47 protein-coding genes (2 of these 47 running past the window's edge) are annotated in these 57,205 nt (G+C 61.6%); 26 read left to right on the top strand and 21 right to left on the bottom strand.

The window, feature by feature from the left end:
• Together AC3RLQ_RS08910 and AC3RLQ_RS08905 are read left to right on the top strand one after the other, a co-directional pair.
• Window positions 1–6,332, top strand: the 3' portion of a protein-coding gene (locus AC3RLQ_RS08910; protein WP_493036304.1) for a PA14 domain-containing protein. 1,504 nt of this gene lie to the left of the window's left edge; the window shows 6,332 of its 7,836 coding nt (coding positions 1,505–7,836); the start codon falls outside the window, past its left edge; it ends in the stop codon at window positions 6,330–6,332.
• Between the two features lie 84 nt (window positions 6,333–6,416).
• A complete protein-coding gene (locus AC3RLQ_RS08905; protein WP_493036302.1) occupies window positions 6,417–7,274 on the top strand; it encodes a hypothetical protein in 858 nt (285 codons plus the stop codon).
• A 34-nt stretch (window positions 7,275–7,308) separates the two neighbouring features.
• On the opposite strand, the gene AC3RLQ_RS08900 is transcribed toward AC3RLQ_RS08905, so the two are convergent.
• The 3 genes from AC3RLQ_RS08900 to AC3RLQ_RS08890 all read right to left on the bottom strand — a co-directional run bounded on the left by AC3RLQ_RS08900 (window position 7,309) and on the right by AC3RLQ_RS08890 (window position 13,113).
• On the bottom strand, window positions 7,309–7,626 hold the full coding sequence (locus AC3RLQ_RS08900; protein ID WP_493036300.1) for a hypothetical protein: 318 nt from the start codon (window positions 7,624–7,626) through the stop codon (window positions 7,309–7,311).
• A gap of 284 nt (window positions 7,627–7,910) precedes the next feature.
• Window positions 7,911–11,636, bottom strand: a complete 3,726-nt coding sequence (locus AC3RLQ_RS08895; RefSeq protein WP_493036298.1) for a tetratricopeptide repeat protein — start codon at window positions 11,634–11,636, stop codon at window positions 7,911–7,913.
• Window positions 11,637–11,781: 145 nt separating this feature from the next.
• Window positions 11,782–13,113: a carbon-nitrogen hydrolase family protein gene (locus AC3RLQ_RS08890; protein ID WP_493036296.1), complete on the bottom strand. Its 1,332-nt coding sequence runs from the start codon at window positions 13,111–13,113 to the stop codon at window positions 11,782–11,784.
• A 289-nt stretch (window positions 13,114–13,402) separates the two neighbouring features.
• Between AC3RLQ_RS08890 and AC3RLQ_RS08885 the strand changes: the two genes are divergently transcribed.
• On the top strand, window positions 13,403–14,341 hold the full coding sequence (locus AC3RLQ_RS08885) for an alpha/beta hydrolase (RefSeq protein ID WP_493036294.1): 939 nt from the start codon (window positions 13,403–13,405) through the stop codon (window positions 14,339–14,341).
• Window positions 14,342–14,543: 202 nt separating this feature from the next.
• Here the strand turns inward: AC3RLQ_RS08885 and AC3RLQ_RS08880 are convergent, their stop codons facing one another.
• Window positions 14,544–14,801 carry a hypothetical protein gene (locus AC3RLQ_RS08880; RefSeq protein WP_493036292.1) on the bottom strand — a complete coding sequence of 86 codons (258 nt, stop codon included), beginning with the start codon at window positions 14,799–14,801 and terminating at the stop codon, window positions 14,544–14,546.
• Between the two features lie 245 nt (window positions 14,802–15,046).
• Here AC3RLQ_RS08880 and AC3RLQ_RS08875 point away from each other — a divergent pair, with 245 nt between their 5' ends.
• Window positions 15,047–15,694 carry a hypothetical protein gene (locus tag AC3RLQ_RS08875; RefSeq protein WP_493036290.1) on the top strand — a complete coding sequence of 216 codons (648 nt, stop codon included), beginning with the start codon at window positions 15,047–15,049 and terminating at the stop codon, window positions 15,692–15,694.
• Between the two features lie 400 nt (window positions 15,695–16,094).
• Here the strand turns inward: AC3RLQ_RS08875 and AC3RLQ_RS08870 are convergent, their stop codons facing one another.
• The 4 genes from AC3RLQ_RS08870 to AC3RLQ_RS08855 all read right to left on the bottom strand — a co-directional run bounded on the left by AC3RLQ_RS08870 (window position 16,095) and on the right by AC3RLQ_RS08855 (window position 19,611).
• On the bottom strand, window positions 16,095–16,946 hold the full coding sequence (locus tag AC3RLQ_RS08870; protein ID WP_493036288.1) for a hypothetical protein: 852 nt from the start codon (window positions 16,944–16,946) through the stop codon (window positions 16,095–16,097).
• Window positions 16,947–17,142: 196 nt separating this feature from the next.
• Window positions 17,143–17,979 (bottom strand): hypothetical protein, encoded by an 837-nt coding sequence (locus tag AC3RLQ_RS08865; RefSeq protein ID WP_493036286.1) that lies wholly within the window; start codon window positions 17,977–17,979, stop codon window positions 17,143–17,145.
• A gap of 230 nt (window positions 17,980–18,209) precedes the next feature.
• Entirely contained in the window at window positions 18,210–18,587 is a 378-nt protein-coding gene (locus AC3RLQ_RS08860) for a hypothetical protein (protein ID WP_493036284.1), read from the bottom strand.
• Between the two features lie 505 nt (window positions 18,588–19,092).
• Complete coding sequence (locus tag AC3RLQ_RS08855) at window positions 19,093–19,611, bottom strand: RNA polymerase sigma factor (protein WP_493036282.1); 519 nt, start codon at window positions 19,609–19,611, stop codon at window positions 19,093–19,095.
• Window positions 19,612–19,752: 141 nt separating this feature from the next.
• Between AC3RLQ_RS08855 and AC3RLQ_RS08850 the strand changes: the two genes are divergently transcribed.
• Together AC3RLQ_RS08850 and AC3RLQ_RS08845 are read left to right on the top strand one after the other, a co-directional pair.
• Window positions 19,753–20,220: an Rrf2 family transcriptional regulator gene (locus tag AC3RLQ_RS08850; protein ID WP_493036280.1), complete on the top strand. Its 468-nt coding sequence runs from the start codon at window positions 19,753–19,755 to the stop codon at window positions 20,218–20,220.
• Between the two features lie 35 nt (window positions 20,221–20,255).
• Window positions 20,256–20,936 carry a class I SAM-dependent methyltransferase gene (locus AC3RLQ_RS08845; protein WP_493036278.1) on the top strand — a complete coding sequence of 227 codons (681 nt, stop codon included), beginning with the start codon at window positions 20,256–20,258 and terminating at the stop codon, window positions 20,934–20,936.
• A gap of 56 nt (window positions 20,937–20,992) precedes the next feature.
• Here the strand turns inward: AC3RLQ_RS08845 and AC3RLQ_RS08840 are convergent, their stop codons facing one another.
• Complete coding sequence (locus AC3RLQ_RS08840) at window positions 20,993–21,133, bottom strand: hypothetical protein (protein ID WP_493036277.1); 141 nt, start codon at window positions 21,131–21,133, stop codon at window positions 20,993–20,995.
• Between the two features lie 414 nt (window positions 21,134–21,547).
• Here AC3RLQ_RS08840 and AC3RLQ_RS08835 point away from each other — a divergent pair, with 414 nt between their 5' ends.
• The 3 genes from AC3RLQ_RS08835 (at window position 21,548) to AC3RLQ_RS08825 (ending at window position 23,171) form a co-directional block, all read left to right on the top strand.
• Entirely contained in the window at window positions 21,548–22,297 is a 750-nt protein-coding gene (locus AC3RLQ_RS08835; protein WP_493036276.1) for a heavy-metal-associated domain-containing protein, read from the top strand.
• Between the two features lie 173 nt (window positions 22,298–22,470).
• Window positions 22,471–22,983, top strand: coding sequence for a hypothetical protein (locus AC3RLQ_RS08830; RefSeq protein ID WP_493036274.1), 513 nt, complete (start codon window positions 22,471–22,473; stop codon window positions 22,981–22,983).
• Entirely contained in the window at window positions 22,980–23,171 is a 192-nt protein-coding gene (locus AC3RLQ_RS08825) for a hypothetical protein (RefSeq protein ID WP_493036272.1), read from the top strand. Before AC3RLQ_RS08830 ends, AC3RLQ_RS08825 begins: the two co-directional genes overlap by 4 nt.
• A 13-nt stretch (window positions 23,172–23,184) precedes the next feature.
• On the opposite strand, the gene AC3RLQ_RS08820 is transcribed toward AC3RLQ_RS08825, so the two are convergent.
• Together AC3RLQ_RS08820 and AC3RLQ_RS08815 are read right to left on the bottom strand one after the other, a co-directional pair.
• A complete protein-coding gene (locus AC3RLQ_RS08820; protein ID WP_493036270.1) occupies window positions 23,185–23,553 on the bottom strand; it encodes a SpoIIAA family protein in 369 nt (122 codons plus the stop codon).
• A gap of 133 nt (window positions 23,554–23,686) precedes the next feature.
• Window positions 23,687–23,872, bottom strand: a complete 186-nt coding sequence (locus AC3RLQ_RS08815; protein WP_493036268.1) for a hypothetical protein — start codon at window positions 23,870–23,872, stop codon at window positions 23,687–23,689.
• Between the two features lie 185 nt (window positions 23,873–24,057).
• On the opposite strand from AC3RLQ_RS08815, the gene AC3RLQ_RS08810 reads away from it, so the two are divergent.
• Genes AC3RLQ_RS08810 through AC3RLQ_RS08800 form a run of 3 tightly spaced genes read left to right on the top strand, consistent with a single transcriptional unit; the run spans window position 24,058 to window position 24,764 of the window.
• Window positions 24,058–24,282 carry a hypothetical protein gene (locus AC3RLQ_RS08810; protein WP_493036266.1) on the top strand — a complete coding sequence of 75 codons (225 nt, stop codon included), beginning with the start codon at window positions 24,058–24,060 and terminating at the stop codon, window positions 24,280–24,282.
• Window positions 24,283–24,336: 54 nt separating this feature from the next.
• Window positions 24,337–24,522 (top strand): CsbD family protein, encoded by a 186-nt coding sequence (locus tag AC3RLQ_RS08805; RefSeq protein WP_493036264.1) that lies wholly within the window; start codon window positions 24,337–24,339, stop codon window positions 24,520–24,522.
• 47 nt (window positions 24,523–24,569) lie between these two features.
• On the top strand, window positions 24,570–24,764 hold the full coding sequence (locus tag AC3RLQ_RS08800) for a hypothetical protein (RefSeq protein ID WP_493036262.1): 195 nt from the start codon (window positions 24,570–24,572) through the stop codon (window positions 24,762–24,764).
• A 243-nt stretch (window positions 24,765–25,007) separates the two neighbouring features.
• Here the strand turns inward: AC3RLQ_RS08800 and AC3RLQ_RS08795 are convergent, their stop codons facing one another.
• Window positions 25,008–25,424: a hypothetical protein gene (locus tag AC3RLQ_RS08795; protein WP_493036260.1), complete on the bottom strand. Its 417-nt coding sequence runs from the start codon at window positions 25,422–25,424 to the stop codon at window positions 25,008–25,010.
• Window positions 25,425–26,161: 737 nt separating this feature from the next.
• Between AC3RLQ_RS08795 and AC3RLQ_RS08790 the strand changes: the two genes are divergently transcribed.
• Window positions 26,162–28,153 carry a peptidoglycan D,D-transpeptidase FtsI family protein gene (locus AC3RLQ_RS08790; RefSeq protein ID WP_493036258.1) on the top strand — a complete coding sequence of 664 codons (1,992 nt, stop codon included), beginning with the start codon at window positions 26,162–26,164 and terminating at the stop codon, window positions 28,151–28,153.
• A gap of 226 nt (window positions 28,154–28,379) precedes the next feature.
• Complete coding sequence (locus AC3RLQ_RS08785; RefSeq protein WP_493036256.1) at window positions 28,380–30,464, top strand: transglycosylase domain-containing protein; 2,085 nt, start codon at window positions 28,380–28,382, stop codon at window positions 30,462–30,464.
• A 369-nt stretch (window positions 30,465–30,833) separates the two neighbouring features.
• Here the strand turns inward: AC3RLQ_RS08785 and AC3RLQ_RS08780 are convergent, their stop codons facing one another.
• A complete protein-coding gene (locus tag AC3RLQ_RS08780) occupies window positions 30,834–32,102 on the bottom strand; it encodes an IS110 family RNA-guided transposase (RefSeq protein ID WP_493036254.1) in 1,269 nt (422 codons plus the stop codon).
• Window positions 32,103–32,553: 451 nt separating this feature from the next.
• On the bottom strand, window positions 32,554–33,888 hold the full coding sequence (locus tag AC3RLQ_RS08775) for a HoxN/HupN/NixA family nickel/cobalt transporter (protein WP_493036252.1): 1,335 nt from the start codon (window positions 33,886–33,888) through the stop codon (window positions 32,554–32,556).
• Between the two features lie 350 nt (window positions 33,889–34,238).
• Here AC3RLQ_RS08775 and AC3RLQ_RS08770 point away from each other — a divergent pair, with 350 nt between their 5' ends.
• Window positions 34,239–35,138 carry a hypothetical protein gene (locus AC3RLQ_RS08770; protein WP_493036250.1) on the top strand — a complete coding sequence of 300 codons (900 nt, stop codon included), beginning with the start codon at window positions 34,239–34,241 and terminating at the stop codon, window positions 35,136–35,138.
• A 172-nt stretch (window positions 35,139–35,310) separates the two neighbouring features.
• Here the strand turns inward: AC3RLQ_RS08770 and AC3RLQ_RS08765 are convergent, their stop codons facing one another.
• Window positions 35,311–36,765, bottom strand: a complete 1,455-nt coding sequence (locus AC3RLQ_RS08765) for an IS4 family transposase (protein WP_493036248.1) — start codon at window positions 36,763–36,765, stop codon at window positions 35,311–35,313.
• A 440-nt stretch (window positions 36,766–37,205) separates the two neighbouring features.
• Between AC3RLQ_RS08765 and AC3RLQ_RS08760 the strand changes: the two genes are divergently transcribed.
• From AC3RLQ_RS08760 to AC3RLQ_RS08735, 6 genes are all read left to right on the top strand, one after another.
• Window positions 37,206–37,853 carry a hypothetical protein gene (locus AC3RLQ_RS08760; RefSeq protein WP_493036246.1) on the top strand — a complete coding sequence of 216 codons (648 nt, stop codon included), beginning with the start codon at window positions 37,206–37,208 and terminating at the stop codon, window positions 37,851–37,853.
• A 970-nt stretch (window positions 37,854–38,823) separates the two neighbouring features.
• The gene (locus tag AC3RLQ_RS08755) at window positions 38,824–39,459 is read left to right on the top strand and encodes an adenylate/guanylate cyclase domain-containing protein (protein WP_493036244.1); all 636 of its coding nucleotides are present in this window, start codon (window positions 38,824–38,826) and stop codon (window positions 39,457–39,459) included.
• A 112-nt stretch (window positions 39,460–39,571) separates the two neighbouring features.
• Window positions 39,572–39,793, top strand: a complete 222-nt coding sequence (locus AC3RLQ_RS08750) for a hypothetical protein (protein ID WP_461528694.1) — start codon at window positions 39,572–39,574, stop codon at window positions 39,791–39,793.
• Complete coding sequence (locus AC3RLQ_RS08745) at window positions 39,790–40,548, top strand: ATPase (RefSeq protein ID WP_493036242.1); 759 nt, start codon at window positions 39,790–39,792, stop codon at window positions 40,546–40,548. Before AC3RLQ_RS08750 ends, AC3RLQ_RS08745 begins: the two co-directional genes overlap by 4 nt.
• Before the next feature lie 162 nt (window positions 40,549–40,710).
• Window positions 40,711–41,739 (top strand): ComEC/Rec2 family competence protein, encoded by a 1,029-nt coding sequence (locus tag AC3RLQ_RS08740; protein WP_493036240.1) that lies wholly within the window; start codon window positions 40,711–40,713, stop codon window positions 41,737–41,739.
• Window positions 41,740–42,312: 573 nt separating this feature from the next.
• The gene (locus tag AC3RLQ_RS08735; RefSeq protein WP_493036238.1) at window positions 42,313–43,314 is read left to right on the top strand and encodes an IS110 family RNA-guided transposase; all 1,002 of its coding nucleotides are present in this window, start codon (window positions 42,313–42,315) and stop codon (window positions 43,312–43,314) included.
• Window positions 43,315–43,374: 60 nt separating this feature from the next.
• On the opposite strand, the gene AC3RLQ_RS08730 is transcribed toward AC3RLQ_RS08735, so the two are convergent.
• From AC3RLQ_RS08730 to AC3RLQ_RS08720, 3 genes are all read right to left on the bottom strand, one after another.
• Window positions 43,375–43,590, bottom strand: a complete 216-nt coding sequence (locus AC3RLQ_RS08730; RefSeq protein WP_493036236.1) for a type II toxin-antitoxin system HicB family antitoxin — start codon at window positions 43,588–43,590, stop codon at window positions 43,375–43,377.
• Window positions 43,587–46,319, bottom strand: a complete 2,733-nt coding sequence (locus AC3RLQ_RS08725; protein WP_493036234.1) for a zinc-dependent metalloprotease — start codon at window positions 46,317–46,319, stop codon at window positions 43,587–43,589. The genes AC3RLQ_RS08730 and AC3RLQ_RS08725 overlap by 4 nt, the downstream gene beginning before the upstream one ends.
• Before the next feature lie 141 nt (window positions 46,320–46,460).
• Window positions 46,461–47,402, bottom strand: coding sequence for a hypothetical protein (locus AC3RLQ_RS08720; RefSeq protein ID WP_493036232.1), 942 nt, complete (start codon window positions 47,400–47,402; stop codon window positions 46,461–46,463).
• Window positions 47,403–47,647: 245 nt separating this feature from the next.
• Between AC3RLQ_RS08720 and AC3RLQ_RS08715 the strand changes: the two genes are divergently transcribed.
• The 5 genes from AC3RLQ_RS08715 (at window position 47,648) to AC3RLQ_RS08695 (ending at window position 54,524) form a co-directional block, all read left to right on the top strand.
• Window positions 47,648–49,819: a DUF1549 domain-containing protein gene (locus tag AC3RLQ_RS08715; RefSeq protein WP_493036230.1), complete on the top strand. Its 2,172-nt coding sequence runs from the start codon at window positions 47,648–47,650 to the stop codon at window positions 49,817–49,819.
• Between the two features lie 20 nt (window positions 49,820–49,839).
• On the top strand, window positions 49,840–51,135 hold the full coding sequence (locus AC3RLQ_RS08710) for a DUF1501 domain-containing protein (protein WP_493036228.1): 1,296 nt from the start codon (window positions 49,840–49,842) through the stop codon (window positions 51,133–51,135).
• Window positions 51,136–51,307: 172 nt separating this feature from the next.
• A complete protein-coding gene (locus AC3RLQ_RS08705; protein ID WP_397382045.1) occupies window positions 51,308–51,517 on the top strand; it encodes a hypothetical protein in 210 nt (69 codons plus the stop codon).
• Window positions 51,514–51,921, top strand: coding sequence for a type II toxin-antitoxin system VapC family toxin (locus AC3RLQ_RS08700; protein ID WP_422320246.1), 408 nt, complete (start codon window positions 51,514–51,516; stop codon window positions 51,919–51,921). The genes AC3RLQ_RS08705 and AC3RLQ_RS08700 overlap by 4 nt, the downstream gene beginning before the upstream one ends.
• Before the next feature lie 65 nt (window positions 51,922–51,986).
• Complete coding sequence (locus tag AC3RLQ_RS08695) at window positions 51,987–54,524, top strand: peptidase MA family metallohydrolase (protein ID WP_493036226.1); 2,538 nt, start codon at window positions 51,987–51,989, stop codon at window positions 54,522–54,524.
• On the opposite strand, the gene AC3RLQ_RS08690 is transcribed toward AC3RLQ_RS08695, so the two are convergent.
• The 3 genes in view from AC3RLQ_RS08690 to AC3RLQ_RS08680 are tightly spaced (at most 48 nt apart) and all read right to left on the bottom strand, a layout consistent with a single transcriptional unit that may run on beyond the window.
• Window positions 54,525–54,980, bottom strand: coding sequence for a hypothetical protein (locus AC3RLQ_RS08690; protein WP_493036224.1), 456 nt, complete (start codon window positions 54,978–54,980; stop codon window positions 54,525–54,527).
• Between the two features lie 48 nt (window positions 54,981–55,028).
• Window positions 55,029–55,898, bottom strand: coding sequence for an FAD:protein FMN transferase (locus AC3RLQ_RS08685; RefSeq protein ID WP_493036222.1), 870 nt, complete (start codon window positions 55,896–55,898; stop codon window positions 55,029–55,031).
• Window positions 55,895–57,205, bottom strand: partial view of a flippase activity-associated protein Agl23 gene (locus AC3RLQ_RS08680; RefSeq protein WP_493036220.1) — the 3' portion only. The gene runs 285 nt beyond the window's last position; the window shows 1,311 of its 1,596 coding nt (coding positions 286–1,596); the start codon falls outside the window, past its right edge — the gene reads right to left on this strand; the stop codon is at window positions 55,895–55,897. The genes AC3RLQ_RS08685 and AC3RLQ_RS08680 overlap by 4 nt, the downstream gene beginning before the upstream one ends.

Here is a 57,205-nt window from a genome sequence, read left to right as displayed (position 1 = left end):
CGGGCTACTGGATGATGTTTGCGGTGGATGCGAACGGCGTGTGGTCCGTGTCACGCATCATTCAGGTCACGAACTCCACGCTGCCGGTGGTGACGAATCCCGGCCAGCAGAGCGTGACGCAAAACAGCGTGGTGTCTCTGCCCGTCAGCGCCAGCGCCACGGGCGGCACGCTGAGCTATACCGCCAGCGGATTGCCCACGGGGCTCGGCATCGATGCCGTCAGCGGCGTGATCTCCGGCACCGTGACCGCCACCCCGGGAACCTACCGCAGCACCATTCTGGTGAGCGCGGCAGGGCAGGTGACCTCCGTTTCCTTCAACTGGATCGTGCTGCTGCCCAATCTCGGCAGCGGCCAGATCATGCGTGAGTACTGGACGAACATCAACGGCGCCACGGTGGCCAGCCTCACTGGCAACACCGTCTTCCCCGCGAATCCGAATGGGCGCGATCTGCAGCCGTCCTTTGATTCACCTCAAAACTGGGATGACAACACCGGCCAGCGGCTGCGCGGATTCCTCTACGTGCCTGTCACCGGGCAGTATCAGTTCTTCATCTCCAGCGATGATGAATCGAGCCTGAAACTGAGCACCGATGCGAATCCCGCCAACGCCGTGGAGATCTCCAGCCAGCCCGGCTACACACCACCTCAAACCTGGACGTGGTATCCGCAGCAGACCTCCGCCGTGATCACCCTGCAGGCCGGCAAGCGCTACTACATCGAAGCCTTGATGAAGGATGGCACGGGGGACGATCATCTCTCGGTCGGCTGGAAGAAACCGGGAGACGCAGCGGTCTCCATCATCGCGGGCACCTACCTTTCGCCTTTTCTCCCCATCGAGAATCCGGTGGTGGCGTGGAACTTCGATGAAGCGAGCTGGAACGGCACAGTGGACGAAGTGAAATCCACCGCCGCAGGTTTGGCGGCCATCGCAGGCACGGCAAGCGGCGGCGCGAACACGACGAGCACCAATCCCGCGCTCAGCGGCAATCCCGGCACGGGCAGCAGCGCGTTGTTCAATGGCACCACGCAAAGCGTTGTGATGCCATACAGCGCAGCGCTCAATCCGAACGACTTCACCATTGCCGCATGGGTGCGCAGTGATGCAGCGCCGGGCACAGCGCGCTGCGTGTTCGCCTCGCGGGATGAATCCACCGGCACCAAGAAGGGCTATGGCCTGTGGGTGACCACGGATGGATTCTGGCAAATGCGCACCGGCGCGGATGCATCCGGATTGAAAGGCGGCGCCGTCATCGTGGGGCAGTGGACGCATGTGGCGGCCACCTTCCGCACCACCAGTGCCAGCGGACCGAACCTGACCGGCGTGCGCCGATTGTACCTCAACGGCATCCTCGTCAACGAAGACACGGGCACCTACGTGCCAAACGCTTCCAAACCCTTCATCGTGGGTGCTGCCGACAGCCCCGGCACGGCGTTCTTTGCAGGAGCAGTGGATGAGGTCACGCTGCATCAGGCTCCCTTGTCCCAGCCCGACATTCTCGCGCTGCGCGATCTGCGCCACGCCACCAGCATCGTGCCGCAGAATCTCTCGCCGCAGATCACGAACCCGGGTGCGCAGGCCTCGCTCATCGGCGCGGTGGTGTCCTTGCCCGTCACGGCGAACGATCCTGAAAACGACCCCATCACCTTCAGCGCCACGGGATTGCCCACGGGGCTTTCGATCTCGCCGGGTTCAGGCGTCATCTCCGGCTCCGTCACGGTCGCAGGCACGTTCAATGTCTCCGTCACGGCCAGCGATGGCATCAGCACGCCTGCCGCCGCCGCCTTCGTTTGGAATGTCACCGCAGGGCTTACGCTGCAGCCCCTGGCCGCCGCACCGAAAGCCACCGGCAGTGCGCTCACCTTCACCGCGCAATCCGCGAACGGCATCAACCTGCGCTACAAATGGAACTTTGGCGATGGCACGCCTGAGACCGCATGGCTCACGACCACGAGCATCGCGCACACTTACGCCGGACCGGGGCGCTATCTGGTAACACTGACCGCCACCGATGACACCGGCATCACGATCACCAGCACTTTCTACCAGGCGGTGTATGCCGCACTCACCACGCGCAAGCCCGCCGCATCCAGCAGCATCGTCTATGAAGATCGCGCCACCGGCAATGACCGTGTCTGGTGTGTGAATCCGGACAACAACAGCGTCACCGCCTTTGATGTGGTGACGCGTGCACGCTATGCCGAGATCACCGTGGGCACTGCGCCGCGCAGCCTGGCTCTGGCACCGGATGGCAGGCTGTGGGTGACGAATGTGGAGACGGGAACGATCAGCATCATCAACACCAGCACGCGCAAAGTCGCCGCCACCGTCACGCTCGCGTATGGATCTCGCCCCTTTGGCATCGTCTTTGATCCTGCGGGCACGGCCGCATGGGTGACTCTGGAAAGCACCGGGCGCGTGCTGAAGCTGAACCCCAGCACCGGAGCACAACTCGCTTCGATCGATGCCGGCGGCCCTGTGCGGCATCTCTCCATTTCCGCCGACAGCGCACGCGTGTATGCCTCACGCTTCATCACGCCACGTGTGGCCGGTGAAAACACCGCCACACCGATGCTCACGGGCGCAGGCGGTCAGGTGGTTGTCATCGGCACGGTGGCGCTTGCCGTGGAACGCACGATTTTGCTCAATCCCAGCACCGCTGCGGACACCTCCACCTCCGCACGCGGTCTGCCCAACTATCTCGGTGCCGCCGTCATCTCTCCCGATGGTCTCTCGGCCTGGGTGCCTTCAAAGCAGGACAACATCCAGCGCGGTGTCTTGCGCGATGGCCAGCCTTTGAATCATGAAAACAGCGTGCGCGCCATCGTCTCGCGCATTGATCTCACTGCACAGACAGAGCACCTGCCTTCACGCGTGGACATCGACAACGCGGGCATGCCCAGCGCCGCAGCGTATGATCCGTATGGCATCTACGTCTTCACCGCGCTCGAAGCCAGCCGCGAGGTCGCCATTCTCGATGCGTGGTCACATCAGGAGATCACCCGCTTTCCCGCAGGCCGCGCACCGCAGGGTGTCGTCACCTCGCCGGATGGCAGCACGCTCTACGTGCAGAACTTCATGGACCGCAGCATCACCGTGCATGATGTGCGCGGCATCACTCAGGGCGGCAACACCGCACCCGCCACCACGGCCACGCTCAATGCCGTCACCACGGAAAAACTCACCGCCCAGGTGCTGAAGGGCAAGCAGCTCTTCTACGATGCGCAGGACCCGCGCCTCGCGCTGCAGCAGTACATCAGCTGCGCCGTCTGCCACAACGATGCCGGGCACGATGGCCGCGTGTGGGATCTCACCGGCTTCGGCGAAGGCCTGCGCAACACCATCACGCTGAAAGGCCACGCCACTCACGGCATGCTGCACTGGACCGGCAACTTTGATGAAGTGCAGGATTTCGAAGGACAGATCCGCGCCCTGGCCGGCGGCACCGGACTCATGACGGACACGCAGCTCAACACCGGCACGCGCAATCAGCCGCTCGGCGATGCGAAGGCGGGCGTGAGCGCGGATCTCGACGCGCTGGCCGCGTATGTGAAATCCCTCACCGTCAACGGCAGAAGCCCGAGCCGCACCAGCAGCGGCGCGCTGAGCACGGCGGCCACCGCCGGGCAGCAGGTCTTCCGTTTCCAAAACTGCGCCTCCTGCCACAGTGGGGTGAACTTCACCAACAGCGCGCTCAATGTCTTTGCAGACATCGGCACCCTCAAACCCGCCAGCGGCAAACGCCTCGGCGCGGCGCTCACCGGTCTGGATGTGCCCACGCTGCGCGGAAGCTGGGCCACCGGGCCGTATTTGCACGATGGCTCTGCGGCCACACTGTCAGACGCCATCACCGCGCACAGCGGCGTGACGCTGACGACCACGGACCTCTCCAACCTCGCCGCGTTCGTCGCCAGCATTGACGATGCCCCCACCACGGCACCGCTGCCATTCACCGTCACCCTCACCACCGCCGCCACGAATGTGACCGCCGCATTCAATGTCACGGCGGCCTTCAGCAGCTCGGCCTCAGGTTTCACGCTTGGCGATGTGGTCGTTACGAATGGCGTTGCCTCCACCTTCAGCGGCAGCGGCGCGAGTTATACCTTCAAAATCACTCCCACCGCTGCAGGTGCGGTCACCGTCAATGTGCCGGCCCGTGCCGCCACCGACAGCACGAGCCTGGGCAATTCTGTGTCCAATCTGCTGAGTGTGAACTACGCCCCTGCGGACACCACGCCGCCTTCGGTCGCGCTGACCACTCCGGCCAGCAGCGTCACCGGGCCGTTTGTCGTCAATGCGACGTTCAGCGAGAGCGTCACCGGCCTGCTCGCTTCCGAGTTCACCGTTACCAATGGCACCGTCACCGCCTTGTCCTCCGCCGGGGCGGCATGGGCTGCCACGGTCACGCCCACGGCAGCGGGCAATGTCACCGTCCGAATCCCCGCAGGCGTGGCGCAGGATGCCGCGGGCAATCCGAACGCGGTGTCCAATCTCATCACCGTGAGCTACACACCGGCGGTCAACACCAATGGCCTTACCGGGGACTACTACATCGGCAAAAACTTCGAGCAGTTCAGCTTCACGCGCATGGAGTCCACGGTCAATTACACCTGGGGCACCGGCAGTCCTGATCCACGCCTTCCTGCCGATGGCTACAGCGTGCGCTGGCACGGCTACCTCATCCCGCGCTACACGCAGACTTATACCATCATCCCCGTCACCGATGACGGCGTGCGCCTCTGGGTTAATGGGCAGCAGGTCGTCAATGATTGGAACAACCACGGCGACACCTGGAACAACGGTGTCATCGCTCTGCAGGCCGGCGTGGCCGTTCCTGTCGTCATGGAGTACTACGAAAGCACCGGAGGCGCCACCGCCCGGCTGCTCTGGGAATGCCCAGGCCAGACGCGCGAGGTGATTCCGCAAAGCCAGTGGCTCGTTAATGCACCTGCGGCTCCGGCAGCTTCGCCGAACACCATCGTGCTGGCCTCCATCATTCCCAGCACCATCGGTCTCCCCAACAATCTCGCCACGACCAACAGCGATGAGGACAGCGCCTCAGACCTTCTTGAAGTCGCGCTCGGCACCGCGCTCACCAGCGGCATCAGCCGGCCCGGTCAAGGCTTGCAGCTCGTCACGCGCGGCAACAGCAGCATCGATGCCACCCTGCTGCGCCCATCGGGTCAGGGCACCTTCACCTTCAAGCTCGAGAGCAGCGGTGATTTGATCAACTGGTCCCCGCTCGTGGCCACACCGTCAGTCTTTGCTGAAGGCAATGGATGGGAGCGCGTGACGTGGCCGGATCTCCAGGCACTCCCCGGGCAGAGCCTCGCGCGTGGCCTCATCCGTCTGCGCATCACCCAGACCAACGGCGGCAGCGCCACCAGCGCGCCTTTGGGATGGCAGCAGACCACGCTCAATTCCGGCACCCAGACCTATGGCCTCAATTTCAACCATGAGGCGCTCTTCACCGGTTCCGTCAGCAGCGCCACCGCCACCAGTGTCACGCTCAGCGAGCAGGCGTCCGTGGCTTCGGCCATGGATCCCGCGCAGCATTACTATCTGGAAATCATCAGCGGTCCTCAGGCCGGGCATCGCGTGGAATTGCAGAGCATCACCGGCGTCGCGTGTCTCGTGGCGGATGATTCGCCCAATGCCACGCTCTCCTCTGCGGCCGTGGCCGGCTTGTCCGGGGCGCGTGTGATCCTGCGCCCGCACCGCACGCTGGGCGAGGTCTTCAATCCCGCATTCTTCCAGGGTTCATCCACCGCCACCGGCGCAGATCAGGTCTTGTTTTACAACGCCTCGGATTACATCACTTACTGGCTCCATGAGCTTGGAGGTGCTCGAAACTGGGTTTTGAATGGAGGCACCGCGACCAGCATGAATGACACCCTTATTCCTCCTGGTACAGGGGTCATGCTGCAAATCGCCAGCCCCAGCCCCTCAGCACTGCTCAGCACCGGCAGCGTGCGCACCACTCCCTTCGCCCGACGGCTGCAGGTTGGCTACAATCTCTTCGCCAATCCCTGGCCGCTCGACGCCTCGCCTGCGCAAACGGGGATGACCTCTTCTCCCTTCCTTTCCAGCACCCTCGTTTCCTCTTCCTCGATGCTGCAGTTTTGGAAAGGTGATGACATCGCCGGTGTGCGGGGATATCTGGCCAGCTGGCTCCTGCAAAAGCCCGGCCAGCCCGTTCCCGTCTGGATATCCATGAGCTCTGCCGCCACCACTTCTCAGAACAACGCCCCGCTGCTGCGTACCGGTCGTGCCACCTTCATCAAGATGCCGCAGAGGGCCAGTCCTTCGGTCTGGATCATTCCAGCGCCGTGAGGACATGGATCCAGCCTTCGGGGCTGCGGGGGGCAGAGTTTTATCTTGCGACATGACGCATGATTTTTTAGTCTGCGTGTGGTCATGAAGCTCACGCTCCATCGTACGCTATTGATTCATACCCTGCTCTTGGTTGGCATCGGTGGATACCTGGTGTCGCATCGTCGAGTTCCAGACAAGACGGTTCCTGTCAAACACGTGCGCATGCCCACCCAAGCGGAACTCCTGGAGATCGAGCGTTTGGGAGCAGAACTGAGAGGACAAAGCGCCGAGCACTTGGGATGCCTTGGCAGAGATCCTGAGGATTTGGATCGGCGCTACCGTCATTTGATCGATCTTCAGTTGGGCTGTATGCCTCCTGAGCATCCAGAGGTCGTAAACAACCGCAGAGATCTTGCTCGTGTCTTGGAGCGCAAAGGTGCTTATGCAGAAGAGGCGGAGCAGTATCGTATTTTGTTGAAAGTCTATCAGCGGGTGATGGGGGCGGATGCTCCTGATACTTTGAACTGTCAGAAAGAATTGGAGAGAGCGATGTTGCATGTGACCCAGGCTGAGGAGGCTGAGCAGAGACTTCGTGAAGAGTACAAGCGGCAGTCGGTTGCCCGAGGAAAAGAGGATGGCCGGGTGTTGATGATTCAGGAGAGGATTGCGGTTCAACTGATGAAGCAATCGAAGTACTCTGAGGCTGAGGGGGAATTGCGTTCTGTGGTGAATATTCTGCTCAAGAAGCAGGAATACAATGTTCCGCCAGTTCTCGTGTACATGGTCGAATTGATCATGTGTCTCGAAGTCCAGGGCAAACGGAAAGAGGCTTTGGAATTTGTCCAGGAGATGGAGTGGCTGCAGGCCGATACTCCTGGGCTAAGGCTTATACGGGAGGACGGTGCGACCAGGCTGCGTGAAAAAATCAATTCCGGACGGCTCAAGCGCCGCGTGAAGTAAGTGGGTATGCTGAAGCGAAGTGCGGACTTCTCGCTCACTCCTTCAGCGCCGGCGGCCGGTGACTCTGGATCTGCGCCTTGGAGTCCCCGAGGCTGTTCCAATGCGTGGGCGCATTGAGATCCACTTCCGCGATGGCCAGCGTGCCAAACACATCCGCCTTCGCCAGCACATCGCCATAGTGATCGAAAATGCCTGAGATCATCCACTGGTTCTTGGTGGCGTCCGTGTAGGTGCTGCTGACGATGTAGACGTGGTTTTCGCAAGCGCTGCGCGTGCCTCCGATATGGACTGCGGTTGCGCAGTGAGGAACGAACGCAGCTGCCGCTTTCGACGTGCTGTTCGGCTCACGCATGCCACAGGTTGTTCGAAGGCGGGATCCGGTGAGCTTCCATCTGCCGGTCAGCGCACGCCCGCCACGAGACGTTCGAAAGCCGCACTCCAAAAGCGCCGCGCATGCTCACGCGCCCCAACCCGAAACAGTGATTCTCCGTTCCACAATCTAGCCGCCTTGAGTTCAGGTGCTTCGTAGCTCGACGCAGGAGAGCGAAGAAGGAAGTCCAAGATCTTCGAGCAAGAAACCGGCTGTACGGAAATGACATTCGCTAAACGCTCTAATCTTCACCTGCTCGAAAGACTTCACTGACCGGCAGGAGTTTTCCGCACACCTGCAGGTATTGGTGGTGGACCGTTGATGCGCGTGTTTTCGCGAATGAGGCGGATGCGTTTGAAGATGGGCTCGGCTTCGGAGCCGCGCTGCTGGGCTCTGAGCAAGTTGCCCAGACTGGTGAGCCGGGCGATGAGGGCCGGGTGCTCTTCGCCATAGATTTTTTCTTCGATCACCAAGGCGCGTCGGTAGAGCTGCTCCGCCTCCTTCACCGTGTCACCGGTGTTGAGTTGAAAGGCCAGCCGTCCCAGGCTGAGGGCCACCTCGCGGTCCATGGGCCCCAGGGCTTTCTCGCGTATGGCCAGTGACCGGCGCAGCAGCGGAGTTGCGTCCCGGCCTTGTCTCGTGGGAGCCAGAGCCAGGGCAAGGCGATCAAGACTGTCGGCTGTTTTGAGGCTCTCCGGCCCCTGTGTTTTTTCGCGCAGCTCCAGCGAGCGTCGGTAGAACACGGCAGCGTCTTCATCACGTTGGGAGCGGTGAAGCACAGCGCCGAGCTTGTCCAAGGCGGCAATCAGATCCGCCTGCTGGGGGCCGGGATTTTCCTCCACTAGTTTCAGCGCACGCAGCAGGAGTTGCTCCGCCTGATCGAGCAGAGGCGCTGCCTCGGAGTATTGCGCCTTGTATTGCAAAAACTCAGCGCAGTCATTGAGCAGGCTGCGTGTGATTTTCGCGTCTCCAGCCTTGTCTTTGAACTCACGCTGAAACTCCAGCACCCTCGACACATGGGGCAGGACAGGCTCCCAAACCTCACGCGGTCGCATGCGCTGCGTTGCCGGATCTTTGGCCACGATGGCATGCATCAGCGAGGTGGCCCGGCCAAGAAACTCAGCGCCACGCTGCAAGCGCAAGACCGCCTGCAGCGGCGTCGGACAGCTGATGCTCAAGGGCTCCTGCGTGATGAGAGCATGACGCTCCAATTCATCGAACGCTGCTTCCACTTTGGCATCAGGTGATTTCTCATTTGCAGCATCCGCCACCAGCTTGGCATGCTCGGTGAAAAAGGGCAGGGGCACGGCTTCCTCGGCGAGCCAGGGCAGCAGGGCCATGAGCGCACGCGCCGTGGGTGTCAGGCACTTCGCGGAAAGCTGCCATGTCGCCATCAAGATTCTGTCAGGGGCTGTTTCGTCTGCCGCCGTCGTTTCCTTGAGCCCGGCTGACTCCTTCTCCCATCGCTTCACATACTCGGCCAAGGTCAGTTTTTGCTCCGTGATGCATGCCGCTGCCATGGCCAGTGCGAGCGAGTTTCCTTTCATCTGCTGCACCAGCTTTGCCGCATCAGTCTCCGTGAACTTGGCTGCAGTGAGCTGGGACAGCTGCTTTTTGAGAAATGTGACAGCCGTGCTCTCATCCCAGACCTTGCCATTCAGTTTCAGGACTGCGCGCAGGCCTTCGTCCCCGGCCTCTTTCGTTTTCAAGGTCTTCCTCAGGGCCTCGTAACTCTCGAAGGTGTCCTTGGTAAACGAATGTCCTGCACCCAGCGTCTTTTTGCTGATCTTGATCACACGCAGGTACAGCTTCTCCGCTTCTTCGGGCCGCTGTTCCTTCACGAGGAAATGAGCATACTGCCTCAGGGCGCTCGCCACCTGGAAGTCTTCCGGGCCTTTGCGCTTCTCCAAGATGGCCACGGAGCGGCGCAACAGTTGCTCGGGTTCCTGATGCTCGCCTGTTTCTGCCAGATAACCCGCCAGCATGCTGAGATCCGAGGCCACGGTTTCATGATCCTTGCCCCGATGTTTTTCGTGGATCGCCAGTTCACGACGCAGAAAAGGCACGGCCTCCTTCCAGCGATTCATGTCACGCAGCGTTTGGGCGATCATGCCCAGTGAGCCTGTGATCATGGGGTCTTCCATGCCGTAGTTCTTTTCTGCCACATGCAGCTCTTTGCGGTAGGCTGCTTCTGCTTCCGGATAGCGGCGAAGCGAGCGCAGAGTACTGGCAAGGTGGTTCAGGAGTACGAAGAGGCTCTGGTCTTCGGGGCTCTTCGTCCGCTCAACGGTCGCGATGCACTTTTCCAGGATGGCCACAGAGCGGATCAGCAGTTGCTCCCGCTCCCTGGGGTTTCCCACAACATCCGCCAGCCCGCTCAGGTCAGAAGCCACGGTTTCATGCTCCTTTCCCAGATGTTTCTCATGGATCGCCAGCTCACGGCGCAGCAGAGGCACGGCTTCCTTCGTACGATGCATCTGACGCAGAGTGTGGGCAAGCATGGACAGTGAGCCGGTTATTTGGAGGGATTCAATTCCATGGCACTTCTCTGCCACATGCAACGCTCTACGGTAGGCTGCCTCTACTTCAGGGTAGCGGTCCAGCATGCGCAGCGTACCGGCAAGGCGGTCCAGATAAGGGATCAGGCTGAGGTCTGCTGGTCCCTTCGTTCGCTCGATGGTTGCGATGCATTTCTCCCAAACAGCCACGGAGCGGATCAGCAGTTGCTCCTGCTCCCCGGGATCTCCCGCTTCTCTCACAAAATCCGCCAGTTTGCTCAGATCCGAAGCCACGGTTTCATGCTCCTCCCCCAGATGTTTCTCATGGATCGCCAGCTCACGGCGCAGCAGCGGCACGGCTTCCTTCGTGCGATGAATCTCACGCAGAGCATTGGCAAGCATGGACAGTGAGCCGGTTATTTGGGGGGATTCGATCCCATAGCTCTTCTCTGCCACATGCAACTCTCGACGGTAGGCCGCTTCTGCTTCAGGGTAGCGGTTCAGCAGACGCAGCGTAGTGGCAAGGCGGTCCAGATAGACGATCAGGCTGCTGTCCTCGGACCCTTTGGTCCGCTCAATGGATTCGATGATGCGCTGGTACAATGGCAGTGCTTCCTGCCGAAGGTTTTGGCTGTCCAGCAGCTCGGCCAAACGCACCCGGCAGGCGCTGGTCATGGTGGCATCCAGCCCCTGTGCCTTTTCTTGCACCGACAATGCCAGACGAAACAGCGGCAAAGCTTCTCGTTTGCGCTGGGTCCTGTCCAGCAGTTCCGCCAGCGCGTAAGCCACCTGGGCCGTGAGCGGATGCTTGAGCCCCATGGTTGAGCTGCGAATTTCCAGCGCCCGGCGGAGCAAGGTCTCTGCTTCCGCATTGCGCGCCTGGGACAGCAGCAGACCTGCAATAATGGAGTAGCAGGTGGCAAGCTCGGCATTTTCAGCACCAACGGCCTCTTCGTGAATCTGAAGCGCCTGCTGGTACAGCAGTATGTTGCCACGGCCTGTCAGAATGATTTCCCGCAGGTCTTGCGCTTTGTTGAGCTTGGAACTGACCGCAATATGGCTCAGTCCGGAGAGATTCTCATGAGTCCTCAACAGTTCGACGTACTCGACAAACGCGGATTGAGATTGGTTGAGGCTCAACAGCAGCTCCGCTTTGCTTCCCAGACAGGTGGCTGCTTCCATTGACGACTCGCCATCCGGGCGTTCCTGAATGCAGCTTAGCACTCGCTGATAGAGAACCAGCGCCTCTTTCTCCTGGCCCGTTTGCCGCAGCAGGTCGGCGAGATTGTTCAGACTTGATGCAAGCTCGGCCGAAGTTTCGCCTGAGGTCTTTTCCCGAATCGCCAGCGCTCGCCGGTAGAGTGCCTCCGCCTCCTGAAAGCTGTCGGCGGCTTCGAGGTGGCTCGCCAGCTCGCTGAGGCCTGCCGCCACCTCGGGCGCTTCCTTTCCATGCTCCTGCTCAGCCTTCGCCAATGCCTCACGCAGCCGCGACATGCCGGCAGATTCCGCCGCATATGCAGCGCAGAGTGCACTGAAGAGAAAAAAGACGATGAACCTCACCCCGGCATTCCGTCAGAAATCGGATGCCGTGGAAAGTAAAAAATGGCGGGCTCAAAAAACGAGCGTGGCCTCGCAGTCCTCAAGGCTCCTTCAAAGCCGGTGGCCGATGGCTCTGGATCTGCGCCTTGAAGTCCCCGAGGCTGTTCCAATGCGCAGGCGCATTGAGATCGACTTCCGCGATGGCCAGCGTGCCAAACACATCCGCCTTTGCCAGCACATCGCCGTAGTGATCAAAGATGCCTGAGATCATCCACTGGTTCTTGGTGGCGTCCGTGTAGGTGCTGCTGACGATGTAGACGTGATTTTCGCAAGCGCGTGCAGCGGCCAGCATGGGATTGCAGCCCCACACCGGCCAGGCGATGACTTCGGCTCCCTTGATCGTGAGCGCGCGTGCGACCTCTGGGAAGAAGCCGTCGTAGCAGACCATCATGCCCACTTTGCCAAAACGGGTATCAAACACCGGGTAGTCATGCCCGGGCGTGATGCCATGTTCGATCTCCCCACGCGGCAAGGTCACTTTGCGATACTTGCCCACCAGCGTGCCATCCGGACCCAGGAGCGCCGAAGTATTGTACAGCGTCTTGCCCTCACGCTCCACGAGGCCGGCGACGATGTAGAGATTGTGCTCCTTCGCCAGTTTGCCGAAATACTCGGTGCTGGGGCCGGGCACAGTCTCGGCACACTCGGCCATCGTCTTGCCAGTGCCGTAATAAGTGAGCGTCTCGCCGAGCACCACAAGGTCCGCCTTTTGTTTGGCAGCTTCAGCAATGAGCGGCGCATACTGCGGTGGCTTATCAGCGGGGTTCTTGCCGTCCTTTGGCTGAAGGTGAATCGTGGCGAGGCGTGCCTTGCGCGGGGCAGGGGCGGGCACGGCGGCGAGAGAGACATCGCTCCACTCCACCCGCGCATTCGCCGCCCACTGGAGGTAGAGCTCGATCTTCGCCTGCTTCGCCTTCACCGGCGCACGCAGGGTGCTCTCGCAATGAATCCACTGGCCTGCTTCACCCTCAGGCACATGCGGGTATTCAGGCTCGGCACGTGGGACGGTGCCCTTCGCGTAACCTTGCTTCGCAGGCTCCTCCCAGTTGACGGGCTTGCCGTTTTCATCCTGCCAAAGGATGCGCGCATAAACGCTGCGGCGTGCCGTGGGCATGGCGCTGGTCTTTTTCCACGCGTTGAACTGGTAATGCTTTCCACCTTCGACCGGCAGCGTGTTCGTCCAGCAGCCGATCCATTGTTCACCCGCACCCGTTTCAAGAATCAGCGCCCCTTTGCCATCATGTCCGCCAGTCTGGCTGACAGCCGAATCCGGCTTCGCCTCATCACGCGGAGACCACAGCACCCAGCCGTCTGAAAACGCCGCATGGGAAGCGGTGGCGAGGAGGCAGAGAAGGGCGGTGAGGGATTTCATGCAATCCTATACGCATCCAAGACCAGGGATTGCGCAGAGACGCCCCCGAAAGCGAACGTGGCGACGCTCGACGGAGGCTTGAGGACAAGCCTCCCTACCTTCATGCCGAACATGCCCTAGCTTGCGGCATGCAACCTTCATAGCCCTCTTCTGCTCCCGGAGGGAGCCCATGCATCTCTATGTCCTCCGGTTCCGACCCCTTGTCGAAAACAAACCCCTGCTCAATCCCACATCTCTCACACGTACACTCATCTCGCTCCTCTTCTTCCCAATCACATCCTCGCTCCCCATGCGCCCTTTCTCTCTCGCCTGCCTTCTCCTCACCGCGCTCAGCCTCACCTCACTCACCCCCGCCGCTGAAGCCCCCGCCAAGCCCGCTGCCACAGCAGCCACCAACCCACCCGCCCCCAAGCCCACCCCCACTGAGCGCATCGCCCTCTGGCCCGGCAAAGCCCCCGTTGGCGATGGCACCTTCGAAGCCAGCACGCACGAGCTGCAAGTCTTCCTCCCGCCCGCCGACAAAGCCAGCGGCATGGCCATCGTCCTCTGCCCCGGCGGCGGCTACATCCGCCACGTCACCGACCGCGAAGGCTACCCCATCGCCGAATGGCTCAATGAACACGGCATCGCCTGCATCATCCTCGAATACCGCCTGCCCAAGCTCCGCCATGCCGTGCCCCTCCTCGATGCCCAGCGCGCCATGCGCCTCACCCGCGCCAATGCCACACGCTGGCACATCGATCCCCAGCGCATCGGCATCCTCGGCTTCTCCGCCGGCGGCCACGTCGCCTCCACCGCCACCACCCATTTCGATGCCGGCAAGCCCGACGCCACCGATCCCGTCGAGCGCTTCAGCTCCCGCCCCAGCTTCGCCTGGCTCATCTACCCCGTCGTCACCATGGGCCAGTACACCCACACCGGCTCCCGCAAAGAACTCCTCGGCGAAACCCCTTCGCCCGATCTCGTGCGCCTCTACTCCAACGAACTTCAGGTCACCGCAGACACCCCGCCCGTCTTCCTCGCCCACGCCATCGATGACAAACCCGTCCCCATCGAAAACAGCCGCCAGTTCGTCGTTGCCATGAAATACCACAAACTCCCCGTCGAGCTCCTCGAACTCCCCAGCGGCGGCCACGGCTTCAACGGCTGCAAAGGCCCCCTCTGGGAGCAGTGGAAAGCCGCCGCGCTGGTGTGGAGCGCGAAAGAAAAGATGATGCCGGGGAAGTGACTCACGAAGAAAACGCAGCCTCATTCGTTTTCGCCGCAAAGAGGCCAGGGAGCAGCCTCCGGATTTTTGTTTCAGCCTCTCCGCTCCTCTGCGGCAAAGACGAGCGTCCATGGCGGAATGTCGTCATAAAATCCCACGTGCATGATTCAGGTGTTGAAGCGCACTTGTCATGAAAAACAACCGCGACAAATCCACGCACCCCTCACCACAGCATCGGCGTCTTCGCCTGCGCGCCGCCGTTCACGCGCAGCTCCTCCAGCGCCACCTTGCCCGCGCAGAAGTCCCAGCCCAGCCCCAGCGCCGCGATCTGGCCCGGCGTGATGTGCGCCCGCCGCAGCTCCTCCGTGCGGTCCACATCAAAGCACCCCGCACGCACATACGCCGCAGCATCCCCCGGCGAAAAACCCGCCTGCAGCCACTGGCGTGCGGCGACTTCCGTACCTTCGATTGCGGCGGCCATTTCTGCTAGATCACGGGGACTCGGACTCATGCCGCACCTTATGGCACAGGTTGAAACACTGTTCAAATAAACAGTGCTTTAAAATCGCTCGTCACCACCTTTTTCAGCCAGCCATGGGCTGCCGCACCTTGCAAAACATGGGCGCAGCCTTGGCTCACATGCTCCATCCCGGCAGGTATCAGCGGTTAAACTAAAAACGTTTCCTTTTGATACAATGCGTTTTTTGGCTCAGATGGGAATCTACTATGAAGCACCCCACCCTGATGATGAAGCTGGTCCGCAGCACGTTGCTTATTTCGGCAGCCCTCCTTGGGGCCACGGCTGTTTTGGCGCAGAATGCAGGCAAACTCATGCAGGCCCAGTTGCTGCGCTCCACCACGGGCCGCGGCATCGACGGCTCCGGCTTTGCCAGCCTCTCCGTTCCTCTGAAAAAAGGCGCCATCTACGACGTGGTCCGGCAGGAGAATGGCAATGTCGTCCTGAAGATCGACGGCAAAGACGTCGTGGTCCCGGCGGGTGCCCTGGCTCTCACGGAAAAACTCCTGACGGCAGTCGCCAGCAACAATGGTTTTGTCCCCGGCAAGATCGTCATCGTGAGCGCCAAATATTCCCTCGACGGGAATCAGCCGCGCAATGTGAAGAACAACCTGCAAAAACTCATCCCCCAGACCATCATCACCGAGCCGGTGCAGATCATTGTCACAGACGCACTCAGCACCGCCGCTCAGGATCAGGGGAATCAGAGCCAGGGGACGGTCGTCATCACCCGTGGGATGGTGCTCGGTGTGGTCACAGCAGCCCCCGCAAAAAATGTACTCACCGTGGAGTACCTTTTTAATGGCAAGAGTTTTACCAAACAGGTTCCCGAAGGCGAAAAGCTCGTCCTGCCTTAAGTCTGCATGGTCGGGGCCTGACCTTCACGACCGTCCTCAGAGCCGCTTTCTGCTGCCGTCCGGTCGTAGAACAGTTGACTTGTTCCTGCGGAACAAGAAACGCCTCGCTTCGCCCCAGGCTCCTCACTCCGCACTGCAAACCCAGGTCTGCCCGCGCGGCGCGTGCCTCAGGCTGGTAGGGCACCGCTGTGTCGGGGCCGAAGTTTCGGGTCTGCGTCGTCGCAGGCGCTTAAAAAAGGTGCGCCGTCCTTGGACTGCCGAAAGGCAGGGCGCGGGGATGTCATGCGCCGTTCACCATACCCCGGCACCCAAACAAAACGCCCGGCGGGATCTCCCACCGGGCGTTTTTTTAAACACACATCCAGCAAACCTTTTCACAGCAGCACCGCGCCCGCACACCTCAGCAGCACTCGCAGCTGCACCCACTTTGGCAGTCTTGCGGCGGCGGCGCTTCCGGCGCAGGCGCCGTGTTCGTGGAGCCCGCGCTGTTCGTGCCGATGAAAGTCGAGTTCACATTGTCCGGGTCATCCTGGCGGTGGCGGTCCTTCAGAGATTTGTCCCCGCCGAAGTAGATGCGCAGCCCGCCCAGCAGATGCGCGTAGCCGTTCTCACCCACGCCTCCGTCCGCGTAGATCGCCACGCCCTTCATCGGCGTCTGCCACTCCACATGCGCCATGTAGAAGTTGTGGTTAAAGCGGCTCTGGTACTCCAGCCGCACCATCAGGTCATCCACCGGATACACCGCCGCGTAGAGGCGTGCGGCCACAAAGCTCTGGTGCGTCACCAGCCCCGGAAACGTCGTCGGCACATGCGAGTCGTAGTTGTCATACCCCGCCACCGCACCCAGCGTCACCCGCTTGAAATAGTACTCGCCCTCCGCGCCCACGATCACATCCGTAAACTTCTGGCTCGTCGTCCAGCTTGAGACCAGGCCGATCAGCCCCTTGCCCGGATCACGCGCAAAGAAGTGCGTGCCCACGCCGAAGATGTTCGTCGCAAACCCATGCTGGTACAGCCCGTCGAGCTGCGCCCCAAAGCGCTGCCCCAGCGGCACGGAGAGCGTCCCCGCCACACCCCGCGTGGAGCTGCGGTTGATCGCCCCGTAGTTCGCATCCAGCTTGCCATTGATCGCCGAGACCGCAGGCTCCGAAGCCGCCGCCGCGATCCCTTTCACAGGTTCGCCAGCACAGAGTTGAGTCACAGATGCCGCAGCCAGTGCCGCGAAAAGAGGGAGGGTGGGGAAGAGTTTCATGACAGGAAGTTCCTCATAAAATCCACTCCCATCAGCCACGATTCAACAACCTCCGTGCTTAGCAGGCCTAAGACAAGCCTTAGGTTGCCGGACCTCCGCCCCTCAGTACAAAAAAAACGCCCGGCAGGTCATCCCACCGGGCGTTGTTCAAAATCTTAACCGAGGCCCAGGTCAGCAGACCCGGCCCCGCACCTCATCAGGGTGGTGGTGGGGGCGGCGGTGGTGGTGGGCCACCCGCAGGCGATCCGCCCACATCCGTCGATCCCGCGCTGTTCGTGGGGAGGAAGGTCGAGCCCATGTTCGACGGGTCGTCCTTGCGGTGGCGGTCCTTGAGGGGCTTGCTGCCACCGAAGTACACACGCACACCACCCATCACCATGGCGAAGTTGTTGTCACCCAGGCCGGCGTCTGCAAAGACGGCCACACCGCTCATCGGCGTCTGCCACTCCACATGCGCCAGGTAGAAGTTGTGGTTGAAGCGGCTCTGGTATTCCAGGCGCACCATCAGGTCGTCCATCGGGTAGATCGCCGCATACACGCGCGCCGCCACAAAGTTCTGATGCGCCACCAGCCCGGGGAAGGTCGTGGCCACATGGGAGTCGTAGTTGTTCCACCCGACCACGGTGCCCAGCGTCACCTTGTCGAAGTAATACTCGCCTTCCATGCCCACGATCACGTCCGTGAACTTCTGGCTCGTCGTCCAGCTCGAGGCCAGGCCGATCAGGCCCTTGCCCGGATCACGCGCAAAGAAGTGCGTGCCCAGACCATACATGTTCGTCGAAAAACCATGCTGATAGAGTCCGTCAAACTGCGCGCCAAAACGGTGGCCCAGCGGCACGGAGAGAGATCCCGCCACACCCCGCGTGGAGGCGCGATTGATCGCGCCATAATTGGCATCCAGTTTGCCATTGATGGCAGACACGGCGGGTTCGGAAGCAGCCGCCGCGATGCCCTGTGGGGGCGGCGAGCCAGCGTGGATCTGCGTCACCGAAGTGACTGCCAGAACGGCGAGGAGTGTGTTTAAGGACTTCATTCTCAGTGTAGGTAGATGCGCGCTGCACCAGCATCGCGGCCGACCAGACTGGCAGAGCACCACCTTATGGCAATCAAGATCGGCTTAATAATCCTTTAGTCCCTCGCCCAACCCGCCGCCCCCCCCCTCACCGCCAGCCGACCCAGTGCAAGGGCTGGGGTGCCCCTCCGCAACCTCGCGACCCGCCATTTCAAAACACACCCGCCTCCATAAAACAGACGGCCCCGCAGTCACTCCGCCAGCATCATCCCCACCGCCCCCACCAGCAGCAGCGCCCCCGCCGCATGGCACCAGCCAGCCTGCCGCCGGTACCGCCGCAGCTTGCCCAGGCCCTCCGCGCACCCCGCAAAAGGTTCCTCACCCACCGCCGCCCATTGCTCATAAAGGCCGCTGCGCACAAAGCCCGTCAGGAAGCCGCTGCGCGCCCCGCGCGGCACCCAGAAAAACCCGCTCGGCTTCCCCAGCTTCATCCACGCCTCCTCCGAATCCGCCCACACCCGCCGCAGCAGACGATCAAACGCCACAAAGCTCAGCACCGTGAAAACGCCGCCCGCCAGCATCCACGCCACCGCTGAAATCAAGACGATGAGAAACACCATTTCAAACATGACCGCGCCCCGCCTTACTTCGCCCATTTAGTGAGGTCAATATAACGCTGTGATTTCACCGCCCGAGTTCCTCGCTCAAGGCCCCGCATCCTTCCTTTTCACGATTTGATTGGCAGCGACTGCTGTGTGCCCTCGCGAGCGCGGCAGCGTCTTGGACTGCGTGCGGCAAGCCTCGGCGCGACGCCGCTTTCGCAGGCTGGACGGCAGGAGCAGTACAAAGACTGTCCTTCACCCGACATCGCCGTGTCATCAGTGATCACCTCCGCCTCGCCCCACTCCAGCCCCAACGGGGCTGCGTAGTACAGCCCAGGGTTCGCCGCGTGTCCTCCGAAGCTCGCAGAGCGAAGGAGGAAGCCTCAGCGAGGCAACCCTGGGACTTCCGCCATCCAATCCGGAAGCAAACCCAGCACTCCGCCGCACGCATAGACCACCAGCAGCGTCTGCAATACGCCCCGCCACACATGAGCATCGCGATCACACACCTCTCCGCACCTCCCCTCTCATCCTACCCGCAGTCACAGTCCAGGCACCCATGCGTCGCGCACGTCCGGCACACACGCTCCACCTGCTCGCGCAGCCTACTGCGCGCACGCAGCAGCCGCACGTTGATCGTGTTCACCCGCTGATCCATCTCCGCCGCCACCGCCGTGGCCGACTCCCCGCCCAGGTCGATCCTTCTGAGCAGCTCCGCATCCGCCTCCGGCAGCGCCGGCAGCAGCTTCATCACACACTGGCACAGCGTCTTCTCATCCTCCGGCTCCAGCGCCTCCGGCAGCTCATGCACCAGCTTTTCCAGCGCCGAATCCCGCGTCGTGCGGCGGCGGTGCGCGTCGATGATCGCATGCCGCAGCACCCGGTAAAACCACGTCACCACCCCCTCCGCATCCTCCGGCACATGGTCCGCCTTCAGCGCCTTCATGAGGCATTCCTGCACCAGATCCGCCGCCAGTTCCGCATCCCCCGTGCGCTGCCGCGCAAAGCCGATGAAGGCATCCAGGTGCTGAAGAAGCGGGTCAGTGCGCATGTCCTCTAGCATACGCGTCCCAGCGCCAAAAAACACCCTGCAACACCTTTTCACCTCGCGCGTGTGCAACAGGGAAGACGCGAATCATCACGAGGAAGCACCGGGCTTGACAGGTGAATCACATGTAACAATGTGAGTTACATGAAAAGAAACAGTCAGTTGTCCGGCGTTCTCCACCTTCTGCTGCACCTCGCAGAGCAGCGTTCTCCGGTCACATCCGAGGTGTTGGCCAGGGTCAATCAGACCAACCCCGTCGTCGTCCGCCGAACCATGGCAGGGCTGCGGGACAAAGGCTACGTGCGCTCTGAAAAGGGGCACGGCGGCGGCTGGACGCTGGCCTGTGATCTCTCCACCGTGACGCTGCACCACATCCACACCGCTCTCGGCAGCCCATCCCTTTTGGCCGCCGCCGCTCCGTCAGAGGCCGCAGGCTGCCTGGTGGAGCAGGCCGTGAATGCCGTTTTGCACCAGGCATTCCAAGACGCAGAGCACCTGCTTCTGACACGGTTCGGCCAGGTTTCCCTGGCCATGCTGAGTGCCGATGTCCACGCCCGAAGTCTCGCTCGCGGCGGCTCCCCGCATCATCTCGATCACTCTCATCAGGCCTAGCCTCATCCACCCTCCATCCCCCCCTTTTTGTCATCATGCCCGAACAGCACCAACCCTTCTCAAATCCCCAGCTCGTGGCAAAGTATGCCGAAGGCCCGCCGCGTTTCGTTCCCGGTCACGCGGGCATGTTAAGCATGACCAGGCTGCTGCTTGCAGAGCGTGCCACAAAGGATGCACGCGTGCTGGTTCTCGGTGCCGGCGGCGGTCTGGAGCTGCAGGCATTTGCCCAGGCCCAGCATGGCTGGACCTTTGATGGCGTGGACCCCTCGGCCGAGATGTTAGACCTGGCCCGGCAGACTCTGGGCCCGCTCATGCCCCGTGTCCGGCTGCACCAAGGCTACATCCATGACGCCCCGGAAGGATTGTTCGATGCCGCCACCTGTCTGCTGACGCTGCACTTCGTACCTCAGAGCGACCGCCTGCACACCGTGTCTGAAGTCCGCCGCCGTCTCAAACCGGGCGCACCCTTCGTGGTCGTCCATTTCAGCTTCCCGCAGGGGGAAGGGGAGCATGCCCTTTGGTCATCACGCTACGCCGCCTTTGTCGCCGCATCCGGCATCGATCCCGAACTCGCCGCAAAAGCGGCCAATGTGCCGAAACAGCTCCCCATCCTCACGCCAGAGCAGGACGAAGCAATCCTGCGCGAAGCCGGCTTCTCAGATGTCACCCTGTTTTATACCGGCCTCACCTTTCGCGGCTGGGTGGCCTATGCCTGATGCCCTCCGCAGCGTGCTCCCGCCCGCCTGAGCTGGATGGAGGCACGAGGCTGAAATCAGATGTCATTTGATGTCATGACCTGATAGCCCCCCTCCGCATCCTCCGGCACATCGGAGGCCTGCAGCGCCTTCATGAGGCATTCCTGCTGGTCCTGCACTTGCGCGAACGCGACAGCGTCTTGGACTGCGTGCGGCAAGCCTGGGCGCGACGCCGCTTTCGCAGGCCGGACAGCAGGCTCAGGCCAAGGAACATACAACACCTCGCGAAAGCGGTGTCGGCGATGCAGGCTTCCGCCGTGCATCTCTGTCACCGCATTGATTGATTCGCTGGGCTCACCCTGCGGGCCCCTTTCAGTCGTCTGACTCACTTCGTTCGGCTCGCTCTGCTCACCCTTCGGGCAGCCTGCGGCTGTCTACCTCCGCTGCGCTTCGGTTCCAAAACGCTGTCGCGTGACTCGGGGGCCCCAGACCTCCAGAACGCACAACAACACCCCTTAACTGAGCGCCCAAAAAACAGCCTGTAACACATTTCCACCTCATGCGTGTGCAGCAATGAAGACGCGAATCATCACGACAGCGCCTCATCCACCCTCAACACTCCACACATCCCCATGACACACTCCCAAACCTTCCCCCTCACCGGCCTCACCTGCGCCTCCTGCGTGGAAAAAGTCACCACCCGCCTCCTCCGCCACACCGACATCACCGCAGCCACCGTCACCCTCAGCCCGCCGCAGGCACAGATCAGCACCCGCACCCCCTTCAGTGACGAGTCCCTGAACGAATGGCTGCAGCCCCTCGGCAAATACCGCGTGCAGCCTTCCGCCCCGGCGGCGGATTCTTCATCGGCCTCCGCCTCACCCTCATCCGCACTGCCGCAGATCAATGTGAAAACCTACCGTCCGCTGCTCCTCCTGCTCGCCTACCTCCTCCTCGTCATCGCCGCCGTCAGCATCAGTCACCGCACCCTGGATCTCCCCCTCGCCATGCGCCTCTTCATGGGCGGCTTCTTCGTCACCTTCTCCTTCTTCAAGCTGCTCGACCTCCGCGGCTTTGCCGATGCCTACCGCAGCTACGACCTCGTGGCCAAAGCCGTGCCCGGCTACGGCTATGTCTATCCCTTCATCGAGCTCAGCCTCGGCCTCGCTTACCTCATGAACCTCAGCCCCCTCTGGGTGAATGCCATCACCGCCCTCGTCATGGCCGTCAGCCTGGCCGGCGTCCTGCGCGCTGTCATCTCCCGTCGCGCCATCCGCTGCGCCTGCCTCGGCACCGTCTTCCAGCTCCCCATGTCCACCGTCACCATCATCGAAGACGGCCTCATGCTCGCCATGGCCCTCACCACCTTGATTCAGTCCTGAGCCGCTGGCTGCATTCATAATGCAACGCAGGCTTCAAATGAACTCGCCTTGGCCTGGCGGGTAGAAACAGGCCAGGGTGAAGACCGCTCCTGCTTGCGTCAAGAGTTGCACCCAGGCCTCGTTTCTGTTACGCCATCCCAACAAAGTGGTAGGATCAAACTATCGCCACCGCCATGAAGGACACCCTTGCTGAAATCAATGAATTGCGCACAGCCGGACTCATCGGACAGTGGGCCATTGGCGGTGCGATGGCTGCGACCTTTTATTTGGAGCCGATTTCAACCTATGATCTGGACATCTTTGTGTTGTTCGAGGGCGCCCCATTGATCCTGACGCTGACGCCAATCTATGATTTTCTGAAAGCACGCGGGCACTCACCGGATGGAGATGCGGTGATGGTTCACGGCTGGCCCGTTCAGTTCCTGCCTTCTGAGTCGCCACTGCTGCGCGAAGCCGTGGAGTCTGCGCGTGAGGTGGACTTTGAGGGCGTGCGTGCCTGGGTGATGAGCGCCGAGCATCTCATGGCCATTGCCTTGCAGACGGCACGTGGAAAAGACTTCGCCCGGCTCCTCACTTTTGTGGAAGCCCGGGTGGCCGATGAGCCAAAACTGCGCGATATTTTCCAACGCCATGGTCTGACTGCCGCGTGGAGCCGGTTTGAACGAAACTACCTGAATCCCTCATGAGTCCGCTGATGCAAAAAACTCTGGAGAGCAAGAGCGCCCGCCGCCAGCGGCTCATGGCTCTCTCTTACCCAGAGAAGGTCCGGATTGTTGAGCAGATGCGGGCGGCGGCTCGCGAAATCAGGCAGGCGGAAGGGAGCACTCTCGTACTGCGCGAAGAACCACCACCTTATGGTGAGATCAAGCCCTGAAGCCTTAAAACCCTCACCCCACCAGCCACTCCAGCGCCTCCTTCTCATCCACAAAAACATTCGCCTCCATCCCCGCATTCGTCGCCACCGTCACGCCAAACCGGTTCGGGTCGATCATCTCCGCCCGGCTCACCACCGCCACGCGTACCTTCCCCTCGGAAGCCCGCGCCCACTCCCGCACCATCCGATACCGCGCCGTCAGCTTCGGCGGCGGGTAGCCCGTCACCTCCGTCAGCACCACCATCAGCCGGCGTTCCCCCGTGGCACGCGCATAGGAGATCGCAGCCGTGACCATCTCCCCCATCTGCGCCAGCTTCAGCACGCCAGCAGGCCGAAAAATCGCGTGCCCTTCCAGTTGCTGAAAGTATTTAGGAACGTCCATGCAGCATGGTTAAACATTTCTGCTCGAAAGTAAATGACGGCGACAAGCCAGCCACGCCGTTTGGGTCCTCCCCCATGTGGCCTCAGACTTCAGGCGGAACAGGGCAGAACCCCCAGCCAGCTTGTCGTCAGCCTCAAGCCTCCGACTTATAAGCCGGCTCCTGCCGCTGCCGGTCATCACCCTCTTCATCCCGCTCATTCTCCGCCTCTTGGGAGCCGTCCCCAGCTTTCTCGGACTCGGTGCCCATCACGCTGAGGCTCAGCATGGCCAGGGAGCTGAAGAGCAGCCCGGTGGAGGGTGGGAAGAAGTGGTATTTCATGGTGGGCCGTCGGAGTGACACTTTTCCTTCGCACCCATTCCATCATCTGGCTGCATCAATCCGCAGCCCTGCTCCATGACCATGCACCGCCCTGATGCACCTGCGGCACCCTCAGGCTTCCCCTGAACTCCGGAGCAGGGGCGGATCGGGTTGTGACCACGCGCCGGCTTCCCTAGTTTTGCACCATGAAAACGATCTCACCCACCGCCGCAGCCGCCACGCCGCCACCCCCTGCCAAGCCGGAGCCACCCCTCACACCACCCCCGCTGGAGCCCGAAGAAAAGCCCGCCATCGTCCACGATCACGGCGTGGGCACCGGCAAGAAGCATGACGTTGACACAGCCGCCGGAGACGAGGGAATCGATGATGAAGAGAGGGGGGAGTTCACCGACCCCTCAGCCGTCGACTGACCCACCCGCCGCCTCATCCCTTTCCGGCCCATTCACCCCGAACCACAAAACACCATGACCAAGCTCAAATTCAACGGCTCCTGGCACGAGATCAAAGGCAAGCTCAAGCAGAAGTACGCCCAGCTCACCGACGACGACCTCCTCTTCTCCGAAGGCAAAGACGAAGAAGTCCTCGGCCGCCTCCAACAGAAGCTCGGCGAGACCAAGGAAAGCCTCCGCGACACCATCGCCAAGCTCTAGCCCCCGCGAACCTCCCCAGCAGTCGCAGCCCTTCACACCTCACTCCCATGAACATCCTCAAAAACTGGCTCCATCCAAAGAATGCGGCACCACCTGCCTCCAAGCCTGAGGTCGAAACCGAGGAAGTCCCCACCATGATCCTCGACGGCGAACAGTTCTACACCTACCGCCGCTTCCGCACCGCCAGCCACACCGCCCCGCAGGCCACCCCACCCGTGGTTCACTTGCATCCCTCGCGATGATGGGGATTCAGAAAATCCTGTGAATCCTGTCCACTCTGCCTGCGGATGTCTGCCATGCTCATCGTCCCAGATTTTGACAGGATTAACAAAATTCCAAGATTCCAAGATTCACAGAATGGGAATGGCGTGGTTTTTGAAATCTCGGCAGGACTGGGGACAGTTGGATTGGGATTCAGAAAATTCTGTGAATCCTGCATCCTGTGAATCCTGTCCAAATCTGCCTGCGGACGTCTGCCGTGCAGATCACGCCTCCCGCTCCCCATCCTCCACTTCCTCCCGCTCCTTCTCCTCGTGATCAAGGACCTGCTCCGTTTCCTCCTGCAGCGCACGCAGTTCCTCTTCCGCCTCGTCCGCACCTTCCTCGGCAAAGATCTCCGGAAACTCCGATTCATCCTCCGCAGCCTGCGGTGCCACGCGGTACCCTGACTCCCTTGCAGGCGCGTCCCACGTCTCCAGCTCCGCCAGCCGTGGCGACACAATCTCAGGCGGCAGCGGCAGATTCCCCAGCTCATCCTCCGCCAGCAGCGCCCGCGCCTCGGGATCCTCCACCACCGTCGGCTGCGGCATTTCCACATTGGATGCCGTGGCAGGCCGGTCCGCCGCCGGAGCCGATGAGTCTGCCTCCGTGGCCTTGGTCTGAGATGAATACTGGGTTTTCATGGCAAATGATTCCTTCTTCCAAAGGCATCGCGCCCCGCCTCCCCACCGCGCCTATGTTTTTCTCCCCGCATCGTTCATGCAGGCGCAGCAGGGCAGGGGAGGTGAAACCTTTGATAGGCGTTTTCCAAAGCGGAAGTCCGGAAAGCGCAGCCAGCCGCCGTCCACGTGACCTCCCAAATAAAATCCGCGCACTCTTACGGCTCTTCTGAGTACGTAGTTCGGGGTTCGCTCCGCGGCTTCGCAGCAGCCCGTTCCGGAAGCTCCGCATCGCCCCAAAACTCAAACCAGCCAGCGCACGTATTGTAGTACCGGCTTCAGCCGGAATCTGGGAAGCTTGCTTCGCGCATACTGCTCCCAAACAAACTCCAGACTGCTACCCAGCCTGCCAAACGAAACGAGTTTTAGAAACGCCTTCAGCCCAAAAGAAAATGAAGCCCCCACCCCTCCTCGGCGTCAGAGAGCCGCCGCTTCCTCTCAAAATTGAACTCCCACTCGTTCCTCGCGTCCAAATCAGCCGCACACACGATAGATAGCAGCCGCCGGTTTTATTGGCGGTTTGCGCACGTTCGCCGTATTCTCCTCCTCATTTCCCGCCTGTGATTTCCCCCTCGCCGTCCGCCCCCTTCGCAGCGCTCTGTCATCACCGATGGCCTGCGCCCACTGCCTCTTACTCATTCACAGGCAGCTCCACCCGGCTCAGGCACCTTCTCAGCGCGCTCACCGCCTGCGCCCTCACCTTGGCCACCGCACAAGTCCGCAGCGCAGAGCCTCCCGCTCCCGCCACGAAACCCCTCACAGCCGTACCCGCTCCCACTCCAGCCGCAGCACTTCCCGCCGCCGCACCCGCTGCCACTCCTCCCACTGCCGCAGACGCCCCCACCCCCGTCCCAGAGCCCCCCGCAGGCTTCATCCCCGGCACCGGCTCTCGCTCCGACGTCAAGCCCTTCTACTTCGCCATCCCCGCGCCCCGTGGCCAGATCCTCGATCGCAAAGGCCGCCCCTTTGCGCAAAACACCACCGTCCGCCGTCTCCAGTTCACCGTGCCCGCAGACAAGCGCAGCACCCTGGAGACCTACACCGCCTGGCTTCAGCAGGAAATCGATGCCACCAAGGCCGATCTCCCCGTCGCCCGCCTGCCCGATGCCGAAACGCTGAAGCGCCACTACGAGGCCCGCCGCGAGCTCCCCATCACCGTCAGCGATGCCTTCACGCAGGACCTCGTCATCCATCCGCAAAAGCACGCCCACGCCAGCCTGCGCACCGAGTACATCCGCCACTACCCGCAGAAAGGCATGGCCGCCCATGTCCTCGGCTACGTCTCCTCAGACGGCGCACCGCCCGCCGGCGCCATCCTCCGCAATGAACCCCTCTGGCAGCGCACGAAGGGCGCCACCGGCCTCGAAGCCGCATACAACAAGCAGCTCACCGGCACCGATGGCACACTCTGCCTCATGATGGCAGATGCTGGTAGCGTTGCCTACCAGCAGGTCTTCGCCCCGCCCGCCGCTGGGCGCGATGTCGTCACCACCCTCAATCTCGAAACCCAGCGCCTCGCGGAAAGCGCCCTCGCCCAGTCCAAGCACCGCTGCGCCATGGTCATCGTCGATGCCTTCACCGGAGACATCCGCGCCATGGCCAGCCTCCCGCACTACGATCCCAATGCCTTCGCCGGCGGCATCTCCGCCACCGATTTCACCGCCCTCACGCAGGACATTGACGGCCCCCTCTTCGACCGCTCCCTCCTCGGCACCTACCCCCCCGGCTCCATCTTCAAGCCCATCGTCGTCCTCGCCGGACTCCGCGCCGGCACCGTGGATGCCCAGATGGAGTTCGACTGCGGCCCCTCCCTCATGATCGACGGCCGCGAGTTCGACAACTGGTCCAAGGACGATCACGGCTTCTTCAATGCACGCGCCGCCCTCATCCGCTCCTGCAACACCTACTTCTACCAGTCCGCCATGATCACGCGTGACCGCCCCATCCTCTACATGGCGCACGAGTTCGGCCTCGGCGTGGCCCCCGTCTTCCCCCTGAAAACCGCCACCGGAAATCTCCCCCAAAGCGCCCCCTCCAATCACGACCTCGCCAATCTCTCCATCGGCCAGGGCGTCACCGAGACCTCCCCGTTGCAGATGGCCATGGTCATGGCCACCCTCGCCAATGGCTCCTGCCGTCCGCGCCCCCGCCTCGTCTCCCACACCCAGTCCCAGACCGGCCGCCTCGGAGACGTCAGCATCCCCTGCCGTGATGCCCTCATGCCCGTCAGCCAGATGGACCTCGAAACCGTGCGCAGCGGCATGTTTGGCGTCGTCAATCACGTCCGCGGCACCGGCAAAGCCGCACGCCTGAAAAAAGTCGCCGTCTTCGGCAAGACCGGCACTGCCCAGTGGGTGCTGCGCGGCGCCAAGGCCAACGTCGTCTGGTTCGCCGGATTTGTAGACACCAATCCGCCCCTCGCCTTCGCCGTCATGGTGGAGGGCAATGCAGGGCAGGGCGGCCTCTCCGGCGGCGGCACCGCAGCCCCCATCATCGCCAAAGTCCTTCACGACATCGAAGACCGCCCCACCGCCCACGACGTCAAGATCACCCCCGACAACGTCCCCGAAGAAAACGACCCCCTCACCCCCGAATTCGTCCAGCCCCCGCCCGGCTACTACGGCAACGGCGGCCCCCCACAATACCGCGACGAACCCGGCATCGGCGGCTTCTTCCAGCGCATCTTCCGCTAACAAAAAAATCTTCTCAGCGCCCGCCATGCCACACCTCCGCACTCAAGCCTCCCAACGCATCGCCTCAGGCTGGTAGGGACGCTCTGTGCCGCGTCCGTAGAATCCTTCGTCCCACCGCCACCTGCCCACTCAAAGCTCTCCCCCTTTCATAGAGCTCCCGCCCTCCGCATTCGCCCTCCGCATTCGCCATTCTGATTTCGTCATTCGTCATTCTCCGCTCCCCCGCATGCCCGCCCTCCGCGCCATTCTCGCCCCCATCCCGCGCTTCCTCTCCTCCCTCCGCGCACTCTACCTCCGCCTCCCGCGCTGGTTCCGTTTCATCGGCGGCACCTGCGCCGTGTTCGCGCTCATCGGCCTCATCGCCTTCGGCTTCATCTGGCGCCACTACTCCGCCCTCGCCGCCACCTACGACATGGCCTCCCTCACACGCGGCCAGAATGAAACCCTCATCAAAGACGCCCAGGGCGAGCCCATCGGCAGCGCCAGCGAGATCGAGCGCGAGATCGTCACCCTCGATGACGTCCCCATCACCCTCGTCCAGGCCATCATCGCCACGGAAGATGCCCGCTTCTTCTCCCACCCCGGGTTCGACATCATCGGCCTCACCCGCGCCGCCGTGAAAAACTTCACCTCACGCGGCATCCGCCAGGGCGGCAGCACCATCACCCAGCAGCTCGCCCGCAATGCCTTCGGCCTCCAGGGCCGCAGCTACGAGCGCAAGATCACCGAGATCTTCCTCGCCATGCGCATCGAGCGTGAATACACCAAGGAGCAGATCCTCACGCATTACATCAATCGCATCTACCTCGGCACCGGCTGCAGCGGCGTCGGCGCCGCCGCCCGCACCTACTTCGGCAAAGACGTCCACGACATCACCCTCGTCGAGTCCGCCACCTTGGCCGGCATCATCAAGGCCCCCGTCGCCTTCTCCCCCATCACCCAGCCCGCCCTCGCCAAACAAAAGCGCGATCTCACCCTCCAGCGCATGGTGGAGACCGGCAGCATCACCGAAGCCGAAGCCACCGAAGCCCGCGCCCAGCCCGTCACCGTCAGCCATGACAAAAGCCGCGTCCGCACCGGCTACATGCTCGCCGCCGCACGCGCCGAATTCCAGCGCCTCGGCCTCAAGCCCGGCACCCCGCCCGAGATGACCATGACCCTCCGTCTCGACTGGCAGCACAAATTGAACACCCTCGTCCGCAAGCACCTCGACACCGTCGCCCCCAAGGACAAGGACCTCCAGGGTGCCGTCATCGTCCTCGACAACACCACCGGCGCCATCCTCGCCATGCAGGGCGGGCGCGACTTCACCACCAGCCCCTTCAATCGCGCCCTTGAAGGCATCCGCCCCGTCGGCACCGCCTTCCTCCCCCTCGTTTACGCCGCCGCACTCACCGCCCAGCCAGACATCACCGACGCCCCCCAGATCGACGGCCCGCTGGACAACAAGCAGGCCATGATCGGCGGCCTCACCGGCACCCTTGGCGAATGGGGAGCCGAGGGCGATCCCGTCGCCTACACCGGCGGCACCATCACCCCCGTCCAGGCCCTCCTTGAAAACCGCACCGCCGCCACCGTCCGCCTCGGTTATCAGGTCGGGCTGGAGCCCCTGCGCACCGCCCTCAACCGCTGCCGCTTCAGCACCCCGCTCCGCACCGAAGCCGCCTTCACCCTCGGCCAGAGCCCCCTCCGCCTCATCGAAGTCGCCCACGCCTTCACCGCCATCGCCAATGACGGCCGCACCTGCTCCACCCCCCACCTCCTCGCCGGCCCCACCGTGCGCAGCAGCGAGATCTTCACCCCCGCCGCCGTCGCCCATGTGCGCGATACCCTCATCACCGGCATGGAGCGTCCCGAATACCGCAAGCCCCTCCTCGCCCACGGCCTCGCCAACAAAAGCATCGCCGGCTACGGCGGCATCACCTACGACCGCACCGACGCCTGGTTCATCGGCTCCGACCGCCTCCGCACCTGCCTCGTCTGGATCGGGCATGACAAAGACATCCCCATCAGCGCCACCACCACCGCCTCCACCGCAGCATTGCCACTGTGGGCCGCCGTCTTCGCCATGGTCACCGAGGGCAAACCCAAAGGCTGGGACGGCAAAGCCCCCGCCTCCCAGCTCCTAGCCACACCGCCCCGCGCCCTCTTCGTCGAAGGCGAAGCCCGCGTCATCCCCGTCACCCCAGTCTCCGGCGTCGTCCTCGGCATCGACCCCTACCAAAGCACCAGCGCCCCCGGCGGCGTGCCTGCGGCCATCCCCGTGCCCCAAGACGACTACGTCCCCAAAGCCATCCCCGTGCGCCAGTAGCCAGTAGAGGGTCGTCCTCGTCCTTCCCGCTCCGCCAACACCCCGGCCATCGAGAAACCCGCACCTCTGATATGGAGTGCGGTCGCGAAGTGAGGAACGAACGCAGCTACCGCTTTCGCCGTCCCCGGTGGCTCACTTATACCACAAGATACTCGAAAGCGGGAGCCGGTGATACATCGCCTGCCAGGTCATCCCACGCCCGCCACGAGACGCTCGAAAGCGGTAGCTCCGATGCAGGCTTGCGCCGTGCATCTGCGCGACCGCACTCCAAATAACTCCGCGCGCCGATGTTTCTGATATGGACTGCGGTCGCGCAGTGAGGAACGAACGCAGAAGTTCTATCGGTTGCAATTGACTTCTTGCGAGGAGTTATGCGCATGGTGAGCGAGGGGTTGTTGAGTTTTGGACTTGCAGGACCCAGGAACCGTGGGCGAGCTGGTTTTTGAGGTGCAGTTCCGCAGCGTAACAGGTGTGCGTCTGCCACATCTTCCAGATGATCTTGATCCAGCGCTGGCCCAGCGAGCGCAGCGCCTGCGCATGGCTTTTGCCCCTTGCGATCAAGGTCTCGTAATAGACCTTGGCCCAGGTGCACTGTTCAGTGCTTTTATGGGCAAAAAGATGCATCGCATGGCGCAGGTTTTTGTTGCAGGCGCGGCGTATCTGCACCTTGGCGATCTTGCCGCTCTGGTAGCTCACCGGCGCGGTGCCAGCCATGCATTGCAGTCCCTGCGGACCGTCCTCATACAGCACGCGGTCGCTGCCGATCTCGCTGAGCAGACGCGGCCCCAGCTTGGGTCCGGCACCGGGCAGCGAGCCAAACATGCCGCTGTCAGGATGGCTGGCAAAGAGCGCTTCGATACGGCGGCGGTATTCATCGAGCTGAGTCTGCAGCGTGCGCAGCTGCTTCGCCTTGGCCACGGCGTAAAGGCTCTTGGCGTTGACCATGCTCGCGCTGACCTTCCACTCGGCGGCTTTGGCAAAGATCTCCAGCCGCTCGGCATAAGTCTTCGGGCGGTTGAGCTTGTGCGTGTGCAGGAACTTCTCCCACTGACGTTTGCCCGCCTTGCTCAGGGCTGCCGCGCTGGGGAAGCGCTCGACGAAGGCCCAGGAGAAGTCCGCCGTCCAGACATCGAAGGCCTCCAGCGCGGTGGGGTAATACTCGCGCAGGGCCTGGCGCAGCTGGTTGATGAGCGCGGTGCGCTCTTCGATCAGCGCGACTTCATCACGGCAGAGGATGCGCAGCTCTTCGATGAGCGGGTCTTTGGGACCCAGGGCGCGCCAGGCATGGCCGTCAGTGCGCAGCGCATCGGCCAGCGCCCAGGCGTCGTGATGATCGGTCTTGGTGCCGCTGGGGTGCTTGCGTTCACGGTAGCGTTTGGCGCTCATGGGATTGACGGGAAAGACCGTCACACCGCTCTCGATGAGCTGTTCGACAACCATGCCAAAGCTCGTCTCAATGGCGACGCCGAGCCTGGGACAGGCCGCGATCTTTTCACGCCAGAGCTTCCACCCGTCGGCGGTGTGCGCGATCTGGAAGTCAGCCACGACGGCGCCGCAGGCATCGACGATGAGGATGTCATGATGATCACCGGCCCAGTCAAAGCCGGCGTGATGCGTTAACTCTTGGTGAGGGTGCATACGTTTGGAGGGGTGAGGTTGGGCGGGCTGCGGCTGGCCGCCACCACGGGGTCGTGCTGTTACAGGAGCTTCATGAGCCGGGGTTCTATCAGACCTTGAGGTGGAAGCCTGCGGACGGACCGGTGTTCTGCGTTGAACCTTCAAGAGATGAGCTACACAAGACCGTGCCACGTCCGAGGCGCTGCCGCCATCGGCCTGCGCCGACGGGGACAATGTATTGCCAGCGACGCCAGGCGGCGCGGCAAAGTTATTCACAACCGTCGGCGACTGAGGGCTGGCAGATGCCCCCTCTTCCGCCGGTCGATGAATAACTTTGGAAACAGTAACAGCTACCGCTTTCGACGGACTCGGTGACCCACCCATGCCAAAGAAAACCCGAATGCGGGAGCCGACATGTCCTCCGCAAGCCCCATCCGCCCACGCCCGCCACACCCCTTCGAAAGCCACAGCCTCAATGCCCATGCCCGGGCCCGTATACCAGCCCATGCCATCCGGCCCAGGCCATGTAGCCCGCCAGCACCGTCAGCAGCACGCATGACACATACGGCGCCTTGCGCATCCACTCGCCAAAGCCGCTGAATCTCTTCTGCGCATGCTGCACGCTCCACGCCGCCGCCGCGCCCACCGTCACCATCGTCAGCGCCAGGCCAAAGCTGAACGCCCCCACGATCGCAAAGCCCAGCGCCACCTTCTTCAACTGCAGGCACACCAGCAAAATCGTAAACGCCGCAGGGCAGGGCATCAGCCCGCCCGTGATCCCAAACATCACGATTTGAGGCGTCGTCACGTTCTTGCTGCCAAACCTCCGCGCGATGTCCTCCGCATGCGCACGCTCATGCGCATCCTGGTACACATCCCCCTCCGGCCGCACCTCCTCCGCCACCACCGGTGCATGACTGTGGCCCTGCCCAGGCTCGTGCCCGTGCGCCGCCTCCGCAAACTTCAGCCGGTACGTATGCGCATGGTCCGCATGGCCCAGCGTCAGCGTCGCCATGAACTCATGCGGCTCCGGCAGCATCGCCGTCGCCTCCCAGAAGCCCGCCCCCGGCTCAAACTGAAACACCTGCGTGCTCCCATCCAGCCGCGTCGTCTCCAGCTTCAAAGAATTGCCCTTCGGCAGCGGCACCGCAGCACCGCTCGCCGTGCAGGGGTAGATCCGAAAGCGCGGCGGCACCCCGTCCTCATGCACCGCGATCTCCAGCCACCCATGCCCCGTGTCCAGCAGCATCCCCCCATGCGTGCGCTTACCCGCCGCCTTCAGACTCGGCACCTTGAATCCCACCGGCAGCGCCACCTCATGCGCAAACGCCCCCGCAGCTCCATTTCCATCGCCATGCTCATGAGCATGCGCGTGCCCATGCCCGTGCGAATGCTCATGCGCATCTCCGTGATCATGCCCATGTGAATGCGAATGCCCATGCCCCACCCCATGCGCCTCCGCTTCCGCCACCTCACGGCGCGTCCTGATAAACATCCACACCGCCAGCGCCAGGATCAGCACCGCAGAGCCCAGTTGCAGGTACGGCTCCACCGTCTCCGCATTCCAGTGCCCGCCGTAGTGCAGCGCCACCGCCGCCAGCACCCAGATCAGCAGCGAGTGCGAAGCCGCCGCCGAAAGCCCCAGCAGTACCGCCTGCCACACCGTCCCGCGGATCGCGATGATAAACGCCGCCATCATCGTCTTCGAGTGCCCCGGCTCCAGCCCATGCAGCGCCCCCAGCAAGATCGCCACAGGCACATACAGCCACGCATGGCCGCTGCTCAGGTAGTCAGAGAAAGAATTCATGGCAGGAAAGTAATGGTGAGGTTCGCTTCGCGGCTTCGCAGCAGCTCGCTCCGGGAGTGCAGGTAGGAACGTTTCAAGACGAGCCAAAGCTCTAAACAAACTTTGAGCCGCAAAAAAAACATCCACTCCAAGCACCGCCCCACACTCTGCACCCACTTCCCCCAGCCCGCCGGACCCATTTTCAAAAATTCTCTCTCTGGAAACCAACGGCCCCTGCGTCCTTCATTAACCCACCTCCCTCGTTGTGCTGTAGCTGAAGGTCCCTGAATGACGCCATGTTCAAAGCTGGGCTTGAATAGAGAGGCTCAATGCCTCAAAATCAGGGGTAAATATTGATTGATGCTGGCTGAATGCCGAGCAGCCTTTTCAGCTATGTGCTCGAAAACCTGAAGCTGACCTTTATGATCAAACGTTTCTTGGTTTTTATGGTCGGCGGTCTGTTGATTGTTGGTGTGATGTGCAAAAAGCATACGCCAAAAGATGCTCCGGAAGTCACGAACATAAATGGTGCCATTTTGGTCTACCCTGTCACATCTGATGCAGGGATGGTCGGTATGCTTGATCAAACAGGAGCTTTTCCCTGGCTGAAATTTGACCTTCAAAGCGACAAGGGGGTGAAATTGGAAAATGAATTCGATTTCACTTGGACATCTGGGCGCTACGCAGGCGACGAGAGCAGCACTGTGCTTTTGCTGAATCAACGGCCTGACTGGAAAAAGTTAAAATCCTGGCAGCAGAACTATTCGGTTCTCTTTTCTAAGCTGGTTCAGAGCGGCTACTTGTTAAACACAAAAATATATGGTCATATCTATCCAGTTGCCTCACAAAAAGTCAGCACATCTGAAAACATTGTTTTTGTCGGTGTGGATATAGGTGCGGTGAAACCCGTGCAGTTCAAGCTGACGAATCAATCTGAGCTCGATTTGGTCAGGTCATACACAGACCGGTGGAATCTCGTGTTTAGGGACAAGTCGAAAACATTGAGCTGCATATGGAGTGCAGGAAATGGCCGCATCTCCGAAGGTGTGCTGAGTGTCTTCATAAATGTGCCGTGTTCGGTCGAAGGCTGGCTGGTTCTTGATGTGCCCGACATTAGCAAGCGGGGGAAGGGCTTTCCTTTGATCTCCATCGAAATCCCAGGCAGGCTTCAGGATGAAGAGTGTGTTTCGATTGGCTTGGATCTGACCCAAGGACGTTCCCCGCTAGAACTTCCTGATTGGGTGAAAGTGGCACCTCCAATGGAGGAATAGCCCAGCTTCACCATGTGGGTTGCAGAGTTTGAAGGAAGGGATTCTCCGCCCCCTCTGCCTCTCTGCTCCTCTGCGGCAAAAACGAACGTCCCACCCCTCCATCCCAAGGATCTCTCTCCATCACCAACGCCCCGCACAGCCATGGTAGGAACTGGTAGGGACGCGCTGCGCCCTAACTCTTACCCACAACATGAAGCAGCTTCCAGGTTTCGGTCATGTCGTGAAGATGGCGCAGACCTCGCCAGAGGACTTCCATGCCTGGCGGTGGATCGTTCTTGCGATCCAGGTAGCCTCCCAGCCGCGCGATCCAGCGCACCGCCTCGGCGATGCTGGGTGGACTTGGAGTTTTCGTCTTGAGCTGACGCGTGGCCCAGGCGTTTAACACCGCGCACTCCTCGGCCTCCAGCCACTGGGTCGCGGGCTCCTGCGGCTTTTGACGCGCGGCATCGCGCAAGGCCATGAGCCTCCAGGCCACGATCAAGTCCAGGCTCAGCGCCTTGCGCAGTCTCTCCAGGCTGCCCAGACGCCGCGCCTCGCTCTGACAGCCGCTCTTGAGCGTGCGGTGGAACACCTCGATGCCCCAGCGCTTCGCATACCACTGCAGCTGCCGTTGAACCTGCGCCGCATCCCCGCAGGGAATGCTGGAGAGCAGCTTCCAGTGCAACGCTTCGCTGCCTTCCGGCGCGCCAGTCTCCACCGCGTCGATGGCCCAGAGATCCAGCGGTGTGCTCGCACCAAAGAACCGCGCCTTGTCCCGCGGCACCCCCAGCTTCACCGGCGCGCTGCGCAGCACCAGCGTGGCCGTGCGCTCCTTGCGCGTGCCCTGCGCTGGCACCACGATCTCAACACGCGCCAGCTCCGGCTGCGCTTCGAGGTGGTCCCACACCACCTCTCCCGTTTCGTGCAGGCGGCGCGCATGCAGGGCGCGCACGAGCACCGCACATTGCTCGTCGTGCTGCCGGTTGCTCACAAAGAGCTCGTAAAGATCGCTCTCCCGGTCAGCGACGAGCACCAGCCGAGGCTGCCTGCCGGAAGCCGCCTGACGCTGGGCCACGATGGCTTCATAAGCGCTGACCCACCGGTGGCTCTCGCGCTGATCGAGCGCTTTGCGGTTCTTTTGCGCCTGCCGTTGCCGCCGCGAGGGGCCGTCACGCTCGCGCGCCCAGGTGTGGGCATGGAGCACGCCGAGAGCTTCGCCCTGCTCGCTGAAAGCCAGCACGCTGTGCAGCAAGAAGCCCTGCGCGCAGCCATTGCCCTGGCCGATGGGGCCGACACCCTCCGTGCCAGCATGAGTCGTGTGATTGAAGCTCGTCGTGTCAGCCACGGCCAGCACGACCTCATGGCCGGCCATGCGCCCCCAGGTGGCCTCTCGATGACTCTGCCCAATGTCAGCAGCTTCGAGCCGTTCATTGGAGAGCAGACGGTAGGAAGCTTTGGCAGCCGCTTTGCTGCGGCTGCCTTCAGGGATGGAGGCCTGCGGCTGCGCCGCCCAATCTTCAAGCATGATGGCCAGCCGTCGCACAAGACGCGGATCAATGCCACTGAGATGCGCCAGCTCGCGTTGCGACCAGCCCGCCGCCACGGGACTGCCAATACTTTTGCCTTTCGATGACTTTGCTGCTGTCATCTCCCATAGTTTAACCGCACCCGTTTTTGTACAGCGCTCCTTCCTCAAACTTGTGGGTAAGAGTTAGGCTGCGCCGCGTCCGTAGAATCCTTCGTCCCAGCCCCATCTGCCACCCAAAGCCCACCCCCTTTCCAAAAGCCCCGCCTCAAACACTCCACACCACACCCACCGCTCCGTCGAACCAAGAACCTCCCTCCAAAAATTTAATTTGCATTTCACCCCCTCATTTTCGCCCCCGCATCATCGCCGTCCATCCCGCTTGCTTATCACCTCCACACCATGCCTTGTACCCGCAGGTGCACCCGCCCGCGCATGAAGAACCGCGCAGGCATCGCCGGAGATCATTCCGTCGCTCACATCACATCCCACCACGAGCCCAGCCCGCTCGTGGCCAGCTCATTGACAACCCCACCACCCCCAGAACGCACCCAGCCCCGCCCATGACCCCCACCATCGCCACCGAAACGCTCCTCTCAGACCTCGGCCAGCTCAGCGACATCGACCTCGCCAAAAAACGCCTCGAGCCCAAGAGCGCCCGCAGCATCGAGCTCACCAAAGACGCCACCGGCATCCGCACCCGCATCCCCGCCTCCGTCCTCCTTCACTACGACGCCCGCCTCTCCCGTGGCAAGCGCGGTGCCGCACGCATGCGCAACAACACCTGCGGCGGCTGCAATCTCGCCCTCCCCAGCGGCCAGCTCGCCGACATGCGCCACGTAGACGCCGCCCTCGTCCTCTGCTGCAACTGCAGCATCTACCTCCTCCCCTCCCTCCCAGTCGAGGCCGACCCCGCCGCCGAGGCCGCCAAGCCCGCCGCAAAAACCGCTGCCGCCAAGAAAGTCGCCGTCAAAAAGCCCCGCAAGCCCAAGGCCGCCAAAGCCCTCGCCGCAGACGAGCCCGCCGCCGCTGAAGAGGAAGAACTCGAAACCGAAGTCGAATCCGACGCCGGCGCAGCGGAGGAATCCGACGCCGAAGACACCGCCACCACCCCGGCAGAAATCGCCGCCGATCTCGCCCTCCCAGCCGAAGCACAGGCCGAAGCCGAAGTAGAAGCAGAAGGCGAAGCCGAAATCGCCCTGCCGGCCTAAAGCCCGCGCCCCCGGCCAGCCCGGATAGCATCAAATACCAGCCCATGGAATCCCCCATGGCTGGTATTTTTTTTTGTGCTCATGAGGCCCCTCCGAAAAGCTCCCCACAAAAACGCCTTCAAGCGCGCGACCATGCCCAGCCCGGAGAGGGATCGTCCCGATCCGATCCCACCCCACCTCGCCCAAGCCGGAATCTGGTCTCCCACCTAGAACTGATCGCAAAACTCATTTCCGTTTAGCAGGCTGACCCTGGCATGAAAGTCATGGGCTTCCTTCTTCTGCGCAGGACACGCCGACGGCGGCTGGCTGGGACAGCCAGCCCTGCCCGAGCTGGGCTGGCGCTAGGTAGGGAGTCTTGTCCTCAAGCCTCCGTCGAGTGTCGCCACGCGTGCTTTTCGGAAAAGCTATACCAGCAAATGCCAGCCTGGGGAGGGATCGTCCCGATCCCTCCCCACCCCGCCTTATCCACCACTCCCAAACGAGCCTCAAGCTGATCCCCCCACCTACCAGTACATGCTAGGCCTGCACCCACTTCCACCCCTCCACCCCTCCACCCCGCCACCCCGCCACCCCGCCACACACCAGCCCCAAAGGGGCTGCGGATTCAGCCCAGGGTCAGCCGAGCCTCAGCGAGGCGACCCTGGGTTTTCCACATCAAATCCGGGAAGCAAACCCAGTACCCTCGCCACACCCCACGCCCACCAGCAGCGCCTTCACTGCGCATCGCCGCACAGCAGGCCACCCAGTGCCTCCCCCCTAGCTCACCTCCACCACGACTCCTCCCAATCAACCGTCCTCATCAAAGCCCGCCATCATCCTTTCTCCCACCCCAAGAACCCCTTGGCATCCCCACCTGGAAAGCTAGCATCCAGCCCTCTTAAAAATCCTCCACGACCGCCGTCCCCCCATCCTTCGCCGCACCTCACCGGCCCCGCACCCACCCCTTCGCTTTTTGAAAATGCAGCCCCTCATGTCCTCCATCCACGAAGTCGGCATTCACGCCTCGCAGGAGCGCCTGGAAAAACTCCTCGCAGAGCGCCTCACCCCCGGCGCAGACCGCGCCGCCGTGGACGCCCGCATCTGGAATCTCTTTGGCGAGACCTGGGCCATCATGTTCACCGATCTCTCCGGCTTCTCCCGCCACGTCGCCGAGTTCGGCATCGTCCACTTCCTGCAGGTCATCTATGAGGCCCAGCGCATCTTCACCCCCTGCGTGGACAGAAACGACGGCATCCTCTTGAAAGTCGAAGGCGACAGCATGCTCATCATCTTCCGCACCGTCGCCAGCGCCCTCCAGTGCGCCATCGACATGCAGCGCACCGCCAAAGCCTACAACGCCGGCAAGCCACGGGAAGAGCACATCCTGCAATGCATCGGCCTCGGCTACGGCCCCGTCCTCCGCATCGGCGACTACGATGTCTTTGGCCGCGAAGTCAACGCCGCCAGCAAGCTCGGCGAAGACACCGCCCAGGCCTGGGAAATCCTCGTCACCGATTCCGTCCAAACCGCCGCCGAAGCCGCCGAAATCCCCGGCCTCCAGTTCCAGTCCATCCCAGACCTCCCCCCCGGCGCCAGCAGCGCCTCCCGGCTGCTCTACGAGCTCTGAAAATAGACGCTTTGCTGTCAGTCCATCCATGGCTCTTCGGATTCTCCCCCCGCACCCTTTCAGCACGAAGGATGCGGTTGATCTGAGGTGGCAGGCACATTAATCTAACCCCATGTCAGACCACGATATCCAGGTGCTCGAAAGCCAGTTCCCCGCGCTGTCGGGTCAGGCTTTTGCCGCCGCGAGCGCGCAGGTGCTGGCCTCAGGACAGAGTGTGCTGCAGTCGGAAGGCGCGTCCATCTACCGCGTCTTCCCAGATGGACGCAAGGAAGTGGTCAAGCACATCGAGCCCCCGACCCGCGTAAAACCCGGCACGGTTTACATGATCAAGTGAGCCCGGCCACACCCAGGCTGCGGATGTTTGCCGGCCCGAACGGGTCTGGCAAGAGCGTGCTGAAGTCCTACCTCCCGAAGCCGCTGCTGGGAGTGTATTTGAATCCGGATGACATCGAGAAAGCTGTGAGAGACAGCGGTTATGTGGACATGCACAGCTTCGGCATCGAGACCACTGCGGCGGAAGTTTTGGCGGTCTTCACCCATTCGGAATTCCTCATCCATCAGGGCTTGGCGGCAGCGGCCAGCAGCTTGAGCTTTGTTGACGGACGGCTGTACTTTCCACCCCGCATCATCAACAGCTACTTTGCCTCTGTGGTCGCGGATTTTCTGCGGCACCAGCTAATGGCGGCTCGGCGGACCTTCACCTTTGAGACGGTGATGTCCCACCCCGGCAAGGTGGAGTTGCTGCAGAAGGCCCAGAAAGCCGGCTACCGCACTTATCTCTATTATGTGGCCACAGATGATCCTGCCATCAATATCTCCCGTGTGGAAAACCGCGTCAAATTGAACGGGCATGATGTGGCCCCTGACCGCGTCGAGAAGCGCTACTATCGCTCGCTGGATCTGCTTCTCTCCGCCATTCGCTTCACCAACCGGGCCTATATCTTTGACAACTCCACGGACAATGCCGACCACAATCACACCTGGCTGGCAGAGATCACCGAGGGAAGGCGACTGGAATTGAAAACAGACCAGATCCCAGCCTGGTTTAAGCGCGCTGTTTTGGATAAGCTCGACCAGCCGGCTTTTTGAAAAAAACTCGGCGTAAAGGACTTCAGAGCGCCATCACCAAGTGATGAGCAGAAGAGCATGTCCCCCCAAACTCCTCTGTTTAATTCCTCCCCTCTCTAGCGTTCTCGTCTGGAACCCATCTCCCATTTTCGATCTCCCATCTGCCCGCCTCTCCACGTCCCCATGCCCCTCCGCACCCTCGCCACCCTCCTGCTCCTCACCTTCCTCACCACCGCCCCCGCCGCAGAGCCCACCTTCAGTTTCACCGTTCTCGAAATCCCGGACATCCAGCGCGGCGCGGGCCTTGCCATCGTCATGCGCACGCCCTCCGGCAAGACCTGGCTCTACGACACCGGCACCGCGCACCCTGAAAAACTCTCCTCCGACGGCTGGCTCGCCAACTTCAATGCCGGGCGCGATCTCATCGCCCCGCACCTCGCCAAGGCAGGCGTCACCAGCATCGACGGCATCTTCATCAGCCACGCTCACTACGATCACTTCGGCGGCCTCCTCTGGCTCAAAGACCATTTCAAAATCAATCGACTCATCGACTGCGGCTACCTCTTCCACAGCGACGCCGAAGCCGACTACCTCGGCACCAACAAAGCCGAGCTCGATCACTACACCCGCGTCCGCGAAGAATTCCGCGCCCGCCACGCCTACCTCAGCGCCACCGCCGGCGAGACCCTTGCGCTCGACCCCGACCTGAAGATCGAAGTCATCGCCCCGCCCAAGACCTTCTTCAAAGATCCCAAGCTCCCTGGCCGTCCCAAGAACGACAGCCCCTCCCACTTCCTCGTCAACGCCAACTCCCTCGCCCTCCGCATCCAGTATGGCGACATCGTCTTCCTCCTCCCCGGCGACATCCAGACCGAAGACATCGAAGCCAGCCTCATGGCCTTCGTGGATAAATCAAAACTCAAATGCCACATTCTGGTAGCCCCCGGCCACGGCATCCATCCCATCCCCAAAGAGTTCGGCGCGGCCACCCACCCCGAAGTCTCCATCGCCAGCGTCTTCCCCCGCTACGCACGTGGCATCCGCAGCACCAAAGACCTCCAGGCCCTCGGCACAAAAACCTATGTCACCGGCCTCCACGGCAGCGTCCACATCACCACCAACGGCAAAACCTACCAAGTCACCACCCAGCGCGACGACACCGCCAAGAAACCCGACTCCGCCACCAAACCCGCACCCGCTGCTGCGAAGTAAGCTCCCGGCAGAGCCGTAGCGAAGCGGAGACAGCCGAAGGCAAAGCAGAGACAAGCCGGTGGTGAAGCGAGGCTTTGCGAGCGAGAACCACCGGATCACACAAGCGACATATTCAGGCTCAAAGGCGCATGCCGGAGGTATGCGAGAACCGTCCGTGGGCTCCTCGCTGGTGCTGGGCGGCTGATCATTTCTCGCATACCTTCGGCATGCATCTCAGAACGGGGATGTTTTCATCGTATCGTCCGGTGGTTCCCGCTGCACCGCTGCGCGGTTTCGCTCCACCATCGGCTTGTCTCTACATTTCCCCATCCTTGAAGAGGTAGAGCCGTCGCGGTAGCGATGGCCTTGGACTCGGAATGGGAGCAGACACCAGCAGACCGCCCACCGGCTCAGGAGTCACGATCCTGAAATTAGATTGGCGCTGGTGTCTGTCCCTGCCCGGCCGTGAAGCCGAACCATATCCAGTGCCCATTTTCACCAATGGCAGCCCGCAGACAAGCTCGAACTCAGGCCGGTTTTCCCACCCTCGTCCTGCTCTCAACAAGGTCAGCTCCCTGCGCCCATATCCCACCCATGATCACTTCATCTCCTCTGCTTGCCCTGCCACGTCTTGGCATCGACATCAGCAAGCTCACCTTCGACGTACATCTCTGCACGCCCGGCGGTCGCACTCACAGCGCGCAGTTTGCCAACAACCAGGAGGGCTTCGCGCTGCTCGACTCCTGGCTCTCGAAGCACCGCGCGACGACGACCAGGGCCGGCCTGGAGGCCACCGGCCCTTATGGCGTCCTGCTGCTGTGGCACTTGCACACTCAGGGGCACACCGTCTATCAGCTCAACCCACGCCGCGTCAAAGACTATGCCCGCAGCCAGGGCCGTCGCGTCAAAACCGACGCCGTTGATGCGGCTGTCATCGCCGCCTATCTCAGAGCCTGCGAAGACCTCAAGCCTTGGGCGCCAGCCTCGCAGGCGCTGCAAGACTTGCAAGATCTGGTGCGCCGTCGTGACCAGGTGATCATCTCGCTCAATGCCGAGCGCAACCGCAAGGAAAAAGGCAACAGCAAGGTGGTGATCGCATCGCTGGACCGGCTGATCAAAAACCTCAAGGCCGAGGTCACCAAGCTCGACGAGGCCATTGAGGCTCATGTGCTCAAGCACACGGCCTTGCAGAAGAGCGTGCGTCTGCTGCGCTCCATCGATGGTGTGGGCCGTCTGGTGGCCGTGACCATCCTGGCCGAGGTGCCGCAGATCAGCGCCTTTGAGCGCGCACGTGATGTCGCGGCCTTTGCAGGCCTGACGCCATCGTTGAGCCAGTCAGGCACCAGCGTGAAGCGGCGGGGAGCCATGACCAAGGAGGGCAGTGCGCTGCTGCGCAAGATGCTCTACATGGCCGCCCTGCAAGCCGTCAAGCGCACCAACAACACCTTCCATCAATGTTACCAGGCCTTCGTGGAGCGCGGCAAACCCAAGATGTGTGCTCTTGGAGCCATCATGCACAAGATCATCCGCGTCGCCTTTGAGGTGCTCAAGCATGACACGCCCTTCGTGAAGAACTTCGCAAAAGTGGAAGCCTGAAAAAACATCAAACTTCGCGCTTGCGCTGACCATATCTAATTTCTCTGCTCCCTGCCGGGATCACATGCCGGGCTCCGCCAGAACCCTGAGCGCGAGCGATTCAGAGCGCTGAATAGCCTCCTCCCGGGTGAGGCCGTAAGCGAGAGCACCAGGCACTTCGAGGACTTCAGCGATCCAACGTCCGTCGGATTCGATTTCGGTTTCGGTTTCGGTTTCAATATTGAACTGCATGACGAAGAAATGATGCCGCCGGTATAAGACAGCAGCAAGCTTCATTTCTCATCCAGCCCGCGACGGATGCGGTACTTGATCGCAAGCTGATGTGCCGGGGAATTGGCGAAGGTGAGGCCTTTGATGCGTTCGAGCTGCAGCAGCGCGACGCTCTGCACGGCAGGGTAATGATTCCCGCTGTGGGCGATGCTGAGCAGACGGGTTAGGTAGTCGAGCTGGAGGTTCTGGCGCATGGTGCTCACCGGCTTGGCTGGATCATCACCGGTGCAGATGGCGGTGGTGAGGGTGTTCATGACTTCTTCCAGACCGAGCTGGTTGCCATAGAGTGCGGAGTCTTCGATGCGCTCCAGCGTGCGGGAATGCAGGAGCTGATCGAGCAAGGTGCGCTGGATATTGAAGACGCGCTCATGGAGCTTGGGGTCCTCGCCTTCGTCACGATGGTCAAAGCCACGGCGCTGCAGCTGGAGGTGGGCGTAGAGCTCAGGCGGTGCGGCGAGCGCATCCGGCGCAAAAGCGTACTTCGCCAGCACGGCAAGGGCCTGGCGCTGTTTGTCAGCTTCCACGGGCTTGAACGGCACCGCTCCGGGAGCCTGGCCCTGAACGGCACGCTCTACATAGACACCACCGACATAGCGCGAGATGGCGTTGAGCGAGCCGCTGGCTTCTTTCGTCAGGGAGGCAAAGGCCTGCGCGACTTCCTGCCAGCTCTTGCCGGGGTCCGAGACATCTTTGAGGATGTTGGCGAGTTCAACGCGGACGATTTCACAGCGCTGCTCGCCGTAGCTGATGGCATCGCTGCTCATGTCAAAGAGCATGGCGCGTGGATCGATGGCCTTGCCCGGAGAGCGCATGTCGTCGGCGTCGTTGGCAAAGGCCAGCTCCGGCTTGTGTGAGAGCGCGGCGATGGCCTCGAGGCGCTTTGTTTCTTCGACAGGATCTTCCAAAGACTCGCTGTAGCCGTAATTGATCACCCAATGGTCATAGGGGCCGGGCTTGGTGGTGAAGTACTGGCCCTGCTTCACACCTTTGGGGGCGATGTTGATCGGCGGGTAGTCCATGACGGAGCCGGTGAGGGCGGTCTTTTCCGTGAGCTCCGCATTGTGGATGTCCTTGAGGCTGTGAAGCTGGCTGCCACGGAAATTGTGGTTCAGGCCCAGCGTGTGCCCGACCTCATGCAGGCAGAGGTAGTAGAGCGATTCTTTGATGAGGCGGTCCACCTCCACTCGGTCGCTTTTTTGCAGCCGCAGCATGGTCTGGCCAAACAGCAGGCCGTTGCGTGCAGAGCCGCAGGCTTCGCAGGCGTGCGGGTTGAAAGCCTTCGTCTGTCCTGCTGCTTCGGCCTCCGTGCCCAGATCGGCAAAGAGCTTCTTGGTGAGCAGGCGCTTGGTGATGAAGCTGTACTCCAGCATGATGTCCGCGCCGAGGATCTCACCCGTGCGCGGATTGGCAAAGCTGGGGCCGTAGCCGCCGAAGGGCGGAGCCACGCTGCTGGTCCAGCGCAGCACGTTGTGCTCGATGTCATCGGCATTCCACTTCGCATCATCGGGCTGCTGTTTGACGACGACGGCGTCTTTGAACCCGGCGGTCTCGAAGGCCTCATTCCACTTCAGCACGGCGGTGCGGATGGTGTCGCGAAATTCAACGGGCGTGGTGTTTTCGATCCAGAATACGATTGGCTCCACGGGCTCGCTCAGGGCGGTGCCGGGCTTCTGCTTTAACAGACGCCAGCGGTGGATGACGTCGCGGTATGGAGCCACGTCCGTGCTCGTCATGTCCGTGATCTGATGGGTGAAGTAGCCGATGCGCGGGTCATCGAGGCGGGGCTTGTAATCGCTCTCCGGCATGGCGATGAGCGTGTGCTGCACCTTGACGGTGATGTAGCGCGGATTGGCCACATCGGCTGCGGTTTCCCAGGTGGGGGTGGGGTTTTCAAACACGTACTCCGCCGTGATGGCGGTGTTTTTGGGGTAGCCGTTGACGCGCAGGATCTTGGACTTGGGTTCCGAGAGCTTGCCCAGCACGGCTTTGTCCCCGCCCATGTTGCTGAACTTCACCTGGGTGAGGTTTTCGCGCAGGAACAGGTTGGTGCAGGAAATGAGATAGCCTTCATCGTCCTCGGCCATGATGATTTCGCTGGTCAAGATGGCGCTGCTGGTGTTGGCCGCCTGGGCTTTGGCCAGGGCGCTTTGCGGATCGAAGTAGAGCTTGGTGTTTTGCTCGACGAGTTCGATGCGGTCAAAAATTTTGTGGATCGTGAAGACCAGCGAGTCGCCGTAACGACCGCGGTTGTGGCCGGAAGCCACGGGACCATCCACGCTGTGGTTGAAGTAGATGAACTCAGGGCCGACCTGATTCTTCGCCACAAACAGCCACGGATTGCCACGTTCTGCATCCAGATAGACCCGGAAGAGGCCGTCGACGCGTTTGAAGCCCTTGGTGAATTCAGCGACGGTTTTGCGCTTGGGCTTGTTGTCGTCGCTCTTGGTCAGGGTGACGGTTTGCTGAGGGCGTGCAGGTTGAGTGGGAGCCGGAGTGGCGGGGGGACTGGACGGCGCGGGTGGCGTTGGCGCAGGCGCGGGTTTGGCAGGCTCTGGCTTCGTGGGCTCCGGTTTGGGTTCGGGCTTTGGCTCGGGTTTAGGTTCCGGCTTGGGCTCTGGCTTGGCTGGCTCCGGTTTTGCAGGAGCCGGTTTGGGCTCTGGTTTTACAGGAGCCGCAGGCAGGCTGGACAGCGGCAGAACAAGGACTGAGCATGCGATCAGAAGGCGGCGAGACATGGCGAAAGCAGGGTGGTGGTGAGTCGGAAATGCGACAATACCCAACACAACGGCCCAGCGACCAGATCATTGTATAAAATTGTGGCAGGCAGGCCGACGGGGCATTCCAGCGGCAGGCGCCGGTGCGCCCTCACCACGGCTCTAGGGTTTTACCGCATCGAGCTTTTTAAAGATCTCCTCGGCATCGTCCTGGATCTTGTATTCCTCGCCTGTACGCTCGTCCTTCACGCTCCATCCGGGGCCGAAACGAGGCTGTAGTTCCTTTTCCAGTTCCGCCTGATCCACCACGGTGACGTTGGTGATTTTGGTTTCGTAGCGCAGGTGCTCCTTCCCTTTGATAGTGTCCGTGTACACGAAGTCGGTGGCGAACCACAGCCCGCTGGCGGTGCGCTCCACCTTGAGCGCACGTGCCTCCTCGCGCCAGTCTTTGCCGGCCATCACGTATTCCAGCACCACCCCATCGCGCGCAGGGTCCAGGATCAGCCATTCGTCAGGCGGGAGGGCCACCTTCAACACGGTAATGTCTCCTCTCTTTTCCTCCGTGACTTTGAAGGCGTAGCTATTATGGCCCTCCAGAAGCTGCAGCAGGCTGAAGCTGCCGCCGGTTTCCTTGAAGCGCACCAGGGGCATGAAAAGCTGACAGCCCATGCGGTACTGGTAGGCGAAGAGCGGGTGGCAATCCTTCGAGATCGCGATGGTCCTGTCCATCGAGTGCTGCGTGCCGGCGAGGCCGCGACTGTAGTTGATCTTGGTCCAGTAGCGGCCGTTGAAGGTGGCTTTCGTCATTTCCTCCATATGCGGTCTGCTGCTCAATGAGACCCAGGGCGTGTACGCCAGTATCATGCGGCTCTGGCTGCCATTCAGCGGCAGCATGGCGGTGAAGTCAGCCTCGCTCCTTGCCTTGCCCTCCTGGAAGGTTCTTGTGTGGCCTGCCACGCAGAGGATGCGCGGGCTTTTCTGGCATTCCTTCAGCACGTTCAGCAGGTTGTCCTTTGGCGTAGGTTCCGCGCCCGCCGCCTGCAAATCAAAAGGGCCGCAGTGGGAAAGGGCCAGCATCATCAGGAGGCAGCGAGGAAATGACATGGTTTGATGCATGAGGTGCGCAGGGTAGTATGAAAAAAATGCATGCTGCTCACAAGACGAAATCTGAGGGGAATGCATTCAAAAATACCTGGTGCTGATGGTGCACGCTCCGTCCCGACGACGTATGCCGGGGGCCCTTGCCCGCCCCACCGCGAAATTCGAGCGTCATTTTAATCATGCATTTTTCGCTAAGATATGTACAAGCACGTCGTTTCAGCCGCCACACCGCCCCCTTTGCTACGCCTATGAACGCGCTTTACTTTAAAACTCTGCTTCTTGCCATATTCGGTCTGGCCACTCTGCAAGCCGCCCCGCTGCCGGAAAGCCAGAAGATCGACCAGCTTCTCAGCAAAGATTGGGAGAAAGCCGGTCTGAAGCCGAACCCGCCCGCCAGTGACGAGGTGCTCGTGCGCCGGCTCTACCTCGACATCGCCGGGCGCATCCCCACTCTGGAAGAAGCACAGGCCTACACCAGCTCCAAAGACCCGCAGAAGCGCGCCAAGCTCATCGACACCCTGCTGGCCTCCGACGGCTATACCAGCCACATGTTCAATTACTGGGCCGATGTGCTGCGCCTGACAGACAACGTGAAGGGCCGCATCACCGCCGAGGCTTATGAAGAATGGCTCAAGCAGCAGGTCAAAGCCAACGTGCCCTATGACAAGTTTGTGAAAAATCTCCTCACCACCGACGGCGGTGTGTGGGACAGCGGCAGCATCGGTTTCTGGCAGCGGGATGAAAACAAGCTCGACCACCTGGCCTACACCGTGCAGGTCTTTCTGGGCACCAGCATCGTATGCGCGCAGTGTCACAACCACCCCTTCGACAAGTGGTCCCAGATGGACTACTACCACATGGCCGCCTTCACCTACGGCATGGACACGAAAAGCCGGGGCGTGGATTTCAAGAGCAGCGCCAGCAAAGGCATGGAGCTGGACAAGAAAGCCCTGCAGGCCATGAGCGGCGCGGAGAAAAAGGCCTACCGGGCCAAGCTGCAGGCGGAGAAAAAAGCCGAGGAATCCAAGATCAGCAAAGAGGACATGCAGCAGGTCAAGCGTGCCATGCAGGATGTGATGAAGCCGCTGCGCTACACCAGCGCCGAGTGGCAGGAGGGCAGGCTCCCCAGCCTGCCCGCTGACTACAAGTACCCGGATGCCAAGCCCGGTGCCAAGGTCGAAGCCAAGACCATGTTTGGCAAGGATGCCGTGGCCAAACCCGGTGAGACTCAGCTGCAAGCCTTCGCCGACTGGATGACCAGCCCGGAAAATCCGCGCTTCACCACCGTGATCGCCAACCGCATGTGGAAGAAAGCCTTCGGCGTTGGCTTGATCGAGCCCGTGGATGAAATGACCGACAGCACCGTCGCCAGCAATCCTGCGCTGATGGACTACCTCGGCCAGTTGATGATCGAGAAGCAATACTCGCTCAAATCTTTCCTGCGGGTGCTCTACAATACCGACACCTACCAGCGCGCCGCCACCACGCATGAGGTGCCGCTCGGCGAGACCTACCACTTCACCGGTCCGATCCTGCGCCGCATGAGCGCGGAGCAGATCTGGGACTCCTTTGTCACGCTCTCCAAGGGCAACGTGGATGACACCGTCGATGACGAGAACGCCCGCCTGCATCAGTATCTCGATGATCTCTCCACCTTCCTCGGCACGGTCAAATCCAAGGGGGCTGAAGGTCTGGTGCAGATCGCCAAGGAAGGCAGGTCCAAGCTGGATGCCAATCAGAAGCAGATCGACGCCATGAAAGCGAAACTCGAAGCCGACAAGGCGAAGGGCATCGACACCACGGCGGCAAGCAAAGCGCTCGCCAAAGAGGCCGCCACCCTGCGCCGAGCCTCTGAGAAGGACATCCTTGTGGCCCTGCTTGGCAAAGAGCGTGCCGATGATCTTCGCCAGGGCTACCGCCCTGAGAAACCCGACAAGGAGAAGCGCCCTCAGATTGATCCTAAAACGCTCGCATCCATGACCAAGGAGCAGCGCAAGGAATTCCTGAAAGCCTACCAGCGCAACAGCAGCGGCAAGGACGGCATGGGCCTCACCTCCCGTGCTTCCGAGCAGCCCAGCCCCGCACGCCCCGGCACCTTCCTGCGCACCTTTGGCCAGAGCGATCGCGAACTCATCCAGAATGCCAGCGACGATGCCTCCGTGCCGCAGGCTCTCACCCTGCTCAATGGACCCGCTGCGGATGTGATCAACAACCCGGCTTCCAAATTGAATCAGGCCATTGCCAAGGCCGGGTCACCCTCAGATAAAATCGCCACACTCTACCACGCCCTCCTTAGCCGCGCTCCCACGGCCAATGAGCAGGCCATTCTCAATGGCGTCATCAAAGAGCGCGGCGACAAGGCCGTGGCCGATGTCACCCACGCCCTCATCACCGGCTCCCAGTTCCTCTTCGTTCAATAATTCTCTCACGCCTCATCCTCATGAAAGCCCTTCTCAACTCCTGTGACGATGTCACCCGCCGTGACTTTGCCAAAAACATCGCCAAGACCTGCCTCGGCGTTTCCATGATGAGCGCCCTGGCGCCGCGCGGCTATGCTGCGTTTGAAGGTTCCAGCAAGGCCAAGCAGGCCGCCACGGCCAAGCGCGTCATTTACCTCTACATGTCCGGCGGCATGACACATCTGGACACCTTCGGCTGCGTGCCGGGTGCGGACACCATGGGCGGCACCAAGACCATCCCCACCAGCGCGGACGGCGTGCAGATCGGCGAACTGCTGCCGCACACCGCAAAGATGATGCATCGCGGAGCCATCATCAATTCACTCTCCTCCACGCAGGGCGCCCATGCACAGGGCAATTACTTCCAGCACACCAGCTACACCATGCGCGGTGCCACAAGGCATCCCACCATGGGGGCCTGGATGCAGAAATTTCAGGGCAAAGGGAATACGGATCTGCCCGGCTCCGTCATCATCACCAGCGACAGCAAGCACCCCGGCGGTGGTTTCTTTGAGGCCGCCTACCAGCCGCTGATCCTCAATGATCCCGCCCGTGGGCTGCAAAACAGCCATCGCCCCGGCTCGCTCAGCGAGGGCGACTTCGACTATCGCCTCGGCCTCTCCGCCAAGCTCGATCAAGGCTTCCAGCAGGCCTACAACTACAAGAACGTCAAAGCCTACGCGGACGTCTACAAGGACGCCATCAAAGTCATGAAGAGCGAGGACCTCGACGCCTTCGACCTCAGCAAGGAATCCGCGGAAACGCATGCCGAATACGGTGATGGAAACTTCGCGCAGGGCTGCCTCCTTGCACGCCGCCTCGTGGAGCACGGTGTGCGCTTTGTGGAAGTGAACCTCGGCGGCTGGGACATGCATCAGGACATCGGTGCCCGTCTGCCCGAACGCTGCGGTGATCTCGATCAGGCGCTGGGCACGCTTCTCACCGATCTCGAACGCCGTGGTCTGCTGGATGACACCCTCGTCGTCCTCACCTCCGAATTCGGCCGCACGCCCAAGATCAATCAGAACGAAGGCCGCGACCACTACCCAAAAGCCTTCAGCTCCGTCCTCTGGGGCGGCGGCATCGCCGGTGGTCAGGTCTATGGCAAGACGGACAAAGGCATCGAAGTCACGGAAAACAAAGTCAGCGTCCCCGACTTCAACGCCACCATCGCCTACGCCCTCGGCCTCCCGCTGGATCTCGTGCTGTATTCCAGCACCAAGCGTCCTTTCACGGTGACGGACAAAGGGCAGCCGATCACGAGCTTGTTTGGGTAAGGTTGCCCCGTTGAGCTGCAACTGGTCTCTCCCGGAGGTTAGGCCTCCGGCCTGACAACGGCCTGAGGCGTCTCCGCCTTAGGTCGCCCGGAGCTCTCACGACGCATAGCGCTTGTCAGGGAAGGGATGTCGCCAGACTTGCATTCAGCTTCTTCAAGATCATCTTTGACCCATGACTTCCCAGGAAAGCATCATGGCTGATTTGGAATCTCTGCCGGCGAACGCGCTTCAAAAGGTGGCCGATTTCGTGCATCAAATGCGCCAGCATACGACGGCGGATCGGCAGGCTGCTTTCGATGCCTCCTTCGGCAGCATGCCAAAAGACGAGGCGGATGCGTTTGATCGTGTGATCGAGGAAGGCTGCGAACGCATCGAGCCATGAACGGATTCGCGCTGGATACCAACATCGTCAGCGCGCATTTGCGTGGGGATGCGGAGGTCGGAGCTCAAATCAAGGCGAACACCCGGCTTTACATGCCCGTCACTGTTTTGGGCGAGCTTTATTACGGGGCGTATCACACCCAGCACCGTGACAAGCAGCTCGCCCGCATCCGGTCATTTCTCCCGCTGGTGCAGACGGTTCATCATGATGACGAAATCGCCGAGCGTTATGGCAAAGCAAAGGCGCGACTTGCAGAACTCGGCTCGATGATTCCCGAGAACGACATCTGGATCGCCGCGACCTGTCTGGTTCATGACCTCACGCTGGCCTCTCGTGACGCGCACTTTGAGGCGGTGGAAGGATTGCGCCTTGTGCGCTGGGAGCCCCCGGCCACGGCAGGCTAATATCTTTCCTTTCCTCGCAGGCACAACTCATGCGAGAATCGGGTGTTCGGACACGATTTGAATCCATGCGCCTGCTTTCCTTCCTTCTGCTCCTGCTGGGCATCTCGATCTCGAATGCCCAGCAGATCGATCTCGAAAAAATCTTTGAGGAGCGCAATCTGGGGCCGGTGGGGGAACTGCTGGCACGTGGGGACTACGAACTCGTGGCTCGCATCGGCGAAGCGGCGGCGGAGAAGGGGCTGAAGGCGCCGGACTGGCGGATTCTGCGGTTCAAGGCGCTGCGGGAAATGGGGCAGATCGAAACGGCGTTGGAGGAAACCGGCAAGGCGCTGGTGCTGTATCCCGGGCACTTTGAAATCCTGCTGCTGCGCCATGATCTGGCGCAGATGCTGGGCCGGGCGGATGTGATGGCGGAGTCTTTGAAGGGGATCAATGAGGCGGCGAAATCGAAGGCTGCGAAGGATCGCACCGCCATGGAGTCGGTGGTGCTCGGCCGGGCGGCCGTGATGCTCGGTGCTGATGCGCAGAAGGTGATCGCGCAATACTTCAAACAGGCGCAGGGCAAGGATGCGAAATTGGAAGCGGCGTATCTGGCTGAAGGAAATCTCGCGCTCGAAAAGGATGATGCGCAGCGTGCGGCGGATGTGTTTCGTGCGGGATTGAAGGCGCATGGTGAGACGGCTGATCTGCGGCTGGGGCTTGCCCGAGCCTTTCAATCGGGTGATCGAGAGAAGGCGACGGAGAGTTTGAAGAAGGCGCTCGAATTGAATCCCCATCTGGCAGCCGCGCACCTGCTGCGGGCGGAACAGCTCATAGGCGGAGAAAAGTTCATCGAGGCCGAGGCTGCCATTCAGCAGGTGCTGGATCAAGATGGGCAGAACCCTGTGGCATGGTCGCTGCGGGCCGTCGTGGCCTATCTGTTCATGGCCGATGCCGGCAAGATGGAGGAGGCGCGGGCGCATGCTTTGGAACGGTGGAGCAAAAATCCCGAGGTGGATCACACTATTGGGCGCTGCCTGTCGCGGGCCTATCGCTTTGCCGAGAGCTCGGCCCGCCAGCGTCAGGCGCTGGAGTTTGATCCGAAGTATCTGCCGGCCAAGATGCAGCTCTGTCATGATCTGCTCCGCCTTGGGGAAGAGGAGGAGGCATGGAAGCTCGCCGAACTGATCCGCAAGGAGGACGGCTACAACATCCAGGCGCACAATCTGGCGCTGCTGGAGAAGGAGATGAATGGCTACACCACGCAGGCCTTCGAAGACTTCATCTTGAAAATGCCCAAGCACGACTGGCCCATCTATGGCGCGCGTGCGCTGGCGCTGCTGCGAGATGCGAAGACGGTGCTGGGCGCAAAATACGGCATGGACTTGAAGCGTCCGGTGCTGGTGGAGTTCTTCGGCGCGCAGCAAGATTTTGCCATCCGCACTTTCGGCGCGCTGGGCGGGCAGGGGATGCTGGGCGTGTGCTTTGGCACCGTGGTGACGATGAACAGCCCCGGCAGTCTGGCCCATGGCCGCAACAACTGGGAGAGCACGCTGTGGCATGAGTTCTGCCATGTGATCACGCTCACCGTCACGAAGAACCGCATGCCGCGCTGGTTGAGCGAAGGCATCAGCGTCCATGAAGAGCGGCAGCGCGATCCCGCCTGGGGCATGTGGATGAGTGACAAGTTTCGCGAGATGGTGCTCGATGAGGAAACGCTGACGCCCCTGACGCGTCTCAGCGGCGCTTTCATGGCGCCAAAGACGCAGGATCATCTGATGTTTGCCTACTATGAGTCCAGCCAGGCCGTGGAGTTTCTGCTGGAGAAATTCGGCAAGGACAAGTTTCAGGGCATCCTGCAGCAGCTCGCCGCCGGCAAACGAATCAACGATGCGATCGCCGCGAACGTGGGGGACATTGAAGAAGTCGAGAAGCAGTTCGCCCAGTACATCACCGCCAAGGCCAAAAGCTTTGGAGCCAACGCCGATTGGGAGGAACCGAAGGTCGAGGAGCTGAATCCCTTCGATGCAGGTTCATTCACCGAATTTCTCAAAAAGCACCCCACCAATCTCTGGGCTCTGCACAAGGAGGCTGCGTCAATGATGGAGGCCAAGAAATGGGCCGAGGTGCTGCCACTGGCTGACAAGATCATCGAACTGCTGCCTGACAACTACGATGCCGACAGCGGCTACGCACTGAAGGTGCAGGCGCTGCGTCAGTTGAAGCGCACGGATGAGGAAGTGGCTGTGCTACGGCAAATCGCCGCGAAATCATCCAGCGCTCAAAGCTCCTTCCTGCGCCTGATCGAACTTGATGTGCCTGCCAAGCGCTGGCCGGAAGTGAAAGCCAATGCCCTGCGCTCGATGGCCTTGAATCCCTTTCTCGTGACACCGCAAAGGGCGCTGGCAGATGCCTGTGCCGCCATGAACGAAACGCCGGAGGCGATTGCTGCTTATGAACGTGTGCTTGTGCTCGATCCCAGCGGCGGCGCGCAGACGCATTTCAAACTGGCTGAATTGCTCCGCGCATCCGATGCCACGAAGGCGAAACGCCATCTGCTGGATTCATTGGCGCTTGCTCCGAGAAACCGCGAAGGACTGGCTCTCCTGGCGGAGTGGAAGTGATCACGGAGTGGCCTGTGAGAAAAGGCGCAGGGTGCCGAGTTCCCGCGTCAGTGCCTCCAACTCAGAGGGTGTATGGGCCTGGACCCAGGCATGGATCTTGTAATACTCGTCCAAGGCAAAAAGGGTCGTCTGGTAGATCGAGCCATCGGGCTTGGTCTTGCGATGCCATGTGACTTTGTGAGTTCCGATTTTACCGGCATGTCGCGTGCTGCCAGCCAGTGGCGCAAACGATGGATGCCCGCCGACGTAAAAACCGATCTCACCCTCTGCGGGCGATTTGGGGATGCCGTGGAAAACGCGGAAGTCAGGTCCTTCCACTTTGTGCCAGCGCATGGAGACGTTGGAGTTTGGGCCGAGCAAATGTGCCTTCGCCTCTTTGGAAAGCGCAGGTTCTTTTTTGCTGGAGCACGAGGCTAGAAAGGCGGTGAGAAGGACAATGATCGCGATTCGGTGCATGGTTGTGAAGAGAGGAGGTTGAACTGGCGGGGGCTCGGCTTTTTGGGTCTATGACATTTCCAACTCCAGCGCCTCCACACCCTCATAGCGGGCGCACAGCGCATGGATCTCCTCCTGCTCCATCACCATGAACGCCGTCGACAGCGCATCAGACAAAGCGGCGGTGGGGGCGAGAGCGTAGGTGCGGCGGTTCTTGAGGGGAACAGGGGCAAACACGCGCGGGTTCATGATGTGTGCGCCTTTGACGGCGAAGCCAGATCCGCTGACGGCGCGATTGAGAAGGGCCGTTCGTTTTTCACCGCCGCCGAGGGTGATGGACCACGCCTCTTTTCCGCTCGGGGCACCGATTGCGAGGATGGTGCTGTCTCCGGCATTGAGGACGAAGTTGCTGATCTTCCAGTCCTGCAGCACGTCGGCGGCTTGATCGAGCGCGTAGCCTTTGCCCATGGCACCGAGGTCGAAGATCATGCCGGTGGCATGCACGGTGGCGCTCATGGTTTCCTCATCAAGGTCAAAGCGGTGGCTGCCGATGATCTGGCGCGCCTGCTCCAGCACGTCTTTGCTGACCTGCCGTGGCTCGCCTTCGGACGTGATGAAGAGATTCATGAGCGGACCGATGGTGATGTCGAAGGCTCCGGCGGTTTCCTGATGCATGGCCTTGGCCAGCGAGAGGCAGTCCCACGCCGCCATGCCCACGCGGATGCTCTCGCCTGCTTTGAGCTGACCAAGGCGGTAGATGTCGCTGGTGGCGCGGAAGCGGCTCAGCTCATCTTCGAGCCGGGCGATTTCTTGAAACACCGCCTGCGAGGCCTGGGCCGCGTAGGTTTCATCGGCATCCTCATGATTGATGATGACGTCGAAGGTGGTGGCCATCGCATTGCAGGTGAAGCGATGGTGCAGCGGGGCGGGTGAGCTCACGGTTTGGCGGCTTCCTGCTGCTTGCGCAGGCTGTGTCGGTCCCAGAGGGATTGTTCAATCCAGAGGTTCAGCATCACACCGGGGCGTAGGCCGAAGAGATCCGGCTTGGTGTACGTTTTACCGGCGAATTTCGCTTCCAGCGCAGCCTGCATCTCGGGTTCAGCAATGATGACCCGTGCATCAATGGTTTCGGGGATCGTGGTGGTATAGTGAACGCTTTTGATGTCGCGCCAGTACCAGGGCAGCGGCCAGCCGGCATCGCGATTGATGACGAGCACATTGAAGGCATCATCCGGCGCGGTCTTCTGCAGTTCTCGCACCTGGGGCAGCAGCCGCAGGAGATTGGTGGAGGTGTGCGAGTAGACGTAGGGATTGCGCGAATCGGCGGCGTAGAGGTGAATGGCGTGGTTGGTCTGCGACAGGAGATGGTACAGACCGAGGCCGAAGGCGATCTTGAAAACGAGCCGCGAGAATTTCCCGGTGAGCGCGCCCGCAATGGCGGCGGCACCGACTCCGGCGAGCAGCGTCAGCGCATGCTGGGCGCTGAGGATGGACCAGGGAGTCTTGTACGCGAGGAAGGAATAGATGGAGAAAAGGACCAGGGTGTAAACGGAGAGGAACACCAGAAAGGCCTGCCGCGCGGGCTGCTTCATGTGGTTTCCCAGAAATGCATAAAGCATGCCGATGATGCCGAGGCCGCCGATCATGGCTTCGCTCCACACGAGGCCGTCTTTGCGCCAGAAGATGAGCGTGAGGTAGTAGTGCCAGGGCTTCTCATGGCCGCTGCCACCGGCGCGCTCAAAGTAGTTCAGATAGGTCAGGGCGCTGTCCTTCACGGCCAGCCAGTCTTTGAAGCCACCGGAGTAGATCGTGATGCTGGTCAAGACGGCGGCGATGATGACCCACAGCCATGGGGAGGCGGCGCGGCGCTTGCTGGCACCGATGTCATAGCCGCTGCGCCGTGGGGCGAAGTCGCCGACCATCACTTTGGTGACGGCGAATCCGACGAGCCCGGCGACCACATTGATGGCGAAGGTCTCCTTGGTGGCGTGCTGCATGCCGATGGCGAAGCCCGCCAGCAAAAGCCACCAGCGCCCGCCTCCCTGGGAGTAGTGCCAGAGCGCGGCGATGCTGAGCGTGATGAACAGCACCAGCGGCACCTCCATGATGAAGTAGCGCGAGTAATAGACCTCCATCGGCGAGATGGCGATGAGCAGCATCGCGAACCCGGTGGCCAGTCGGCCGATTGCATTCCGCAGCAGCAGCGTGGTCAGCAGGAGCAGCAGTCCGCAGACCACGGGCACGGT

The organism is Prosthecobacter sp. GW821-HT29F12, from assembly GCF_058803405.1.
Note: the sequence above shows the minus strand (reverse complement) of the source record. Positions and strands in the feature narration are given on the sequence as shown.

What these genes read in the sequence shown, in the direction of transcription:
- AC3RLQ_RS08905 (WP_493036302.1), top strand. Translation starts at nt 6,417, where the DNA reads ATGAAGCTCACGCTCCATCGTACGCTATTGATTCATACCCTGCTCTTG.
- AC3RLQ_RS08900 (WP_493036300.1), bottom strand. Translation starts at nt 7,626, where the DNA reads ATGCGTGAGCCGAACAGCACGTCGAAAGCGGCAGCTGCGTTCGTTCCT.
- AC3RLQ_RS08895 (WP_493036298.1), bottom strand. Translation starts at nt 11,636, where the DNA reads ATGTCGCGGCTGCGTGAGGCATTGGCGAAGGCTGAGCAGGAGCATGGA.
- AC3RLQ_RS08890 (WP_493036296.1), bottom strand. Translation starts at nt 13,113, where the DNA reads ATGAAATCCCTCACCGCCCTTCTCTGCCTCCTCGCCACCGCTTCCCAT.
- AC3RLQ_RS08885 (WP_493036294.1), top strand. Translation starts at nt 13,403, where the DNA reads ATGCGCCCTTTCTCTCTCGCCTGCCTTCTCCTCACCGCGCTCAGCCTC.
- AC3RLQ_RS08880 (WP_493036292.1), bottom strand. Translation starts at nt 14,801, where the DNA reads ATGGCCGCCGCAATCGAAGGTACGGAAGTCGCCGCACGCCAGTGGCTG.
- AC3RLQ_RS08875 (WP_493036290.1), top strand. Translation starts at nt 15,047, where the DNA reads ATGAAGCACCCCACCCTGATGATGAAGCTGGTCCGCAGCACGTTGCTT.
- AC3RLQ_RS08870 (WP_493036288.1), bottom strand. Translation starts at nt 16,946, where the DNA reads ATGAAACTCTTCCCCACCCTCCCTCTTTTCGCGGCACTGGCTGCGGCA.
- AC3RLQ_RS08865 (WP_493036286.1), bottom strand. Translation starts at nt 17,979, where the DNA reads ATGAAGTCCTTAAACACACTCCTCGCCGTTCTGGCAGTCACTTCGGTG.
- AC3RLQ_RS08860 (WP_493036284.1), bottom strand. Translation starts at nt 18,587, where the DNA reads ATGTTTGAAATGGTGTTTCTCATCGTCTTGATTTCAGCGGTGGCGTGG.
- AC3RLQ_RS08855 (WP_493036282.1), bottom strand. Translation starts at nt 19,611, where the DNA reads ATGCGCACTGACCCGCTTCTTCAGCACCTGGATGCCTTCATCGGCTTT.
- AC3RLQ_RS08850 (WP_493036280.1), top strand. Translation starts at nt 19,753, where the DNA reads ATGAAAAGAAACAGTCAGTTGTCCGGCGTTCTCCACCTTCTGCTGCAC.
- AC3RLQ_RS08845 (WP_493036278.1), top strand. Translation starts at nt 20,256, where the DNA reads ATGCCCGAACAGCACCAACCCTTCTCAAATCCCCAGCTCGTGGCAAAG.
- AC3RLQ_RS08835 (WP_493036276.1), top strand. Translation starts at nt 21,548, where the DNA reads ATGACACACTCCCAAACCTTCCCCCTCACCGGCCTCACCTGCGCCTCC.
- AC3RLQ_RS08830 (WP_493036274.1), top strand. Translation starts at nt 22,471, where the DNA reads ATGAAGGACACCCTTGCTGAAATCAATGAATTGCGCACAGCCGGACTC.
- AC3RLQ_RS08825 (WP_493036272.1), top strand. Translation starts at nt 22,980, where the DNA reads ATGAGTCCGCTGATGCAAAAAACTCTGGAGAGCAAGAGCGCCCGCCGC.
- AC3RLQ_RS08820 (WP_493036270.1), bottom strand. Translation starts at nt 23,553, where the DNA reads ATGGACGTTCCTAAATACTTTCAGCAACTGGAAGGGCACGCGATTTTT.
- AC3RLQ_RS08815 (WP_493036268.1), bottom strand. Translation starts at nt 23,872, where the DNA reads ATGAAATACCACTTCTTCCCACCCTCCACCGGGCTGCTCTTCAGCTCC.
- AC3RLQ_RS08810 (WP_493036266.1), top strand. Translation starts at nt 24,058, where the DNA reads ATGAAAACGATCTCACCCACCGCCGCAGCCGCCACGCCGCCACCCCCT.
- AC3RLQ_RS08805 (WP_493036264.1), top strand. Translation starts at nt 24,337, where the DNA reads ATGACCAAGCTCAAATTCAACGGCTCCTGGCACGAGATCAAAGGCAAG.
- AC3RLQ_RS08800 (WP_493036262.1), top strand. Translation starts at nt 24,570, where the DNA reads ATGAACATCCTCAAAAACTGGCTCCATCCAAAGAATGCGGCACCACCT.
- AC3RLQ_RS08795 (WP_493036260.1), bottom strand. Translation starts at nt 25,424, where the DNA reads ATGAAAACCCAGTATTCATCTCAGACCAAGGCCACGGAGGCAGACTCA.
- AC3RLQ_RS08785 (WP_493036256.1), top strand. Translation starts at nt 28,380, where the DNA reads ATGCCCGCCCTCCGCGCCATTCTCGCCCCCATCCCGCGCTTCCTCTCC.
- AC3RLQ_RS08780 (WP_493036254.1), bottom strand. Translation starts at nt 32,102, where the DNA reads ATGCACCCTCACCAAGAGTTAACGCATCACGCCGGCTTTGACTGGGCC.
- AC3RLQ_RS08775 (WP_493036252.1), bottom strand. Translation starts at nt 33,888, where the DNA reads ATGAATTCTTTCTCTGACTACCTGAGCAGCGGCCATGCGTGGCTGTAT.
- AC3RLQ_RS08770 (WP_493036250.1), top strand. Translation starts at nt 34,239, where the DNA reads ATGCCGAGCAGCCTTTTCAGCTATGTGCTCGAAAACCTGAAGCTGACC.
- AC3RLQ_RS08765 (WP_493036248.1), bottom strand. Translation starts at nt 36,765, where the DNA reads ATGACAGCAGCAAAGTCATCGAAAGGCAAAAGTATTGGCAGTCCCGTG.
- AC3RLQ_RS08760 (WP_493036246.1), top strand. Translation starts at nt 37,206, where the DNA reads ATGACCCCCACCATCGCCACCGAAACGCTCCTCTCAGACCTCGGCCAG.
- AC3RLQ_RS08755 (WP_493036244.1), top strand. Translation starts at nt 38,824, where the DNA reads ATGTCCTCCATCCACGAAGTCGGCATTCACGCCTCGCAGGAGCGCCTG.
- AC3RLQ_RS08750 (WP_461528694.1), top strand. Translation starts at nt 39,572, where the DNA reads ATGTCAGACCACGATATCCAGGTGCTCGAAAGCCAGTTCCCCGCGCTG.
- AC3RLQ_RS08740 (WP_493036240.1), top strand. Translation starts at nt 40,711, where the DNA reads ATGCCCCTCCGCACCCTCGCCACCCTCCTGCTCCTCACCTTCCTCACC.
- AC3RLQ_RS08735 (WP_493036238.1), top strand. Translation starts at nt 42,313, where the DNA reads ATGATCACTTCATCTCCTCTGCTTGCCCTGCCACGTCTTGGCATCGAC.
- AC3RLQ_RS08730 (WP_493036236.1), bottom strand. Translation starts at nt 43,590, where the DNA reads ATGAAGCTTGCTGCTGTCTTATACCGGCGGCATCATTTCTTCGTCATG.
- AC3RLQ_RS08725 (WP_493036234.1), bottom strand. Translation starts at nt 46,319, where the DNA reads ATGTCTCGCCGCCTTCTGATCGCATGCTCAGTCCTTGTTCTGCCGCTG.
- AC3RLQ_RS08720 (WP_493036232.1), bottom strand. Translation starts at nt 47,402, where the DNA reads ATGTCATTTCCTCGCTGCCTCCTGATGATGCTGGCCCTTTCCCACTGC.
- AC3RLQ_RS08715 (WP_493036230.1), top strand. Translation starts at nt 47,648, where the DNA reads ATGAACGCGCTTTACTTTAAAACTCTGCTTCTTGCCATATTCGGTCTG.
- AC3RLQ_RS08710 (WP_493036228.1), top strand. Translation starts at nt 49,840, where the DNA reads ATGAAAGCCCTTCTCAACTCCTGTGACGATGTCACCCGCCGTGACTTT.
- AC3RLQ_RS08705 (WP_397382045.1), top strand. Translation starts at nt 51,308, where the DNA reads ATGACTTCCCAGGAAAGCATCATGGCTGATTTGGAATCTCTGCCGGCG.
- AC3RLQ_RS08700 (WP_422320246.1), top strand. Translation starts at nt 51,514, where the DNA reads ATGAACGGATTCGCGCTGGATACCAACATCGTCAGCGCGCATTTGCGT.
- AC3RLQ_RS08695 (WP_493036226.1), top strand. Translation starts at nt 51,987, where the DNA reads ATGCGCCTGCTTTCCTTCCTTCTGCTCCTGCTGGGCATCTCGATCTCG.
- AC3RLQ_RS08690 (WP_493036224.1), bottom strand. Translation starts at nt 54,980, where the DNA reads ATGCACCGAATCGCGATCATTGTCCTTCTCACCGCCTTTCTAGCCTCG.